The sequence below is a fragment of the Streptomyces sp. NPDC029292 genome, from assembly GCF_055569295.1.
Window position 1 is genome coordinate 120,258 of the sequence record NZ_JBVHXR010000017.1, and the last position, 56,752, is coordinate 177,009.

Annotated in this window: 46 protein-coding genes and 8 pseudogenes (1 of these 54 running past the window's edge); 25 read left to right on the top strand and 29 right to left on the bottom strand. The window is 69.6% G+C overall.

The genetic code is table 11. The features are described 5' to 3' along the window. Window positions 1-350: 350 nt before the first annotated feature. From ACZ4WS_RS32170 to ACZ4WS_RS32205, 8 genes and pseudogenes are all read right to left on the bottom strand, one after another. Entirely contained in the window at window positions 351-2,102 is a 1,752-nt protein-coding gene (locus ACZ4WS_RS32170; RefSeq protein ID WP_467986299.1) for an RICIN domain-containing protein, read from the bottom strand. Window positions 2,103-2,253: 151 nt separating this feature from the next. Then, window positions 2,254-4,434 carry a beta-galactosidase gene (locus ACZ4WS_RS32175; RefSeq protein ID WP_467986062.1) on the bottom strand — a complete coding sequence of 727 codons (2,181 nt, stop codon included), beginning with the start codon at window positions 4,432-4,434 and terminating at the stop codon, window positions 2,254-2,256. Between the two features lie 49 nt (window positions 4,435-4,483). After that, window positions 4,484-5,419 (bottom strand): carbohydrate ABC transporter permease, encoded by a 936-nt coding sequence (locus ACZ4WS_RS32180; protein WP_467986063.1) that lies wholly within the window; start codon window positions 5,417-5,419, stop codon window positions 4,484-4,486. Continuing rightward, a complete protein-coding gene (locus ACZ4WS_RS32185) occupies window positions 5,416-6,363 on the bottom strand; it encodes a carbohydrate ABC transporter permease (protein ID WP_467986065.1) in 948 nt (315 codons plus the stop codon). Before ACZ4WS_RS32185 ends, ACZ4WS_RS32180 begins: the two co-directional genes overlap by 4 nt. Window positions 6,364-6,442: 79 nt before the next feature. Beyond that, window positions 6,443-7,834, bottom strand: coding sequence for an ABC transporter substrate-binding protein (locus tag ACZ4WS_RS32190; protein WP_467986066.1), 1,392 nt, complete (start codon window positions 7,832-7,834; stop codon window positions 6,443-6,445). Between the two features lie 374 nt (window positions 7,835-8,208). Beyond that, window positions 8,209-9,351, bottom strand: a complete 1,143-nt coding sequence (locus ACZ4WS_RS32195; RefSeq protein WP_467986068.1) for a LacI family DNA-binding transcriptional regulator — start codon at window positions 9,349-9,351, stop codon at window positions 8,209-8,211. Window positions 9,352-9,673: 322 nt separating this feature from the next. Then, a pseudogene (locus ACZ4WS_RS32200) lies at window positions 9,674-10,209 on the bottom strand (thiamine pyrophosphate-binding protein); the annotation flags it as partial. Window positions 10,210-10,248: 39 nt separating this feature from the next. Further along, window positions 10,249-11,247, bottom strand: a complete 999-nt coding sequence (locus tag ACZ4WS_RS32205; RefSeq protein WP_467986070.1) for a baeRF2 domain-containing protein — start codon at window positions 11,245-11,247, stop codon at window positions 10,249-10,251. A 542-nt stretch (window positions 11,248-11,789) separates the two neighbouring features. Here ACZ4WS_RS32205 and ACZ4WS_RS32210 point away from each other — a divergent pair. The 3 genes from ACZ4WS_RS32210 (at window position 11,790) to qcrB (ending at window position 15,289) form a co-directional block, all read left to right on the top strand. Next, window positions 11,790-12,164, top strand: a complete 375-nt coding sequence (locus tag ACZ4WS_RS32210) for a DUF488 domain-containing protein (protein WP_467986072.1) — start codon at window positions 11,790-11,792, stop codon at window positions 12,162-12,164. A 290-nt stretch (window positions 12,165-12,454) separates the two neighbouring features. Next, a complete protein-coding gene (locus ACZ4WS_RS32215; protein WP_467986074.1) occupies window positions 12,455-12,874 on the top strand; it encodes a CBS domain-containing protein in 420 nt (139 codons plus the stop codon). 888 nt (window positions 12,875-13,762) lie between these two features. Then, complete coding sequence (gene qcrB / locus ACZ4WS_RS32220; RefSeq protein WP_467986301.1) at window positions 13,763-15,289, top strand: cytochrome bc1 complex cytochrome b subunit; 1,527 nt, start codon at window positions 13,763-13,765, stop codon at window positions 15,287-15,289. Here qcrB and ctaF read toward each other — a convergent pair. Together ctaF and ctaD are read right to left on the bottom strand one after the other, a co-directional pair. Continuing rightward, window positions 15,207-15,608 carry an aa3-type cytochrome oxidase subunit IV gene (gene ctaF, locus ACZ4WS_RS32225; RefSeq protein ID WP_467986076.1) on the bottom strand — a complete coding sequence of 134 codons (402 nt, stop codon included), beginning with the start codon at window positions 15,606-15,608 and terminating at the stop codon, window positions 15,207-15,209. The genes qcrB and ctaF overlap by 83 nt on opposite strands. After that, on the bottom strand, window positions 15,605-17,278 hold the full coding sequence (gene ctaD, locus ACZ4WS_RS32230) for an aa3-type cytochrome oxidase subunit I (protein ID WP_467986078.1): 1,674 nt from the start codon (window positions 17,276-17,278) through the stop codon (window positions 15,605-15,607). The genes ctaF and ctaD overlap by 4 nt, the downstream gene beginning before the upstream one ends. 268 nt (window positions 17,279-17,546) lie before the next feature. Between ctaD and ACZ4WS_RS32235 the strand changes: the two genes are divergently transcribed. The 4 genes from ACZ4WS_RS32235 (at window position 17,547) to ACZ4WS_RS32250 (ending at window position 20,319) form a co-directional block, all read left to right on the top strand. Further along, window positions 17,547-17,924: a DUF6479 family protein gene (locus ACZ4WS_RS32235; protein ID WP_467986079.1), complete on the top strand. Its 378-nt coding sequence runs from the start codon at window positions 17,547-17,549 to the stop codon at window positions 17,922-17,924. A 12-nt stretch (window positions 17,925-17,936) separates the two neighbouring features. Beyond that, complete coding sequence (locus tag ACZ4WS_RS32240) at window positions 17,937-18,653, top strand: UdgX family uracil-DNA binding protein (protein WP_467986081.1); 717 nt, start codon at window positions 17,937-17,939, stop codon at window positions 18,651-18,653. A 340-nt stretch (window positions 18,654-18,993) separates the two neighbouring features. After that, entirely contained in the window at window positions 18,994-20,043 is a 1,050-nt protein-coding gene (locus ACZ4WS_RS32245; RefSeq protein ID WP_467986083.1) for an SDR family oxidoreductase, read from the top strand. A gap of 123 nt (window positions 20,044-20,166) precedes the next feature. Beyond that, entirely contained in the window at window positions 20,167-20,319 is a 153-nt protein-coding gene (locus tag ACZ4WS_RS32250; protein ID WP_467986085.1) for a hypothetical protein, read from the top strand. A 28-nt stretch (window positions 20,320-20,347) separates the two neighbouring features. Here the strand turns inward: ACZ4WS_RS32250 and ACZ4WS_RS32255 are convergent, their stop codons facing one another. Further along, window positions 20,348-20,902, bottom strand: coding sequence for a cysteine hydrolase family protein (locus ACZ4WS_RS32255; protein WP_467986087.1), 555 nt, complete (start codon window positions 20,900-20,902; stop codon window positions 20,348-20,350). A 178-nt stretch (window positions 20,903-21,080) separates the two neighbouring features. Here ACZ4WS_RS32255 and ACZ4WS_RS32260 point away from each other — a divergent pair, with 178 nt between their 5' ends. Beyond that, window positions 21,081-21,563, top strand: a complete 483-nt coding sequence (locus tag ACZ4WS_RS32260) for a DNA polymerase ligase N-terminal domain-containing protein (protein WP_467986089.1) — start codon at window positions 21,081-21,083, stop codon at window positions 21,561-21,563. Window positions 21,564-21,569: 6 nt separating this feature from the next. Further along, a complete protein-coding gene (gene ligD, locus ACZ4WS_RS32265) occupies window positions 21,570-22,592 on the top strand; it encodes a non-homologous end-joining DNA ligase (protein ID WP_467986091.1) in 1,023 nt (340 codons plus the stop codon). 6 nt (window positions 22,593-22,598) lie between these two features. Here the strand turns inward: ligD and ACZ4WS_RS32270 are convergent, their stop codons facing one another. The 4 genes and pseudogenes from ACZ4WS_RS32270 to ACZ4WS_RS32285 form a co-directional block, all read right to left on the bottom strand. Continuing rightward, on the bottom strand, window positions 22,599-24,704 hold the full coding sequence (locus tag ACZ4WS_RS32270; RefSeq protein WP_467986093.1) for a xanthine dehydrogenase family protein molybdopterin-binding subunit: 2,106 nt from the start codon (window positions 24,702-24,704) through the stop codon (window positions 22,599-22,601). Between the two features lie 35 nt (window positions 24,705-24,739). After that, on the bottom strand, window positions 24,740-25,735 hold the full coding sequence (locus tag ACZ4WS_RS32275; RefSeq protein ID WP_467986095.1) for an FAD binding domain-containing protein: 996 nt from the start codon (window positions 25,733-25,735) through the stop codon (window positions 24,740-24,742). Beyond that, complete coding sequence (locus ACZ4WS_RS32280) at window positions 25,732-26,292, bottom strand: (2Fe-2S)-binding protein (RefSeq protein ID WP_467986097.1); 561 nt, start codon at window positions 26,290-26,292, stop codon at window positions 25,732-25,734. Before ACZ4WS_RS32280 ends, ACZ4WS_RS32275 begins: the two co-directional genes overlap by 4 nt. 75 nt (window positions 26,293-26,367) lie before the next feature. Then, window positions 26,368-26,855: pseudogene (locus ACZ4WS_RS32285) on the bottom strand (DUF5709 domain-containing protein). 286 nt (window positions 26,856-27,141) lie between these two features. Between ACZ4WS_RS32285 and ACZ4WS_RS32290 the strand changes: the two are divergent. Continuing rightward, window positions 27,142-27,439, top strand: a pseudogene (locus ACZ4WS_RS32290) (IS110 family transposase); the annotation flags it as partial. Between the two features lie 51 nt (window positions 27,440-27,490). On the opposite strand, the gene ACZ4WS_RS32295 reads toward ACZ4WS_RS32290, so the two are convergent. Next, on the bottom strand, window positions 27,491-29,947 hold the full coding sequence (locus tag ACZ4WS_RS32295) for a tetratricopeptide repeat protein (protein WP_467986099.1): 2,457 nt from the start codon (window positions 29,945-29,947) through the stop codon (window positions 27,491-27,493). Window positions 29,948-30,126: 179 nt separating this feature from the next. On the opposite strand from ACZ4WS_RS32295, the gene ACZ4WS_RS32300 reads away from it, so the two are divergent. The 3 genes from ACZ4WS_RS32300 (at window position 30,127) to ACZ4WS_RS32310 (ending at window position 31,482) form a co-directional block, all read left to right on the top strand. Then, complete coding sequence (locus ACZ4WS_RS32300; protein WP_467986101.1) at window positions 30,127-30,582, top strand: carboxymuconolactone decarboxylase family protein; 456 nt, start codon at window positions 30,127-30,129, stop codon at window positions 30,580-30,582. Window positions 30,583-30,824: 242 nt separating this feature from the next. After that, the gene (locus tag ACZ4WS_RS32305; protein WP_467986103.1) at window positions 30,825-31,304 is read left to right on the top strand and encodes an iron chaperone; all 480 of its coding nucleotides are present in this window, start codon (window positions 30,825-30,827) and stop codon (window positions 31,302-31,304) included. Between the two features lie 10 nt (window positions 31,305-31,314). After that, window positions 31,315-31,482 carry a hypothetical protein gene (locus ACZ4WS_RS32310; RefSeq protein ID WP_467986105.1) on the top strand — a complete coding sequence of 56 codons (168 nt, stop codon included), beginning with the start codon at window positions 31,315-31,317 and terminating at the stop codon, window positions 31,480-31,482. 19 nt (window positions 31,483-31,501) lie between these two features. Here the strand turns inward: ACZ4WS_RS32310 and ACZ4WS_RS32315 are convergent. After that, a pseudogene (locus tag ACZ4WS_RS32315) lies at window positions 31,502-31,867 on the bottom strand (transposase); the annotation flags it as partial. A 14-nt stretch (window positions 31,868-31,881) separates the two neighbouring features. Then, entirely contained in the window at window positions 31,882-32,466 is a 585-nt protein-coding gene (locus tag ACZ4WS_RS32320) for a hypothetical protein (RefSeq protein ID WP_467986107.1), read from the bottom strand. A 53-nt stretch (window positions 32,467-32,519) separates the two neighbouring features. Between ACZ4WS_RS32320 and ACZ4WS_RS32325 the strand changes: the two are divergent. Continuing rightward, a pseudogene (locus tag ACZ4WS_RS32325) lies at window positions 32,520-32,735 on the top strand (transposase); the annotation flags it as partial. A 122-nt stretch (window positions 32,736-32,857) separates the two neighbouring features. After that, the gene (locus tag ACZ4WS_RS32330) at window positions 32,858-33,172 is read left to right on the top strand and encodes a hypothetical protein (protein ID WP_467986109.1); all 315 of its coding nucleotides are present in this window, start codon (window positions 32,858-32,860) and stop codon (window positions 33,170-33,172) included. A gap of 10 nt (window positions 33,173-33,182) precedes the next feature. Here ACZ4WS_RS32330 and ACZ4WS_RS32335 read toward each other — a convergent pair whose 3' ends face one another. From ACZ4WS_RS32335 to ACZ4WS_RS32370, 8 genes are all read right to left on the bottom strand, one after another. Beyond that, a complete protein-coding gene (locus tag ACZ4WS_RS32335; protein ID WP_467986111.1) occupies window positions 33,183-33,902 on the bottom strand; it encodes a dienelactone hydrolase family protein in 720 nt (239 codons plus the stop codon). Window positions 33,903-34,427: 525 nt separating this feature from the next. Further along, a complete protein-coding gene (locus tag ACZ4WS_RS32340; RefSeq protein WP_467986113.1) occupies window positions 34,428-34,616 on the bottom strand; it encodes a DUF6381 family protein in 189 nt (62 codons plus the stop codon). A 351-nt stretch (window positions 34,617-34,967) separates the two neighbouring features. Then, the gene (locus ACZ4WS_RS32345; RefSeq protein ID WP_467986115.1) at window positions 34,968-35,567 is read right to left on the bottom strand and encodes an ATP-binding protein; all 600 of its coding nucleotides are present in this window, start codon (window positions 35,565-35,567) and stop codon (window positions 34,968-34,970) included. Window positions 35,568-36,069: 502 nt separating this feature from the next. After that, window positions 36,070-38,754 (bottom strand): ATP-binding protein, encoded by a 2,685-nt coding sequence (locus tag ACZ4WS_RS32350; protein ID WP_467986117.1) that lies wholly within the window; start codon window positions 38,752-38,754, stop codon window positions 36,070-36,072. Between the two features lie 82 nt (window positions 38,755-38,836). Next, on the bottom strand, window positions 38,837-39,187 hold the full coding sequence (locus ACZ4WS_RS32355) for a YciI family protein (protein ID WP_467986119.1): 351 nt from the start codon (window positions 39,185-39,187) through the stop codon (window positions 38,837-38,839). A gap of 31 nt (window positions 39,188-39,218) precedes the next feature. Beyond that, the gene (locus tag ACZ4WS_RS32360; protein ID WP_467986121.1) at window positions 39,219-40,112 is read right to left on the bottom strand and encodes a Vgb family protein; all 894 of its coding nucleotides are present in this window, start codon (window positions 40,110-40,112) and stop codon (window positions 39,219-39,221) included. Window positions 40,113-40,154: 42 nt separating this feature from the next. Then, window positions 40,155-41,171, bottom strand: coding sequence for a GNAT family N-acetyltransferase (locus ACZ4WS_RS32365; protein ID WP_467986123.1), 1,017 nt, complete (start codon window positions 41,169-41,171; stop codon window positions 40,155-40,157). Window positions 41,172-41,179: 8 nt separating this feature from the next. After that, complete coding sequence (locus tag ACZ4WS_RS32370) at window positions 41,180-41,749, bottom strand: dihydrofolate reductase family protein (protein ID WP_467986125.1); 570 nt, start codon at window positions 41,747-41,749, stop codon at window positions 41,180-41,182. 217 nt (window positions 41,750-41,966) lie between these two features. On the opposite strand from ACZ4WS_RS32370, the pseudogene ACZ4WS_RS32375 reads away from it, so the two are divergent. Next, window positions 41,967-42,356 (top strand): annotated as a pseudogene (locus tag ACZ4WS_RS32375) (transposase); the annotation flags it as partial. A 126-nt stretch (window positions 42,357-42,482) separates the two neighbouring features. Here the strand turns inward: ACZ4WS_RS32375 and ACZ4WS_RS32380 are convergent. Then, the gene (locus ACZ4WS_RS32380) at window positions 42,483-43,202 is read right to left on the bottom strand and encodes a DinB family protein (RefSeq protein WP_467986127.1); all 720 of its coding nucleotides are present in this window, start codon (window positions 43,200-43,202) and stop codon (window positions 42,483-42,485) included. Window positions 43,203-43,421: 219 nt separating this feature from the next. Here ACZ4WS_RS32380 and ACZ4WS_RS32385 point away from each other — a divergent pair, with 219 nt between their 5' ends. Further along, entirely contained in the window at window positions 43,422-43,610 is a 189-nt protein-coding gene (locus ACZ4WS_RS32385) for a hypothetical protein (protein ID WP_467986129.1), read from the top strand. A gap of 122 nt (window positions 43,611-43,732) precedes the next feature. Further along, complete coding sequence (locus tag ACZ4WS_RS32390) at window positions 43,733-44,971, top strand: MFS transporter (protein WP_467986131.1); 1,239 nt, start codon at window positions 43,733-43,735, stop codon at window positions 44,969-44,971. Window positions 44,972-45,401: 430 nt separating this feature from the next. Here ACZ4WS_RS32390 and ACZ4WS_RS32395 read toward each other — a convergent pair whose 3' ends face one another. Further along, complete coding sequence (locus ACZ4WS_RS32395; RefSeq protein ID WP_467986133.1) at window positions 45,402-45,962, bottom strand: TetR/AcrR family transcriptional regulator; 561 nt, start codon at window positions 45,960-45,962, stop codon at window positions 45,402-45,404. A gap of 115 nt (window positions 45,963-46,077) precedes the next feature. On the opposite strand from ACZ4WS_RS32395, the gene ACZ4WS_RS32400 reads away from it, so the two are divergent. The 4 genes and pseudogenes from ACZ4WS_RS32400 to ACZ4WS_RS32415 all read left to right on the top strand — a co-directional run. Beyond that, window positions 46,078-46,764, top strand: a complete 687-nt coding sequence (locus ACZ4WS_RS32400) for an SDR family oxidoreductase (RefSeq protein ID WP_467986135.1) — start codon at window positions 46,078-46,080, stop codon at window positions 46,762-46,764. A 67-nt stretch (window positions 46,765-46,831) separates the two neighbouring features. After that, a complete protein-coding gene (locus tag ACZ4WS_RS32405; RefSeq protein WP_467986137.1) occupies window positions 46,832-47,887 on the top strand; it encodes an aldo/keto reductase in 1,056 nt (351 codons plus the stop codon). Between the two features lie 152 nt (window positions 47,888-48,039). Further along, window positions 48,040-49,044, top strand: coding sequence for an NADP-dependent oxidoreductase (locus ACZ4WS_RS32410; protein WP_467986139.1), 1,005 nt, complete (start codon window positions 48,040-48,042; stop codon window positions 49,042-49,044). A gap of 1 nt (window position 49,045) precedes the next feature. Next, window positions 49,046-49,367 (top strand): annotated as a pseudogene (locus ACZ4WS_RS32415) (transposase family protein); the annotation flags it as partial. Between the two features lie 53 nt (window positions 49,368-49,420). Here the strand turns inward: ACZ4WS_RS32415 and sbnA are convergent. Continuing rightward, window positions 49,421-50,407, bottom strand: a complete 987-nt coding sequence (sbnA, locus tag ACZ4WS_RS32420; RefSeq protein ID WP_467986141.1) for a 2,3-diaminopropionate biosynthesis protein SbnA — start codon at window positions 50,405-50,407, stop codon at window positions 49,421-49,423. 595 nt (window positions 50,408-51,002) lie between these two features. Here sbnA and ACZ4WS_RS32425 point away from each other — a divergent pair. The 3 genes and pseudogenes from ACZ4WS_RS32425 to ACZ4WS_RS32435 all read left to right on the top strand — a co-directional run. Beyond that, window positions 51,003-53,630: a Pls/PosA family non-ribosomal peptide synthetase gene (locus tag ACZ4WS_RS32425; RefSeq protein WP_467986143.1), complete on the top strand. Its 2,628-nt coding sequence runs from the start codon at window positions 51,003-51,005 to the stop codon at window positions 53,628-53,630. Between the two features lie 47 nt (window positions 53,631-53,677). Beyond that, window positions 53,678-56,167: pseudogene (locus tag ACZ4WS_RS32430) on the top strand (non-ribosomal peptide synthetase); the annotation flags it as partial. A gap of 49 nt (window positions 56,168-56,216) precedes the next feature. Continuing rightward, window positions 56,217-56,752: the 5' portion of a TauD/TfdA family dioxygenase gene (locus tag ACZ4WS_RS32435; protein ID WP_467986145.1), read on the top strand. It continues 469 nt past the right edge of the window; the window shows 536 of its 1,005 coding nt (coding positions 1-536); it begins with the start codon at window positions 56,217-56,219; its stop codon lies beyond the right edge, outside the window.

Below are 56,752 nucleotides of genomic sequence, written 5' to 3' on the forward strand. Positions count from 1 at the left end.
TTTTGTTCTGTTTGTGGCGGCCTCCTTCTCTTATTGTGGGGGGTACCTCTCTCCCTCCCTTCGGCTCTCCCCCCCCCCCCCCCCGGGGGGGGGGGGGGGGGGCCCCGCCCCCCCCCCCCCCCCCACCTCAGATCAACGTTCTATTGGCGATAGCACGAGAAAGGGAGCCGAAGCGCGCATCAACGGGGTATTGCCGAAGACCGCCGCGGTTGTTCGCACGCAAGGCAATGCCTGCGGGATCCGGCGCCGCAACGTCCGGCGACACGGTCGCCTTCTCCCCGACCCTGTTCCTTGCGATCGGATGTGCTGACCGCACGTCCGCGTCAGGGGCTTCGCAGGCCGCAGGCAGCCTAACGGATGAGCTTCCACTCCTGCGAGCTGTCCCCGACCGCATTCTGCAGGGTGAGCGGCGCCCCGACGGACACACCGGTCACGTACAGGCTCGTGTTCTTGACCGACTGCAGCTTGTAGAAGCCGTCGTCGGTCTTCATGAGGTTCCAGCTGCCCGCAGGGCTGTCGTCGACCCACTGGCCGATCCGCTGGCCGACTGTCGCGTTGCCTGTCCAGATGGCTGCCGCACGGCCGCCCGACTTGTTCAGCAGCGTTACGCCGCCCTTCGGCTCGGTCACCACATGCCAGTACTGCGTGTCCTTGTTCACCGCCGAGCCGGAGTCCTCCAGGACGACGTCAGGAACGTCGGCGTTACCGATGTTGGCATCGTTGGTCTTGCCGCCGGTGCCGATCACCTGGCCGGTCTCGCGGTTCACGAGCCGGTAGTACGCGCCGTCCGAGTGTCCGAGATCTACCTCGGCGTAAGCGATCTGCGATACGCCCTGGTTGCGGAGGATCGCGACCCGGCCGGTGCCCTCGACGTACTGCAGGTTGCGGCTGTAGCCGGGCCCCAGGGTCGTCTGGTACTCCTTCCACGCGCCGTCGCTGCGTCCGCTCTCGTTGACCCAGACGTTGCCGCTGCCGGCGGCGTTGTACACCAGGCGCCCATCGGGAAGCCGGATGACGACGGGACTGCCGCCCGCCGCGAGCGGACGCGAACCGGCGTCGACCGGCAGTGAGGTGACGGCTTCGCCTGTCGGGGAGCCGCGGTAGAACTTCAACGGGTCATCGGCTATCACATACCTGGTGTTGGCGCCGCCGCCCCAGTATTCGAAGGTGAGCAGCCACTTGCCGTCTGTCGTCGGGACGACGTTCGTCATACCCGGCCGGCCGCCGCCGATCTGCGTCTTGCCGCTGCCGAGGTCCTGGGGCAGTCCCGCGAGATCGACGACGGGGGCGCTCCACTGCGCACCGAGGCCGTCCCAGGTCCTGTGGACGAGAATCTGGCCGTGCGAATCCGTTGCGGTGTCGTTCGCAGGGTCCAGTCTCGGGACGCCTGTGGCGGGATCGAAGCCGGTGTAGTCGTTCTCGTCCGAGTAAAAGCAGACGAGTTGGCCCTTGTGGACCATCAGGTACGGCTCCCAGAGGGGATCCACCTGCTTGTTCGTGTTCGCGCCGGCGATGTTCTGGCCGATGGCTCCCGCACTGCCACCCTGCCAGCCGCCGGTCGCGATGACGTTGAGGACCTTCCACGTCTTGCCTTCGTCGGTGCTGGAGTAGAGGGCGATCGCCAGGTCCTTGCGGTCTCCATCGTTGGACGGCGTCCAGTTCGGGTCGGCTGCCTTGTGCTCCTTGTAGTAGTAGTCGTCGCCCGACACGACACTCGCGAGGAGCAGCGTGCCCTTGGTCATCGTCCCGACGTCCTGCGGAAGCACATAGAGATACGGGTTCGTCCAGTTACTCGTGTACTTCGCGTACCGGGGGTCGTGGGAGAGGTACGCCGGAGCCTTGACCTCCGACAGCGGCTGCCACGTCGTTCCGCGGTCGTCGCTCTTGTAGACCGGGAGAGTCTGTCCGTCGGCGCTTCCCGTCTCCGGCACGACAGTGGACCGCTCGAACGACGCGACCAGACGCCCGCTCGGCAGCTGCGCCGACTTCGGGTAGACCGCGCAGTTGCCCCGCCCCTTCAGACACGGCTCGTTCCCGAGCTGGTACAGGATCCCGCCCGTCGGGTTGTACGCCTGCGCACTGCCTGTGGGTATGGCCAGCATCGCGGATGCTGCGATGACGCTTCCCAGTGCTTTGCCCAACCTTCTTCTTTGCACAGCCTCTCCTTTGGGGATGCCCATGGTGATGCTCCGGTTCGTTGGCACCTCGCGGTGACGCGTCCAGCTCTTGGCTTATGTCGCGCAAGGGCCTGGATCAGGAGCGGTTGTCTGCTGCGGGGGCCGGGGCGCCGTCGGTGTCGGCGGAGACGAGCACGCGTACGTCCCAGGCGCCAAGGTCCAGCGGCGTGTCCGCCGGGACGGAGGTGCCGTTGAGGGCGTCGGAGAGGTCCACCGGGGCTTGGACGCGGGCGGGTTCCCAGCTCCAGTTGTGGACGATGTGGACGCGGCGGCCGTCGGGGGACGTGCCGGTCGTCGCGGTGACGGATGCCGGGAGGTCCCGCCACGCGCTGCGGGAGGCCGGTGCGATCCAGGCGGCCAGTGCCTGGGCGAGGTCGCGGCCGGGCACGGTGCCGACGTAGGTGACGCGGCCCTCGCCGTGGCGCCGGGTGGTGACCGCGGGCCAGCGGCCGAAGTGCGGGTGGTCGTAGGCGGCGAGCACGTCGGCGTCGGTGACGGTGAGGCCGTCGGCCCAGCGTGTCGCCGTCGCGTTCTGCGGCAACTTCAGGGGGCTGTCGGGCGCGGTGCGCAGGGGGATGTCTTGGAGGAGGTTGCTGAACTCGTCGTAGGTGACGCCGGCGGCGGCGGTGAGGCGTCCGGGGGCCGGTTCTGTGCGGGCGCGGGCCTCGTGGTCGGCGTAGCCGGTGCGCGGGCCGAGGACCAGGTGGCCGCCGGCCCGGGCGTAGGCCGCGAGCCAGTCGAGGGCCGTGTCGGCGGCGATGTACAAGGCCGGGACGATGAGGACGGGGTGGCGGCGGACGGCCTCCTCGGGTGTCGGGCCCTTCCGGTCGCCGGTCGGGTCGTGCAGTTGGCGGGCGTGGACGATGCGCACCTGGCGGCCGGCGTCGAACGCGCCGCGGTAGAAGGGATCGAAGATGCGATGGTAGGCGGCCGGGTCCGGCTCGCCGTCCGGCTTGGCCAGCGGCGGGTACTTCTGCATGAGCCACTTGCTGGGCGTCGAGTAGACCATCGTGATGTCGGCGTCCGGTTCGAGCCCGGCGACGAGTGGGCCCGCCGCCTCGAACTCGGCGCCCAGTCGGGCGAGTTCGGCGTAGGTGCGGCCGGGCTGTCCGGTGTGGGGCAGGATGCCGCCCCAGTAGGTCTCGGCGCCGAAGTGGAGGGCGTGCCAGTGCCAGTACTCGATCATGCGGGCCCCGCGCGCGACGAGCGCCCACGCGGCCTGCCGCCACTGGCCGTCGTAGGCGGGGCGGTTGTGCCACGGTTCGCCGATGGAGCCGGCGTTGGTCTCCGTGACGAGGAACGGTTGCTGGCGGGAGGAGAACATCCAGTCGGCGGTCTGGTAGAGCGACCAGACGCCGGTGGTCTTCCACTTCTGCTCGTGGTCGTCGGGCGTGGCGTCGGGCAGCAGCAGACCGTCCTGCATGTCGTAGTACGGGTTGCCGGAGGCGATGTCGAGGCGGTCGGTCAGCTCGTCGTCCTCCACCGCGGGGCGGGTGTAGGAGATGCAGGTGGTGACGAACTGCTGGGGGCGGGCGTACTCGCGGACGATGTCGGCCTGCCGGCCGATGAATTCGGTGACCTGGAGGGCCTGGAACTCCCGCCAGGCGACGTCGTATTGAGGCTGTACGTTGCCGTCCGGCGTCCACAGGTCCGCCCACGTCGACAGCCGGTGCGACCAATAGACCAGACCCCATTGGCGGTTGAGGGTCTCGACGTCGCCGTACTTGGTGCGCAGGTGGTCGACGAAGCGCTGGAAGACGCCGTGGTTGTACAGGAGTTCGTTGCCCGGCTCGTTGTCGACCTGGAAACCGATGACCGCGGGGTGGTCGGCGTACCGGGCGACGACCTTGCGGATGATCCGCTCGGCGTGGAAGCGGAAGGCGGGGTGGGTGAAGTCGACCTCCTGGCGTGCGCCCCAGCCGATGCGCTCGCCGGTACGCCGCTCTCCGGTGATCTCCGGGTACTGGCGGGCCAGCCACGGCGGGACGGCGTACGTCGGTGTCCCGAGGACGACGGAGATGCCGCGCTCGTGGGCACCGTCCAGCACCGGCTGAAGCCAGTCGAGGTCGAAGCGGCCGTTCTCCGGCTCCCAGGTCGACCACACCGACTCGCCGACCCGGATGACGGTGACATGCGCGTCGGCCATCAGGTCGAGGTCGGTCTTGAGGCGTTCGTCGGGCCGCTCGGTGTCGTAGGGGGGCCGATACTCGTGGTAGTACGCGGCGCCGAAGAGGACGCGGGCAGGCAGAGCCGCCATGAAAGGAAACCTCCGAGGAAATTTAGGGGGAGTGAGAGGACCGCGTGCCCTACTGCTTGACGCCGCCGGCGGCCAGGCCGCTCTGCCAGTACCGCTGGAGCATCAGGAAGGCCACGACGAGCGGCACGATCGAGATCAGGGAGCCGGTCACGACCAGCGCGAGCATGTCGCTGCTGGCGCCGGCCCCGCCGTTCTGCGCCTGTGCGGCCCAGGAGGAGAGGCCGACGGTGATCGGGTACAGGTCCGGGTCGTTGAGCATGATCAGGGGCAGGAAGTAGTTGTTCCAGGTCGCCACGAGGGTGAACAGCAGGACGGTCACCAGGCCGGGGCCCAGCAGCCGTAGCGCGATCCGGAGGAAGATCCGGGCCTCGCCGGCGCCGTCGATGCGGGCGGCCTCCAGGATGCTGTCGGGGACGGCGTCCTGGGCGTAGATGCGCATGAGGTAGAGGCCGAACGGGTTGACGAGGGAGGGCAGGATGATCGCCCAGGGGGTGTTGACCAGGCCCGCTTGCGCGAAGAGCAGGTAGGTCGGGATCGCCAGGGCGGTGGTCGGGACCATGATGGCGCCGAGGACGAGGTTGAAGGCGGCCCGGTCGCCGCGGAAGCGGAACTTGGCGAACCCGTACCCGCCCGCCGCGGCGAGCAGCGCGGCTCCGAGCGCGCTGACGACGGCGTACATCACCGTGTTGAGCAGCCAGTGCACGAAGACCCCGTCGTCCTGGGTGAAGGTCTCCTTGATGTTCGTCAGCAGCTGCGGTGCGTGCGAGAACCACAGGCCGAAGCTGTTGAACAGGTCCTGGGTGCTCTTGGTCGAGGCGATGAGCAGCCAGAACAGCGGGAGGAGGAAGTAGGCCAGGGCGGCCAGCATGGCGATCGTCAGGGGGGTGCTGCGGCGGGCGCCGCGCCGGCGTGTTGCCTTCGTGACAGGGGTGCGCGCCGGCTCCCCCGCCGGCGCGGCGGTGGCCGTCGGAGTCGCGGTCGTCATGGGTTCCTCCTGCGGTTCGCGGTGAGCAGGACGGCGTAGGAGGCGATCACGATGACGAGGCCGAGGAGGAAGGACACCGTGGCCGCGTAGTTGACCTGCTGGCCGGTGAAGGCGAGGGAGTAGGCGTACAGGTTGGCGGTGTAGGAGCTGGTGATCACGTCTGGGGCGATCTTCATCAGCAGGTTCGGTTCGTTGAAGAGCTGGAAGCTGCCGATCACCGAGAACAGCAGGGTGAGCAGGAGCGCCGGCCGCAGTGCCGGCAGCTTGATCGACCAGGCGATCCGCCAGGCGCCGGCCCCGTCCATGGCGGCGGCCTCGTACAGCTCCTGGGGAATGGTGCGCAGGGCGGCGTACAGGATGATCATGTTGTAGCCGACGAACTCCCAGGTCACGATGTTCGCCAGGCTGCCGAGCATCCAGCCGTCGCTGAGGAAGTGCGGGGCCGCGGGCAGGTCCAGCTTCCGGGTCAGCTGGGCGAAGGGACCGAAGTCCGGTCCGTAGAGATAGCCCCACATGAGCGCGGCGACCACGCTCGGGACGGCGTACGGCACGAAGATGCCCAGTCGGATCAGGCGCGCGAGCCGTAGCAGGCCGCTGTCGAGGGCGAGGGCGAACAGCAGCGCCAGCAGCAGCATCACGGGGACCTGGATCACGAAGAACAGCACGACGCGTCCGACGCCGTGCAGGAGTTGCGGGTCGCCCAGGGCCTGGACGTAGTTGTCGAGGCCGACGAACGCCGTGCCGCCGACCAGGCGCTCCTGGAACAGGCTCAGGTAGGCGGCGTAGCCGAGCGGGGCGAGGAAGAGCAGCAGGAACAGCACCATGAACGGTGCGACGAACATCGGCCCTGCCGACTGGCGACGGTGCGTGCCGCCGCGCCGGGGGCGCGCTGGACCCTCTCGGCGCCGGCCCTTGGGGGAGGCCGCGGTTGTGGCAATCATCATCGGGCCTTTCTGGGGGAGGGGGACTGTGCCAGTGCGACAGGACCGGGTCCCGCGCCGGCGCACGGGACCCGACGGGCCGTCACGACGTGCTGACGGTGAAGCCCTGGCTCTTGGCGTACGTGGTGAGTCGCGACTGCCATGTGCTGAGCGCGCGGACGGTGTCGGTCCTGTCGGCGAGGGACTTGCCGACCGTCTCGGTCCAGTCGGTCGCCGCCTGGTCGAGGAACGGGGGCCACTGGAAGGAGGAGTTGACCGTGGAGCTGATGTCGGCGAAGACTCGGTTGACCTTCTGGCCGCCGTAGAAGGAGGGGGCGTCCCCGACGAACTCCGAGTCGGTGAGCAGGGCTTTGGTCGCCGGGAAGAAGAACTGCTCGGTGGCGAACATCTTCGCGCTGGTCGGGTCGCTGTTGAGGAACTGCGCGAACTGTGCTGCCGCGATGGGGTTCTTGGTCGAGCGGATGACCGCGGTGGTCGACCCGCCCCAGTTGCCCGAGCTGGGCTTGGCGGCGTCCCATTGCGGCAGCGGGGCAGCCCGCCACTTGCCCGCGGTGGCCTTGGCGGAGCCGGAGAGGAAGGCCGGTCCCCAGGCCGCGGTGATCCAGGTGGCGTACTTGCCCTTGTTGAACCCGGCGTACCAGGCGTCGGCGAAGTCCGGATCGGCGCTGATGACCCCTTCCTTCGCCAGGCCGCCCCAGTACGCGCCGAGCTTCTTGGAGACGGCGTCGTCGACGCTGATGGAGAGGGTGCTCTTGCCGGACGTCGTGTAGGGCCTGGCGCCCGCCTGCCAGAGCAGGCCGTGCCAGGCGGCGGGCTCGTTCGCCGCGAGGTTGGTGAGGTAGACGTCGGGGTCGGCCCGGTGGAGTTTGCGTGCCGCGGCGGCGAACTCGTCCCAGGTCTCGGGCACTTCGATCCTGTGCTGGTCGAAGATGTCCTGCCGGTACAGCATGCCCATCGGGCCGGTGTCCTGGGGGATCGCCCAGACTTCGCCGCCCGCGCCGCTGACCTGGCCCCAAGTCCAGTCGACGAACCGGTCCTTGAGCGTGGAGGCGCCGTACGGCCGCAGGTCCAGCAGGCTGTTGGTGATCGTGAACGTCGGAATGGCCTGGTACTCGATCTGCACCATGTCCGGAGCTCCGCTGCCGGCCTTCAGCGCCGTGCGCAGCTTGGTGTAGTGCCTGACGCCCTGTCCTGCGTTGACGACCTTGACCTTGATGGCCGGGTACTGCTTCTCGAAGAGCGCGACCTCCTTGTCGATGTTCGGGACCCAGGTCCAGAACGTCAGCTCGGTCGGTGTCTTCATCGCCTTGTCGATGTCGGCCTGGCTGACGGGCTTGGTGGAGGCGGAGGAGCCGCCGGAGTCACCGCCGCCGCACGCCGTGAGGGCGGCGCTGAGCGACAGGGCGCCCGTCGCGGTGAGGAACAGCCGACGGCTCATCGGGGAAGGGCTGGATATGGATGTGGATTTGGGCATGGTGGGCTCCCGCCGGTGGCATAGGTGACGGCACGCCTGGCGAGGGCGTGCGGAGGCGTGTCGGAGGAAAGGCGCGAACGCGACGACCGGGGCTCGAACGCCGACGTGGTCGGATGCACGTCCTCGTGGACTGGGACCGGCGAGCGTTCCACGCGCTGCGGAGGTGGAGGCCGGGGCCAGAGAGGAGGGCTGAGGGAAAGGAGCAGAGACAGATGCGGAAACCTGGCTCAGGGGTCTGCTGGGTCGGGGGCGGCGGCCCTGGCCCAGCCCGCACGGTGAGGGGGCCGGAGGGGCTGAGACGCGACTGTTACGGCGGCCCGTCCCGGGATCACATGCCGGCCATGAGTTTTGCCGTCTGGGCTGACCGGTGTTGTTCAGTGGTGGGTGGGCGGGCCTCCCTTCGGGAGCGGCGGACTGTGCGCGCCCCCTCGGGAACGGGAGGCGGTACGCCGCCCGCGAGCCGGGGTCGTCCGGCTCGGCGGTGGCGCGGTCGAGGTGCGGATGATGAGGTCGACCGGCGGGCCGCTGGACGGCAAGGGGTCTGCGTCCGGGTTCTCGATGGCGTGCACGAGACGCTTGAGTCCCTCCTGCGCCACGGCGTCGAACGGTTGCCGCACCGTGGTGAGGGGAGGAGTCACGTAGGCGGCGACCGGAATGTCGTCGAAGCCGACGACGCTGACGTCTTCCGGCACCCGTCGTCCTGCTTCCGTCAGCGCGCGGATCAGTCCGATCGCCATGTCGTCGTTGGCGGCGAAGACAGCGGTGACATCACCGTCTTCGGCCAGTTCGCGCCCCGCCCTGTACCCGGACGCGGCCGACCAGTCGCCCTGGATGACCGGAGGTACATCCTTCCCCTGCGCGGTCAGCGTCGCTCGCCATCCCTCCAGGCGGTCCCGGGCGGCGTACCAGCGCTGCGGGCCGGCGAGGTGATGGACCGTCATATGGCCGAGGCCCAGCAGGTGTTCGGTGGCAGTGCGGGCCATCAGGTCGGCTCCGTCCCCTGCGGTCAGCACCGTGGGCGCGGTGACAGGTGAGGGCGCGCCGAGGACGAGGACCGGTACGTCGACGCGGAGGGAAACGTCTCCTTCGCCTCCCTCCTCGTCGATCGGTTCGGAGATGACGATGCCGTCCACGCCCTGGTCGAGGAGCGAGTCCACGGCACCCGCGATGCCCGCAGGGTCGCCTTCCATCGTGTTGACGACACGCAGTGCGTAGCCCGTGTCCCGGACGACTCGCTCGACACCCATGAGCAGCGAGGCGGGTCCGTACAGGGCGGTGCCCAGCGTCACCACGCCGATGGAACGGGTCCGCCCGGAGGCCAGCGCCCGGGCGGCGTTGTTGCGCCGGTAGCCGAGCTGCTCCGCGGCTTCGAGGACGCGCCGGCGCACGTCGGCGGAGACGTACGGCTCGTCGTTGAAGACCCTCGACACCGTCTTCTGGGAGACCCCGGCCACGCGGGCCACGTCCACGCTCCGCGCCGCCGCGGAGCTCCCGCCCCGCCCTGTCCCTCGCGTCATGGTGTCTCCCGGTGGCCGCACGATCGAGCCCGATGATGTCAGAGATGACTGCCTGACTGCGCAGTCATGTCTGCGCTGTCATGTCTACGCAGTCGTCAGGCCGTCGTCAAGAGATCGGCACGCATCCGTAACGCCGTGGACTGCTCCCAGCGCGTGCGGCACTGGCGGGCCGCGACGGGTGTTGTTCTTGAAAGCCCTCGGCTGGTCCCTGCCTTGTTGATCGGGATGAGCGAGGTATTCGTAGGGTCGTGCCGGGCAGGGCGATGCAGTTCACCCCGCGCTCAGTGCGGCCTGACCTCGTACGCATAACGTCGGCCCCGTCGGCCGCCCCCTGGCCCATGAGTATCGCGACCTTCTCGCCGACGTTGAGGACCTCGGCGGCGTGGTGCAGCGTGGCGTCGTCCGGCTGCGGAGCGAACTCCTCGCAGCCGAGGCCGGAGGGGACCACCTTGAAGGCGTGAGCGGTCGGCAAGTGGTCGAGCTCCTGGACGTCGGCCGGGACGATCACGGCCGTCGGGCACCGTCGGGTGAGGGCTGTGCGGAACGCCCGGTCCAGCACGTTCGGCAGCTGTTGGGACGTTGACGGTCCCGACGAACTCGACACCACGCACTTGAACGGTGTGTGGAGATCGACCTCCTGTGGATGGCGCCCGGCCTCGACGTCGCCCCGCACACCCCGTGCGCCCACTGAATTTCGCGTAGCCGACGGCCCTCGTACGCTGCCGTCTCCTCGTGCCGGGACCGGATGAAGCGCGGCTCGTTCTCGGCGCGGCCTCAGGCGGCCAGAAGTCCGTTGATGCCGTCGCCGGGATATCCGCGGACGCCGTCGACGCCCCATTCACGCAAACGGGCCAGGATGTGGTCGGAAACCTTCGCCCCGTCTCGGAGGGATTCCGGTCATGTGCGCGGTTCTGGATCGGCGTACCGGAGTAGGACGCCCACGCCCTCGTGCAGTCGCAGGTGCTGCTGGGGCACGACGACGAGTTCGGCCTTGGTGCCGACCAGGGCGCGGGTGAGGGCCGCGTCGGCCCGCTCCCTACGGACGTCCTGGATTCCGTAGGAGCGGAGTTCCTGCTCGGTGAGAGCGAGTTGGCTCGGTTCAGGACCGATCCACAGGCGCAGCGGCGACTCGGGGTGGTTGTTGAGGAAGAGGGCTTTGACCCGACCGCGTTGCAGGGCTGACACGGCTGCGGCAAGGCCCTCGGCCGACGCCCCGTCGCGGGCGCGCTGGACGAGGAAGTCGGCCAGCAGGGACTGGTCGTGCTCGGCCATGCGTCCGCTGAAGAGGCTTTCGAGCCGGTGCTCCAGTAGCGCCCGTCGCGGTTCGGACTTGCCGGCGCCTTCGACGGTGGTGACCCGCCCGCGCAGGGGAGCGGGGAGTCGGCGGACGAGAATGCCGCGGGCCCAGACGTCCCCCGCGACAAACACCGCTTCGGCGTTGATACGCCGCGCGTGGCCCTCCAGCTCCCGGCCTGTCACCTCGGCGGCGTTCAGCCAGTCGCTCACCGGGATCTCCTCGTTGAGGCGGTGCCTTGGCGTGACCTTGGTCAGGGGCCATACGCCGACCTCGGCCTCGATCCGCACGGTGCCGGTGGCGTCCGTGGAGTGACGGCCGCCGTAGTGGACCTGCGCCGCCACGTAAGGGATCTCGGGGGAGTGCTGGACGATCAGCGGCATGGTGTCCGGCAGCGTTCCGAAGTGCGCACTGTCCCGCGCGGGTGGCGTGGGCAGCTCGTCCAGTAGGGCCAGTCTGCCGTGTGCGGTGAACACCGCCTGCCCGTGCACGCCGGGTACGTCCGTGTCGCTGCCCACGGCGTCCGCTGCCGCGGTGATGGAGTCCTGATCGGCTCCTTCGGACACCAGGGCGTCCCGCAGGCGCCGCCAGCGCAGTTCCACGGCGGCGTCGGCATCGTCGAAGGCGCTGTCGCGGGAGGTGTCAAGGTAGACCTATGCGTAGGGGCCCGTCTGCTTGTAAAGGGGTTCCAGGAAGGAAAGTCGCATGCTCCACTCCTGAGGTCGCTCTGGACAGCGCCGCTGGAGGGCTGTTCACGCCCGAAGTCCGGCGACTCGTGTCGCTTCGGGCCGCAGCCGTGCAGTAATGGACCTGGTGCCCTCGAAGGCCACGATCTCGCCGTCCACCATCAAGTCGTCGCAGTCGCGTGGCCGACATCGGCCTGGGGCTTTCGGGCCGGGAGGCTCGCCGCAACACCGTCCGCTCCTCGGCCGGCACACCGTCGAAAAGGTCCGTCACGGACGCGGAGACGGGCATGCGCATCCACTCCCTCCATGGGTCGGACAGCCAGTCGCCTCCTCTGCGAGTGCCCCTTGGATGTGATCGCATGCAGACAGCGGCTAGGAGGGGCGGCACCGCGGCCGGGCGAACGCCCGCGCACCGATAAAGGATCAACGCCGATAAAATGGACGGGAGAGGTGTGATCATGACGAAGCAGATCAAGTACCGCAGAGTCTATGAGGAGACCTCGCCGCGAGACGGCAGGCGGGTGCTCGTCGATCGTCTCTGGCCGCGGGGGATGCGCAGCGAGGAGGCGCAGGTCGACGAGTGGCTGCGCGACGTCGCGCCGTCGACCGAACTGCGCAAGTGGTACGGCCACGAGCCGAGCCGCTTCACGGAGTTCCGCCGCCGCTACCTCGACGAACTGGGCGACTCCGGGCACCGCGAGGCGGCCGGGCATCTGCGTGACCTCGCCGACCACGACAAACTCACGCTACTGACCGCCACCAAGGACGTGGACCACAGCCAGGCCGCCGTCCTCGCCGAGTGGCTGACCGGCGGTACGCGGCGAGCCACCTGAGGCACTACGCGGCCATGACGACGAAGAGCACCGCCACACCGACGACGCGGCGCTTGCCCCACCACGGGACTACGGGGCCCAAGACGGCGGCCGCCGCGAGGCCGACGGGCACGCGGTCGAGGCGAGCACCGAGAAAGGCCCTCGGCGCTCCAGCCGACGTCCGGCACGGGGGAGGACTGCGCGCTCTGTCGGTCCCGGCGAAGCGAGGCGTGCAGAGTTGTCCTCGCCGGGTACCCGGCGGCCGGGCGGCGGCGATCGGCACCGTCGAACACAGGAGAAAGGGGCAGGCCATGGCCCAGCATGTACGCGAGATCATGACGGACACTCCCGTGACCGTGGAGGCGCGGACCTCGGTGACGGCGGTGGCCCGATTGATGCGTGACCAGAACATCGGCGCTGTCCTGGTGACCGAGGGCGACCGGCTGCGCGGCCTGGTCAGTGACCGGGACCTGGTGGTCCGCGTGCTCGCGGAAGGCGGCGACCCCGAGCAGACTACTGCCGTCCGGGTGTGCAGCGAGGACCTGATCACCGTGCGCCCCGACGAGGATCTCGACCGCGCGGTGCAGCTGATGCGCGATCACGCGGTACGCCGTATCCCGGTCGTCGACGAAGGGCACCCCGTGGGCATCGTCTCCCTCGGTGACATGGCGATGGAGCGAGACCCGGAGTCGGCCCTCGGCGACATCAGCGTGGCGAAGTCCAACAGGTAGCTGCTCCCTTCGCGCGCCCGGCCTTGCTCTCCCCGTGGGCTCGTGCCGCATGTCCTGAGTGCCGGTGGGAACTCGGATTCCTCCAGCACCTCCAGAAGCACGACGTATCAGCAGAGGTGGTCGAACATGAACCCGGCCACACTCGGTGAAGGTGTCCGTCGTGCGGTCTCTCGCAGCCCACGCTGTACGGAGGAGTCCGATGACGACCGTCACCGGTCCGCTGTCCGCATGGCCGCGGCTGAGAACGCTGCCGGGTGTACGAGCCTCAGCACGACACACGCCTCTTGGCCGAGGCCGTGCGGCGCGAGGACATCGCACGAGGCACGGAGGTACTTGATCTGGGAACGGGGTGAGCGGCGAGGAGGCTCTTCGGCGGCGGGCACTCGGCCGCAGCATCCCGGGCGCGGTCGTCCACAATCGCCGCGGCACGCCGGATCGCGTCCGCCTCGGACCGCGCTCGTACAGCTTGGCGCCTCGGGCCCCCGCATACGCCGCAACCTCCCAGCAGACCGACGAGCGGCGCCGGCCGGACGGGTCGACAACCTGTGGGACCGGCCGACGGCCCGAAGGGCCACGACCACGGAGCCCACGGCATCTTCGACGACCGTGCCTGGCAGCACTCCCTCCAGGCCACCCCGGCCGCACCCCGGCCGCACCCCGGCCGCACCCCGGCCGCACCCCGGCCGCACCCCGGCCGCACCCCGGCCGCACCGCGGCCGCACGGGGCGGGCGCCTGTGCGGCCGAACGAGTGCCGCGCCCAGGCCGGGCGAGTGTTTCGCGCGATCGGGATACTCGCCCCGGGGCCCAGCGGCAAGGCATGGGCAGAGCCGGTCGGCGCATTCGGCAGAAGGAGGCGGTCTGTGAGCCGGGAGTCTGACAGGGGAGCCATCGACCACGGTCCGCGGCGCCCGCCCGGGGAGCGCCTCGCGGACGCCGCAGACGGACGGCTGCCGGTGAACGACGGTGCCGGAAGACTCCTCCGGAAGGCCTTTCCCGACCACTGGTCGTTCCTCCTGGGGGAGCTGGCGCTCTACAGCCTGATCGTCCTGGTGCTGAGCGGTGTGTGGCTGACGTTCTTCTTCACGCCCGAGATGCGGGAGGTGACGTACGACGGAAGCTATGTTCCGCTGCGCGGCATCCGCGTGTCGGGAGCCTTCGACTCCACGCTCCGGATCAGCTTCGACGTACGCGGGGGCCTGCTCATCCGGCAGCTGCATCACTGGGCGGCGCTCGTCTTCGTCGGCGCGATCGGTCTGCACCTGCTGCGCATCTTCTTCACCGGGGCCTTCCGCAGGCCGCGTGAAATCAACTGGGTCATCGGCGTCACGCTGTTCGTGCTCGCGCTCACCGAGGGCTTCGCGGGCTATTCGCTGCCCGACGACCTGCTCTCGGGCACGGGGCTGCGCATCGCTCAGGGCATCATGCTGTCCATCCCTGTCGTGGGCACCTACGTGAGCATGTTCGCGTTCGGGGGCCAGTTCCCCGGCCAGGACATCATCTCCATGCTCTACGGCATGCACATCCTGCTCCTGCCCGGAGTGTTGATCGGTCTGGTCACTGTCCATTTGATTTTGGTGTTCTATCTGAAGCACACGCAGTGGCGCGGACCGAGCAGGTCGAACGACAACGTCGTGGGCAAACCACTCTTCCCACAGTTCATGGCCTCGTCGGGCGGCCTGTCGCTCATCGTCTTCGGGGCGCTGGCCCTGCTCGCCGGTGTTGCCCAGATCAACCCGGTGTGGACGTACGGCCCCTACCGCCCCGATCAGGTGTCGACGGGCTCGCAGCCCGACTGGTATGTGGGTTTCCTGGAGGGGGCCCTGCGGCTTGTGCCGCCGTGGGAGACGAACATCGCCGGGCATACGGTCATGTGGAATGTTCTGCTTCCGGCTGTCGTGCTGCCCGGCCTGTTGTTCCTGGTTCTGTACGCGTACCCGTTCGTCGAGCAGCGGCTGACGGGGGAGTGGCACCAGGAACGCCACCTGTGCGACCGGCCGCGCGAACGACCCGTCCGTACCGGACTGGGTGTCGCCGGGGTCACTTTCTACGGTGTGCTGCTGATGGCCGGTGGTAATGACGTGGTGGCACAGTCGTTCCGGATCTCGGTGAACACGCTGACCTGGGTGCTCCGCGTCGCCCTCGTGGTAGCGCCGGTTCTCGCGTTCGTGCTCACGCGGCGCCTGTGTTGTGCCCTGCTGGAGGCCGAGCAGGAGCGTTTGGCGGAGGGCGAGGAGTCCGGCGAGGTCCGGCAGTCCGTGGAAGGCGCCTACGAGAGCAGCCACCGACCGGTTGAAGAGTTCCGGCCCGGCGCGCCCAGAACCCGGGCCCGGATCAACCCGCCTGATCCGAACCCCGGTTCGCGTACTGGAACACCATCCCCAGGACACCGCGCGCCAGCACACCGAGACCGATGAGGAACAGCCACAGCCCGTAGACCACGCCCGTGCACACGACCGCGAATCCCACGGCCGTGATCAGCGGCCACGGGCTCTCGGGCGGGAAGAACTCCACGGGCCCCACGCCGTCGGCCACCTCGGCGTCGGCACGGTCCTGGGGGCGCCGTCCCTTGCGCCAGTACTGCACCGCGCAGAAGAACGAGACGACCGCGGCCATCAGAAAGGCGACCACCAGAGCAGCCGTACCGGCGGGATCGGCGGACCACCAGCCGTAGACGGCGGCGGTACCGGCGAAGAACACTGCCACGCCACCGAAGAGCAGGGCCTCGACCTTCACCGCAGTCCCTCCGCCTTGGCCTGGTTGACGATCCCGGGATGGTGCAGGTCGAAAGCCGGTGCCTCGGACCGGACGCGGGGAAGGGCCACGAAATTGTGGCGGGGCGGCGGACAGGACGTCGCCCATTCCAGTGCGCGCCCGAAACCCCAGGGATCGTCCATTTCCACGCGGCGCCCGTACTTTGCCGTGTGCCAGACGTTGTAAAGGAACGGCAGGGTGGAGACCCCGAGCAGGAATGCTCCCGCCGACGAGAGGGTGTTGAGGGTCGTGAAGCCGTCGGAGGGCAGGTAATCCGCGTACCGGCGCGGCATTCCTCCCTCGCCCAGCCAGTGCTGCACGAGGAAAGTCAGCTGGAACGCGGGGAACAGCAGCCAGAAGTGCACCTTGCCCAGCCGCTCGTCCAGCATCTTGCCGGTGAACTTGGGCCACCAGAAGTAGAAGCCGGCGAACATCGCGAAGACCACCGTGCCGAACAGCACATAGTGCAGATGTGCCACGATGAAGTATGAGTCGGTGAGATGGAAGTCGAGCGGCGGGGACGCGATCAGAACACCGCTGAGACCACCGAGCAGGAACGAGATCAGAAACCCGGTCGCCCACAGTATCGGAGTCTCGAACGACAGCGACCCGTTGTACATCGTGCCGATCCACGCGAAGAACTTGATTCCGGTGGGGACCGCGATCAGGAACGACATCAAGGAGAAGAACGGGAGCAGCACCGCTCCCGTGGCGAACATGTGGTGCGCCCAGACGACGGCGGACAGCATGGTGATGGCGATGGTCGCGCCGATCAGTGGAAGGTAACCGAAGATCGGTTTGCGCGAGAAGACCGGAAGGATCTCCGAAATGATGCCGAAGAACGGCAACGCGACGATATAGACCTCCGGGTGCCCGAAGAACCAGAACAGGTGCTGCCACAAAATGGCGCCGCCGTTCGCCGCGTCGAAGACATGCGCCCCGAATTTGCGGTCCGCCTCGAGAGCGAGCAGAGCCGCCGTGAGTACCGGGAAGGCGGGCAGCACCAGAATTGAGGTGAACAGCACGTTCCAGGTGAAGATCGGCATCCGGAACATCGTTATTCCGGGGGCGCGCAGACAAAGGATCGTGGTGATGAAGTTGACCGCGCCGAGCGTGGTCGAGACGCCCGTCACCACCAGCCCCATCACCCACAGATCGCCTCCCGCGCCGGGGGAGCGGTAGGCACTGTTCAGCGGTGCGTAGGCGAACCAGCCGAATGCGGCGGCGCCACCGGGAACCAGGAACCCCGCCACGACCATCAAGCCGCCGAACAAGTACATCCAGTACGACAGGGCATTGAGGCGCGGGAAGGCCACGTCGGGGGCGCCGATCTGCAGCGGCATCACCGCGTTCGCGAAGCCCGCGAACATGGGGGTGGCGAACAGCAGCATCATGATCGTGCCGTGAATGGTGAAGAGCTGGTTGTAGGTGTGTTCGTTCATGAACTGGAGCCCGGGGCGGGCGAGTTCGGCCCGCATACCCAGGGCCAGCAGTCCCGCGAACAGGAAGAAGCAGAAGGCCGTGACCATGTAGAGCTTGCCGATCACCTTGTGATCGGTCGTCGAGGCCAGGCGGAGCAGCGCGCGACCCACAGACGGTTCCGGCGCTGACTCCTGCCGCGCGACGCCGCTTCGTTCCGACAGTTCAGTCATGGTCCTCCTCCGTCGACAACGCGTGGGGCGAATGCCCCGGCGGCCCGCCGGGAAACGGAAGGCGCCATCGATGACGGGCCGGAGCCGCGCTCGGGGTGGCGACGCTACCGCCGTGACCCACGAGATCCGCCCGTGCCACGAGTTCGTGCGGAATGGCAGCGACGTTCGGAGCAAAGGAGCGGACGGAAGATCGATTTCTCGGAAAGTCATCATTCACGCAGATCATTCGGACCGGTTGGCTTTTTGGAGAGCCGGGTACTCGGCGCTCATGACGACGACACATAGCGCGGTGCATTACGTGGCTGTGCCGGACGCGGCCATAGGGACGATCGGCGCCTTCGTCGGCGGTCTCGTCATCGCCGGCGCGCTGGTGTGGGCGGTCCGCCTGGGTGTGAAGGTACGGCGGCGGGAGCTGAGGCGGCCCCGGCCGGACGAACAGCCCAAGGTGCCGGAGTCCGGCCCGGTCCGGGAAGTCCGCGAAGTGCGGGAGCCGGACGAGGTGCCACAGGCCGCCGAGGAGAGCGAGCGGCTGAGGCCGCACAACCTCCACGCTTCAGGAAGCAAACGCAGCGAGAACCAGGACGTTCCCCGATGGGACCCCCGCTCCAGCGGCTGCTTCGGAAGCGGCGGCCCCGGCCGGACGTGACCAGGTGAGAAAATGAGCCGATCCAACGACGCCCACGCCGACCAGGACCCCAGGCCCGACGCGTACGACGCCACCCCTTACCTGCCGAAGCGGGGCGGCCTCCCCACGCACCGGCTGGCGGCGGCGGAGTGCCGGGGCTGCCCCCTCCACGAAAAAGCCACCCAGACCGTCTTCGGCAAAGGCGCAGCCACGGCGCGGATCATCCTCGTCGGGGAGCAGCCCGGAGACCAGGAGGACAAGCAGGGCGAGCCCTTCGTCGGCCCGGCCGGCCGGCTGCTGGACAAAGCCCTGGCGGAGGCCGGGATCGACCGGGACACCACGTATGTCACCAATGCGGTGAAGCACTTCAAGTTCACCCTCACCGAAGGCGGCAAACGCCGTATCCACAAGGCGCCGGACCTGCGGGAGCTGACCGCCTGCCGGCCCTGGCTCCTCGCCGAGCTGCACCTGGTCCGGCCGGACGTGGTGGTGGCCCTCGGCGCGACGGCCGGAAAAGCGCTGCTCGGACGGTCGTTTCGCGTGACCAAGGACCGCGGAACACTCCTTCCGCTGCCGGATGAGGACGAGGGACGGCATGTGGACGAGGGACGGAATGAGGACGTGGTGCGCTATGTGGTGGCGACGCTTCACCCCTCGGCCGTGCTGCGCTCCGACAACAGGGAAGCCGCGTACGAGGGCCTGGTCGCGGACCTGGAAGTCGCCGCGCGGGCGTTGCGGAAACGCCATTGAGAGCAGCGCCCGATGCCGTGTCCGTGTTTCTCGCCGCTGCTGAGGGGGACCCGGTGCGTAGCCGACATACGGCAGCACGTGAAGGACGGGCCCCGAAAGGGCCGGACGCAGAAAGAGGATGAAGCGCCGTGACCGCGGTTGCCAGCACGAAGATCACTACACGTCGGCCGGAGACGGGCTGGGCGAAAGCGTGCTGGCGGCGCGGGCAGGGCGTACGTACCTGCGTTCCCGCGAGGGCCGACCGAGCCGCCCGGCAGGACCGGATGGGACCCGAGTGGAACATCGTCAGGGGCGAGGACTGACCGGCGCCTTCCAGGGCAGGGCCGAGAGGACTTTCGACATGACCGAGCCATCCAAGTCTTCCGCGTCATCCGCCGGGACGATCGTCGTCACCGGAGCGACCGGCAACGTGGGGACCAGTCTGGTACGCCTGCTGAGCGAGGATCCCGCGGTCAAGGTCGTGCTGGGACTGGCACGGAGGATTCCGGACTGGTCACCGCCGCGGACCACGTGGGAGGCGGTCGACCTGGCCGAGGACTCCGACACCGAGCTGGTCGAACTGTTCCGTGGCGCGGACGCCGTGGTGCACCTCGCCTGGAAGTTCCAGCCCACCCACGCCCCGGCGGTCACATGGCGTACCAACGTACTCGGCAGTGTGCGGGTCTTCGACGCCGTGGCGAAAGCCGGAGTGCCGACACTGGTCCACGCCTCCTCCGTAGGGGCCTACTCCCCGGGCCCGGACGAGCGCGCCGTCGACGAGTCCTGGCCCACGCACGGCTGGCCCGAGGCCGCGTACACCCGGGAGAAGGCGTACCTGGAACGCGTCCTCGACACCTTTGAGCGGGATCACCCCGAGGTACGGCTTGTTCGCATGCGGCCGGCGTTCACGTTCAAGTGGGAGTCCGCCAGCGAACAGCGACGCATCTTCGCAGGGCGCCTGCTGCCCGGCCCGCTGTTGCGGCCCGAGTTCCTGCCGGTCGTGCCGGATATCCCGGGGCTGCGCTTCCAGGCGCTCCACACGGACGACGCGGCGCGGGCATACCGCCTGGCGGTACTGGGCGATGCGCGCGGCCCGTTCAACCTCGCCGCCGATCCGCCGCTGGACGCCGAGGTCCTCGGCGAACTCTTCCACTCCCGCACGGTGCGCGTTCCGAGCCCGGTGGCGCGGTCGGGGCTCGCCGCCGCCTGGGGGCTGCGCCTCGCACCGGCGTCGCCGCAGTTGTTCGACGCCGTCCTGCGGCTCCCGGTGATGGACTGCGCCCGCGCACACTCCGAGCTGGGCTGGACGCCGCGGCACACAGCCGTCGAGGCCCTGGAGGAGATGCTGGCCGGGCTGCGCCGCGGCGCGGGGAAGGACACCGCACCCCTCGAGGGACGAGCCGTGGGCTGAGCGTCCGAGTGCCATGGGCCGCGTCCGAGCGTCACGGGCCGTCGGCTGCCAGGAGCCCGCCACCGCCGCCACGATTCGACGGCGCGCTCCTGGGGTCGCACGCTGGAAACATGGCCCGTCGCCGTGCGGAACGAGGTCGCCGGTCTCGCCCACTGCGACCATGAAGTCGTCGAGTTTCTCCGGCGGACCGGTCTGCCCTTGAGCGAGGACATCCTCGACGGCCCGGTGTGGGTGGAATGGAGAGGCGGCCGGGCCCACGACTACGAGGCCGCCTGACATTCCACCGGGCGGGACCGTCCGGCCGCTATCGGCCGGTGGTGTCAGAGAAGCGGAGGTCGTCCGCTGTCGTGATGTGCGCGGCCATGTTGCGTTCCATCATCCGGAAAGCGGCCTCGGCCAGGTCCTGGTGGATATGAGCGACCGCGTCGCGGGGCACCGTCACCTTCAGGTGCCGGATGTGTGCGTCGAGCGCCGAGTAGAGCACGCACTGCTCGGCGACCTGCCCGCACAGCACCACGTGTTCGACGCCCTCCTGGCGGAGCAGATAGCTCAGCGGGGTCTCGTAGAAGGCCGAGTGCCGCGCCTTGACGACGAACAGCGACGCCTCGTCGGGGGCGATGGCCCGCACCAGGTCCGCGTGCGGTCCGCGCAGCGCGGTCTCCAGGATTTCGCCGTGGTGCGACCGCCACTGCCCGAAGTTGTCGTTGACGTAGATGACCGGGACGTCGCACCGGCGCGCGTGGGCCAGCAGCCTGGTCACCGCCGGCAGACACGCCCTTACAGAGGGAAGCAGCAGATCGGCGTCATCGTGGTCGTATGTGTTGATCATGTCGATGACGATCAGAGCGGTCCTTGCCATGCCTTCCACCCTGCACCGTCGACGGCTTCCTCGCGTCCGGTCGGTCGACCCCCGCGGCCGGACCGCCGCGGGGGTCGGGCCGCGGGGGGATGGGTACTCGGTCTGCGACATTGTGCGCCCCGGCGAGCGCGTCGTGCCGGGGCCGCGTCCCCTGGACGGCGTGGAAAGGTGGCTCGACGTGGCCGACAAGGACCCGCTGCGAACGTATCGCGGCAAACGCTACTTCGACCGGACGAAGGAACCCCGCGGCCGGCCAGGAGACGGTGACGAGGAGCCGCGCTTCGTGGTCCAGATCCATGAGGAATTCGAGGGCGTGATCCCCGAGGGCGAGTACGGCGGCGGCACCGTCATCGTCTGGGACCACGGCACCTACCGGCAGCTGAGCCATGACCGGCGCGGCCGGCCCGTCCCCTTCGACGAAGCGCTCGAGCGCGGACACGCCACCTTCCGGCTCAACGGCTCGAAACTGCGCGGCGAGTACGCGCTCACCCGCTTCCGGGAGGGCAAGGACGACGGAAAGGGCGAGGCCTGGCTGCTGGTGAAGGCCAAGGACGAACGGGCCCGCACCGACGGCCGGGCCACCCCCGATCCGCGCCGGGCCCGGTCGGTGCGCAGCGGCCGTACGCTCCACCAGGTCGCCGCGGAAAGCCGAAAGGGCTGAGGGGCGATGACCGACCTGCTGGGCACGCTGCCCGCGGAGGAGGCCGGACTGCTGCGCGCGGCACCTCCGGGCGGGGAACTGGCCGCGGATCCCATGCTCGCCACGCTCAGCGACCAGCGGGACTTCCCCGACGAGTGGATCTTCGAGCGGAAACTGGACGGCATCCGCGTCCTCGCCGTCCGCGACGGGAACGGCGTCACGCTGTTCTCACGCACGGGCAGACGCCTCAACGCCACGTATCCCGAGATCGTCGACGCGCTCGCCGCACAGCAGTGCACGGACTTCACCATCGACGGCGAGGTAGTGGCGTTCTCGCACGGCCGCACGGATTTCGCCCGCCTTCAGCAGCGCATGGGGCTGACCAGACGCCGGGACGTCGAGGCGAGCGGTGTCGCCGTGACGTACTACGTCTTCGATCTGCTGCGCCTGGAGGGCGCGGACACGAGGCGGCTGCCGCTGCGCACCCGCAAGTCCCTGCTGCGCCGCGCCCTGACCTACCGCGCCCCGCTGCGGATGATGACCCACCGGAACCAGGGCGGCGCCGAACTGCTGGCCGACGTCTGCGCCCGCGGCTGGGAAGGCCTGATCGCCAAACGCGCGAACCGCCGTTACCAGCCGGGCCGTTCCACGGACTGGCTCAAGCTCAAGTGCTCACTCGGCCAGGAATTCGTCATCGGCGGCTTCACCGAACCGGCCGGAAGCCGGGTCGGACTCGGTGCTCTGCTGCTGGGCTACTACGAGGGCGATCGGCTCCGCTACGCGGGCAAGGTCGGCACCGGCTTCGACCGCCGCACCCTCCTCGACCTGCGCGCCCGGCTCGACGAACTGAGCACCCCCGAGGCGCCGTTCGCCGACCGCGTCCGCGAAGCGCGCCCCCACTGGGTCGAGCCCCGTCTCGTCGCGCAGATCGCCTTCACCGAGTGGACCCGCGCGGGAATGCTGCGCCACCCGCGCTTCCTCGGACTGCGCGACGACAAGGCCGCGCGGGACGTCGTCCGCGAACGTCCCTCGCCGCTCACTGAGGGGTGAACGGACTCACGGCAGGCGCGCCAGCACCCGGTCCGGCGTCAGGGGCAGTTCGCGGTAGCGGACACCGGTGGCGTGGTGGACGGCATTGCCAATGGCGGCCGCCGTACCGACGATCCCGATCTCGCCGATGCCCTTGCTGCCCATCGGGTTGAGGTGGGAATCGTCCTCGTCGATCCAGTGGGCCTCGACGGCGGGTACGTCGGCGTGGGCGGGGACGTGGTAGGCGGCCAGGTCCGCTTCGGTGAAGTCGCCGAACGCGGCGTCCATGGTGCTGCCCTCGGTCAGGGCCATGCCCAGGCCCATGGTCATACCGCCGATGAACTGGGAGCGGGCGGTACGGGCGTTGAGGATGCGCCCCGCGGCGAACACGCCCAGCAGGCGGCGGACCCGGACCTCCCCGGTGACCGTGTCGACGGTGACCTCGGCGAAGTGGGCGCCGAAGGCGTGCCGCGCGTAGCCGCTGTCGGCGTCCGCGCTTCCTTCCGTGTCGGCGCTCGCGGTGAGCCCCGGCTCGAGCAGCGGTCCCGTGTGTTCCGCCAGGTCGGCGCGCAACCGCGTGCACGCCTCGTGGACCGCCCAGCCCCACGACGCGGTGCCGGAGGAACCGCCGGCCAGTGACGCCGACGGCAGGTCACTGTTCCCGATCTCGGTACGGACCTCTTCCAGCGGGACGCCGAGGGCGTCGGCGGCTACCTGCGCGAGGACGGTGCGGGCGCCGGTGCCGATGTCGGTCGCGTTGATCCGTACCGTGAAGCTCCCGTCCGGCCGCGCCTGGGCGGTGGCGGTGGAGGGCTGGATCAGCACGGGATACATCGCGGCCGCCACCCCCGACCCCACGAGCAGGGGGCCCGCGGAGCCGGAGCCCGGGCGGGGGTCGCGGTGCGCCCAGTCGAAGCGCCGGGCGCCCTCGCGCAGACACTCCACGAGATGCCGGCTGCTGAAGGGCTTGCCACTGTCCGGTTCGGCGTCCGGCTCATTGGCGATGCGCAGCTCGACGGGGTCCATGCCGAGCGCGACCGCGAGTTCGTCCATGGCCGACTCCAGGGCGTACATCCCCGGTGCCTCGCCGGGCGCGCGCATCCAGGACGGGCTGGGAACGTCCAGCGGTACGACGCGGTGGCTGGTGAGGCTGTGCGGTGAGGCGTACATGATGCGGGCGGGCACAGCGGCCTGCTCGACGAACTCCTTGATGCGGGACGTGTGGGTGGTGACCTCGTGCAGGAGCGAGGTGAGCGAGCCCTGCTCGGTGGCGCCGAGGCGGACCCGGTGCAGGGTGGGCGCGCGATGGCCGACGAGGGCGGGCATGAGGCGGCGGGGCAGGGCCACGGTGACGGGGCGTCCGGTCTGCCGTGCCGCCATCGCCGCGAGCACCACGTTGGGGCGTGGCGTCCCCTTGGACCCGAAGCCGCCGCCGACGTGTTCGGACCCGACGGTGACCCGGTCCTCGGGGAGCTGGAACAGCGCGGCCAGCGTGGCGCGTACGACCGTGGCGCCCTGGCTGGAGTCGTGCACGACGAGCCGGCCGTCGTCCCAGCGGGCGGTGGCCGCGTGCGGCTCCATGGGGTGGTTGTGCAGGGGCGGCACCCGGTAGCCGGCGTCGACGCGGACCGCCGCGGACGCGAACGCGCCCTCGGGGTCGCCGCGTTCCCGCTCGGCCGGATAGCCGCCGTTGGCCTCCTCGGGGACGTACGCCCCGGGATGGTCCTCCGTGAGCGTCACGTCATGGTCCTGCGCGGCGTACTCGACTCGCACCGCCGCGGCGCCGGCCCGGGCCGCCTCCAGCGTCTCGGCGACGACCAGGGCGATCGGCCATCCGCGGTGCGGCACGCGGGAGTTCTGCAGGACGGCAAGCGTGGGATCGTCGGCGTCCGCGAGCCGGGGAGCGTTCTCGTGGGTGAGCACGGTGAGGACCCCGGGGAGCCGCAGTGTGTCGGTGGTGTCGATCGCGCGGACCGAACCGCGGGCGATCGCGGCGGCCACGGGCCAGGCGTGCACCCGGCCGGAGACGGTGTGCTCGGCGGCGTAACGGGCCAGGCCGGTGACCTTCTCCCGGCCCTCCCGGCGCTCGGCGGGCGCGCCCAGCGCGGTATCCGTGTCAGCCGTGTCGGGCATGGGGTCCTCCTCGTGGTGCCGGGGTCGACGTCCTGTCAGGCGATGCTGGTCGGCGGCGCCAGCCGGGTCAGGACGTCGAGGGCGAGATTGCGGGCCAGGCGCACTTTGTAGGCGTTGTCGCGCAGCGGCTGAGCGGCGGCGAGTTCGAGGTCCACGGCACGCTCGAACGCGGCCGTCGTGGGCGCGGCGCCCAGCAGCGCCTCCTCCGCGCGCCGGGCGCGCCAGGGCCGGTGGGCCAGCGCGCCGAAAGCGATCCCGGCGTGCTGGACGACGCCGTCGCCCACCCGCAGCACCGCCGCGACGGAGGCGAGGGCGAAGGCGTACGAGGCGCGGTCGCGGGCCTTTCGGTACAGGGACGGCAGCCCGGCCGTGGCGGCCGGAAGGACGACCGCGGTGATGAGTTCACCGGGGCGGATCTCGGTGTCCCGCTCCGGGTGGTCACCGGGCAGCCGGTGGAACTCGGCGGCGGGGAGAGCGCGTTCGCCCTCGGGCCCGTACAACTCGACCCGTGCGTCGAGGGCTGCCAACGCGACGGCCATGTCGGAGGGGTGCGTGGCGATGCACAGCGGGGAGTAGCCGAGCACCGCGTGGTCGCGGTGGACGCCGTCCCGGGCGCCGCAGCCGCTGCCCGGCTCGCGCTTGTTGCACGGCTTGCCGGTGTCCTGGAAATAGGGGCAGCGGGTGCGCTGGAGCAGGTTGCCGCCGGTGGTGGCGATGTTGCGCAGCTGCCCGGAGGCGCCCGCGAGGAGCGCTTGCGAGAGCGCCGGATAGCGGTCGCGGACCAGGGGGTGGGCCGCGAGGTCACTGTTGCGGACGGTGGCCCCGATCCGCAGCACCCCGTCGGGCAGCTCCTCCACCGAGTCCAGGGGCAGTCGGCTGACGTCGACAAGGGTGGCCGGCTGTTCCACGCCGAGCTTCATCAGGTCCACGAGATTGGTGCCGCCGCCGAGATACCGCGCGCCGGGATGCGAGGCGTACGCGTCGGCCGCCTCCTCGACGCTGCCCGCGCGTTCGTATCCGAAGGGCTTCACGGGATCACGTCCTCGACGGCTTCGACGATGTTCGGGTAGGCACCGCAGCGGCAGAGGTTGCCGCTGAGCCGCTCGCGGATCTCGTCCCGGCCCAGCGGCACGGGCTGCCCGGAGGGGACGGCGGGGTCGGTGACGTGGGAGGGGTGGCCGGCCGCGGCCTCGGCGAGTGCGCCGACGGCGCTGCAGATCTGCCCCGGGGTGCAGTAGCCGCACTGAAAGGCGTCGCGGTCCAGGAAGGCGCGCTGGAGCGGGTGGAGTTCCTCGCCGTCCCCTCCGAGTCCCTCGACGGTCGTGATGTCGCCGCCGTCGAGGGCGACGGCGGGCAGCAGACAGCTGTTGGCACGACGGCCGTCGACCAGGACCGTGCAGGCGCCGCACTGGCCGTGGTCACAGCCCTTCTTGGCACCGATGAGGTCGAGATCCTCGCGCAGCACGTCCAGAAGCACCGAACGGTGATCGACGGTGAGCGTGCGCGGTTTGCCGTTCACCCGCAGAGTGACCTCCGAGTGGTGGCGGTCGGGTGGGGCGGAGGCGTCGCGCGCGGCGTCGGAATCCATGGAAGACCTCCCGTACGTAAAGGCCGTTGGGACGGGACGATGGGACGGGGCGTTCGGAAAGGCGGGTCACGAGGGCTACGGGGATGCGTCGTCCTCGTTCGGGACCCGATGGACGGCCGCCTCTTCCGCGGAGGCCGCGCCGCCGTCGATGCCGACGTCGTCGGCGAGCATGTCCTTCTCGGCGTCCTCGTGCGCGCCTTCGTCCGGAGCCACGAGGCGGCCCGCCCGGTCCGCCCCCACCTCGTTGTCCAGCGGCTCGCCCTCCCCGCCCGCGAGGTCCCCCGTGCCGTCGTCCGCGCCGGGCTCCGCCAGCGTCGGATCCGTACGCTCCTCGGCCAGTCTCTGGTCAAGGCTCTCGCCCTCGCGCTGCTCACGCGCGGTCGTGCCCTGGTGCTCCACCGCGAGCGGACGCTCGGGCGGCGACCAGCCTCCTCGTAGGGGTCGCTGCCCCGGTTGCTGAGCGTGTCCTCCCGATCGAGGATGCCCTCGTCCTCACGGTCGTCGGGGCCTTCGGGCTGGTAGACCTCGTCACCCATGACGTCGTCCTGGTTCCGGCTCCCCATGGTGTGTGTACCTTTCGGGTGGATTTAGATGCCTTGAGTCCACGTATCCAGACTGGCCTGGTCTACACCTGCAGGCATGCCGGAGTGTGTGCGGGGGCAAGGCGGGTACCCGGGCCGCGCGAGGGACTGCACCTTCGGTCAGGCATGCGATGGCTCAGGACCACCGTGCCGGTGACCCCTCGACCGGCGCCATGACCGGCGCGATCAGCAGGGCGGTCGGCGCATCGCGCATCCCGTACAGGTGCGGTGGGGCGCCAAGAGCCCCGTGCGGGAATGGTTCGAGCAGATGGAGACCTGGCTGCTCAACGCCCAGCACATGCGCGACGTCCCGGCCGTAAGACGGACGTGCGTGACTGCCAGTGGATCTGCCAACTCATCGAACACGGCCTGGTACGCCTGTCATTCGTACCGTCCAAGCCGATCCGGCAACTGCGTGATTTCACCGGCACCGCACCGAAGTCACCACGGGAACGCACCCGGAGATCCAGCGCCTGGAGAAGCTGCTGGAGGATCCAGGAATCAAACTGTCGAGCGGCGTCTCCGACCTCGGCGGCAAGCCGACCCGCACGATGGTTGAGGCACTGAACGTGGTCGGCGCCTGCGACCGGGCCAGCCGGGTGCCGCTCGGAGAATGCTCAGTGAGCCCCGGGGTTGGGCCCCTGCAGGACGGCCTGTCCCGCCGCACGGTGCTCGGCGGCTGAAGTTGGATCCGTCTCGTCGAGCACGTTCGCGATCCCCTCGTGGGCCAGGGCTTCCTCGTACCGGTATCCCAGTCTCGGGGCCAGCTCCAGCGCCTGCCGGTAGAGCCGTAGCGCCTCCTCGGGCAGGCCTGCGTGCCGGCAGGTCTCGCCATAGCCGTTGAGGAAACGGATCTTCCAATGTTCCTCGAACAGCTCGTCCAGCAGCGCGAACGCCTTCCGATGACTGGCCAGTGCCTCCTCGTATCGGCCCATCTGCCGAAGCGCGACGCCCAGGCAGTTGAGGCACCACGCCTCGTTGTGCATGTGCCCGTCCTGGCGGGCCAGCGCCAGCGCCTGATGCAGGTGCTCCCCTGCTTCGTCGGGTTCCTCGTGGGCGATGGCCATGCCGAGGGTGATCCGAGCCGTCAGCGTGGGCGGCCATGTGGGGTCGGCGTGTGGGAAGCCCAGCACCTCCCGGGCCCGCTGTGCCGCCTCCTCGCGGTGTCCCAGCTGCAGCATCGCCCAGGCCTCCGACGCGGCCGCATGGGCCGCGCCCGTCGGGCAAGCGGCTTGCTCATACAACTTCCCTGCCAGTCTGAAGAGTTCGAGCGGCTCCTCGACATACCCCTCATCCCACTTCAGATAGCCGCGACGCATGACCAGTTCGGCTTCCGACCCGAGGTCACCCGCCTGGGACAAGCGCGGCTGCGCCGCCTCGTACGCGGCGTCGGCCTCCGCCATCCGGCCCGCGTTGTAGCGCGCGAAGCCCAGGTCGCTGTACGCCTCGGCCAGTTGCCGCGGATCGCCCAGGCGCTCGGCGGCGACCAGTGACCGCTCGAAGAGGGCGTTGAGATGCGTCGTGCCGCAGCGCCGCGCGAAGTACGCCCGCAGGAAGCGCGGCAGCTCGCACACATGCACATCGGCCCCGACGGCGACCGCCGTCTCGAAGGCGGCCACCAGGTTCTCGTACTCCGTGACGAGCCAGGCAAAGGCCGCGTTCTTGTCCGCCAACCTCGGCAGCTCGGCCGGGGGCCGACCTGCGGAGGCCGGCCGGCCGGGCGACAGGAACGGCATCGCGGCGTCGGCGGCGGCCGCCGCGTGCACGTAGTAGTCGAGAAAGCGGCCCAGCGCCCGTTCCCGCTCGGCCGGTGAGTCCTGCACCGCGCCGGCCCGGCGCGCGTGCTGGTGCACCAGGTCGTGCAGCCGGTAACGGCCGGCCGTCGGCTGCTGGACGAGGTGCGCGTCGAGCAGGTCCTCCAGCATCGCCCGCGCGCTGCGCAGCGGCACGTCCGCAAGCGCCGCCGCCAGGTACTCGTCGAAGGTTCCCCCGGGCAGCAGGCCCAGCATGCGGAACAGGCGGGCCTGGGCCCGGTCCAACTGTCGTACGGACATGGCGAACGCGGTGTCGAACTCGCTCGCTCCCTCGGCCATCCGCTCGACGAGAATGCCCACGGTCCAGCCCGGCCGGTGCCGCAGCCGTGCCGCGGCAAGCCGCAGGGCCAGCGGCAGGTGGCCGCACAGGCGCAGCACCTCGGCGGCGGACTCCGGGTCGCGGGCCAGCCGGCCGTCGGGGCCGCCGGTCTCACCGCTGGCGCGGGCCAGCAGCTCCGCGCTCTCCTGCACGCTCAGCACGTCCAGCGACACCGGGGGCACCTCATCAAGGCCGAGGAGCCGGATGCGGCTGGTGATCAGGGCGACGGACGGACCGGCGCCGGGCAGCAGCGGGCGGACTTGGTCGGCGTCGGCGGCGTTGTCGAGGACCACGACGACCCGTCGGCGGGCCAGCTCCGACCGCCAGCAGGCGGCCAGCTGTTCGACGCCCTCCCGCGGAACCTTCTCGGACGGGACGTCGAGCGCAGCGAGCAGCATCCGCAGCGCGGAGTCGGGGTCGAGCGGATCCCGGCCCTCGGTGAACCCGTGCAGGTCCACATAGAGCTGGGCGTCCGGGTAATCGGCGGCGAGCCGGTGCGCGGCGTGCACCGCCAGACAGGTCTTGCCGACACCGGCCATACCGTCCACGGCGACCACCCGATGGCTGTCCACCGCGGCGAGCACAGCGGCGAGCTGGGCCTCGCGCCCGGTGAAGTCGGCCACGTCGCGCGGCAGATCGTTGCGCGGCCTCGGCCGGCCCTGGCGGCTGGACTTCGGAGGCGCGGGGAGAGGGCTGGAGGACCGCTCCCACAGGGGGCGCAGTGGACGGGGGTCGCGCTTGACGAGGCGGCAAAGGGCGATCACCGCGGGCCAGGGCGGCACGGTCTGGCCGCTGAGGTAGCGCGACAGCGACGAGGAGCTGAGGCCGGTGTCCCGCGCGAGGGCCCGTACGCCGAGCCCGGACAGTTCCTGGAGCGCGCGCAGCCGGGCGGCCAGCTCGCTCTGCGGGTCGGCCTTCGCCGTCCTCTGCCGCTCATCCATCAGGTGGCCCCCTGTGTCCCGTTCCGGCAGAAACCTACCGGGCCAAGTCGCCGCTGCTCAAGGCTGTTTCAGCTGTCCCACGGTGTCCCATCGCCGTGGTCGTGGCGAGCGGATCCCGCTGATATGGACCCACACCCCGAGGGAACGGGGCACCGACCCGGAACGAGGAGCGAACCGAGATGCAGTCCCGTATGCAGAACCCCGCCGTCGTCCTGCCCGACGCGATGCCGTCCATCCAGACGCTCTTCAAGGCCGTGCACTCCGGCGGGGTGGACGGGCAGACGCTGGAGCTGGTGCATCTGCGGGTCAGCCAGATCAACGGCTGCAGCGCCTGCGTCGACGGCGGCGCGAAGTCGGCCCGCAAGGCCGGCGTGAACGACGAGCGGCTGGTCGCGGTCGCCGCCTGGCGCGAGGCTCCGTACTTCACCGAGCCAGAGCGGGCGGCGCTCGCGCTGGCCGAGGCCGCGACGCGGCTGGCCGATCGTCCCGACGCGGTGAGCGACGAGGTGTGGGACGCGGCCGCCACCCACTTCGACGAGAAGCAGCTGGCCGCGCTCGTCCTGATGATCGGCGTCACCAACCTGTTCAACCGGCTCAACGCCACGACCCGCCAGATCGCCGGCGCGTGGGGATGACGGCAGCCGGCCCCTCAGCTTCGTCGGCACCCTGCCAACAGCTCATCCGGACACCCCGACAGGCATCGAAGGAGCCCCGAGTCCACCACCGGCCAGCGTCTACAGGGGCAGCGCGACGAGCAGTATGGAGCTTTCAGGGGCAAAACGCCCCGTGAACGTCAGTTTCGGAGGAGCCGCCGTGGCGGCGGCTCCCAAGCATGACGATGCTTCCCATCAAGTCACGTACCGGAAGGAAACCCGCAATGAAGGACACGCAGAAGCCCGCCAGGAGCACCACCATGACCGACAAGACGTTCCAGGGATTCACGGCCGAGGAGCGGGCCGCGATGAAGGACCACGCCCAGGAGCTGAAGACGGCAGCCCGCCGCAGCTCGCGCGCGGACAAGGCGGCGGAGGCGGAGCGGGACGTGCTCGCGAAGATCGCCGAGATGCAGGACTCGGACCGGATCATGGCCGAGCGTGTCCATGCCGTCATCACCGCCAGCGCCCCGGTCCTCGCGCCGAAGCTCTGGTATGGAATGCCCGCCTACGCGCTGGACGGCAAGGTCGTCTGCTTCTTCCAGAGCGCGGAGAAGTTCAAGGCGCGCTACGCGACGCTCGGGTTCAGCGACCAGGCGAAGCTGGACGAGGGCACGATGTGGGCGGCCGGTTTCGCCCTGACCGAGGTGACGGCCGAGGTGGAGGCGCGGATCGGTGCGCTCGTGAAGCAGGCGGTGAGCTGAGCCGCGCCCGGTGAACGGGCTGGGCCTGCGGCATCTTTACGTGCTCAGCGGCCTGGCGCTCGTTCTGGCCGGGAACACCGGGGGAGCGGCGACGCCGGGCTGGTGGCTGTACGGGCAGGCCGTGTTGGGGGTCGGCTTCATCGTGTCGGGGACGTGGCCGCGTCACACCCAGCTTTGACACACCCTAAGACGGTGTCCTATGTGGTGAGGCGGACGAGTCGCTTGTAGCAGCACAGGGCGGCGGCGAGGTCGAGAAAGGCCAGGTAGTTGCGGGAGTGGCGTTCGTAGCGGGGGCTGAGCCGGCGGTAGCCGGACAGCCACGAGATCGTCCGCTCGATCGCCCATCTGCGGCGGCCGAGTCGTTCGCTGGACTCGATGTCTTTGCGGGCGATGCGCACGCCGATGCGCTTGCCTCGTAGCCATTTTCGCAGGTGGGGAATGTCGTAGGCCTTGTCGGCGTGCAGGCGCTGAGGCTTGAAGTGGCGGTCGCGGTGGGTGTCGTGTCTCGTTTGGTGACCCTCGACCATGGGCTTCAGGGCTTCGCTGTCGTGGGTGTCGGCAGCCGGCGCAGCAAGACTCAGGTGTTGGCGGCGCCATAGTGCAGGACGTCGCCTTGTGGAAGCAGGTATCCGATGTCCCGCGTCTGCGGCAACTTTCCTGCCAGCGTCGATGCGTTGGTGCAACCAGAGACCTCGAAGCCGATGACCCCGAGGCTGAAGGAGGCGCTCTTGAAAGTCTCGGTCCCGATGGCAGCCAGCCAGTCATCCATCACATTGGACCTGAAGAATGGCCGACCGTCCCAGTACGCAACGCCCGCGTGATCCAGCGCTCCCAGGGGGACGTAAAAGTCCAGCCAGTCGCCGCTTTCGTCACCGCCGCGGATCGCCACGCAACCGCAGACGACCAGTTGGCCCGTCGGCAGACGGACCTGACCGTGAAGGTGGCCGAACTTGGTCAGAGAGCCAACCGTGCACGGCACGGGATCCTGCTCCTCAGGTTCACGGTCTCTCTGCCCAAAACACCCGTGAACGTCTGCGGCGGACCACAGAGCACTCAGGACGGCCTGAAGCCGGGCATCATCACTCGATCCAACCTCTATAGCCAGCTCGTAGTAGCCATCTGACCAGTTGGTCTGGTCCCGGAAGGCAGCAGGGCTCGTCATGACGTGATCATGCGGCAGAGACCAGTCCAGTGCCACCCGCATTCAAGTGCGCAGGCAAACGCATCGGCGTCCGTATCGCCCGCAAGGGAAGAGAGTCCTCCGAGCGACTCGGGCGACGCAGGTGGGTGATCGAGCGGACCATGTCCTGGTTCACCGGCTACCGCCGACTCAACCACCGCTACGAGCGCCACCCCCGCAACTATCTGGCCTTTCTGGGTCTCGCCGCCGCCCTCTGCTGCTACAAACGGCTTCTCCGCCTCACCACATAGGGCACGGCCTAAAGACCAAGGACGACTTCTTCGTCACCGCGTACCGGGCCGCCACCGAGGTCCTGTTCACCGAGGCCAGCCGGACCACCGAGGCCACCGAGCCCAGCGACGACCCCCGCGGGATGCTGAAGCCCGCGATGCGTACCTACTGCCGGCTGCTGGCCACCCACCCCGGCCCGGCCCGGGCGCTGGAGGTCGAGTCGGTCGCCTGCCCGGCGATCCGCAAGGTACGGGCCGAGTGCCTCACGGAGTGGGCCCAGGTGATGGCGGCGCTGGTGGCCGAGCGCCGCCCCGACCGGCCGGAACCGCCGATGGCCGGTACCGCCGAGATCGGGGCGGTTATGCATCTGCTGGCCACCGCCATCGAGGAGGGCCGGGGCCCGTCCTCGATGAGCGGCATCCTGGCCGACACGGCCTACCGTCTGCTGCCGGCCTGACGGCCCGGCTTCACTTCAGGTGCCGGGTGAAGAACCGGCCCCCGTCCTCCACCTCGAACCACGGGGTGCCGGTGTGCCCGCCCAGATTGGCGTGCAGCGTCTTCTCCTTGGTGCCGAAGGCGTCGAACAGGTCCAGGGCCCGCTGCCGGGGGTTCCCTTCGTCGTCCCACTGCAGCAGGAACAGCAGCGGAACGGTGACCTGCCGGGCCTCCTCGCGTTGGGCGCGGGGCACGTAACCCCCTGCGAAGAAGCCGGCGGCCGCGATGCGCGGCTCGACCACCGCCAGCCGAATGCCGACGGCGGTCCACCCCGAGTACCCGACCGGGCCGCCGATCTCGGGCAGCGAAAGGAGGGCGTCCAGGGTGGTCCGCCATTCCGGGACCGCCTTTTCGACCAGCGGGCCGATGAAGGACTCGAAGATCTCATCGACCGGCTCGCCGGCCTGCATCGCCCGGCGGAGGTCGGCGCGGGCCTGCTCGTCGGCGGCGGAACGGGGCCGGTCACCGCACCCGGGGGCGTCGATGGTGGCCACCGCGTAGCCGTACGCCGCGGATTGCCGGGCCCGGGCCACCAGCCGGGATTCCCCCCTGGGCAGGCCGTTGTTGTGGGCCATCAGGATCAGCGGGGCCGGTTCGGATCCAGGCGTCCACAGGGTGCCGGGGATCTCGCCGAGGGTGAATTCGCGCTCGAGGACGCCGCCATCGAGGCGCTGTTCAGAAGTGAAGTGCATGGTCGTGCCTTTCGGGAGTGCGCTTGAACGGCGCTCCCGGACGACCTAGCGCCCGACCGTGACCCCGGAGGGGAGCACCCATGTCGATACTGCGTTCACGGGTACCACCTCCTCGTTCTCTCGCACGGCCTCCGGAAAAGTAGCAGTGGTCGCCGTGGTTCGCCAACGGTTTTTTGCGGAGGCTCCGTGGCCGGATGCCGCCTCACCACATAGGACACGGTCTAAGCACCGTGAAGAAGATCACCGCGTTAGCGGCGACTGCCCTGACCACCGCGACCCTGCTGTCCGGCACCAAGGCGCTGGGCGCGTGACGATGGGCATGGCCCGCGGCAGAGGCACCGCGGCCAGGGCCCGCCGCAGCTCGCACGTGCCCCTTGCCCGGCTCGCCGCTCAGCGGGCGCGCCCGGACAGGCCTCGTGCGGTTGGAGGATGCTGCCCTCGGCACGGCGGCTACGCGGACCGGCCGGCAGCCCGTCGACGGAGGTGGGGTACGCGACAGACTGCCGGCCGGCGTTGTGCGGGGTGTCAGCTCATGGGGTCGAGACCCTCAGGCATGCCGCCCTGCTGCTCGCTCTGCTCACGCAGCTTGCGGGCCTTGTCCTGCAGCCGCTGGCGCTCCTGGGGGTCGGAGGCGCGCTCGGCGGCCTGTTCCATCTCCTGGGCCTTCTGCCGCATTTGCTGGGAAGAGCCGCGGGAAGGGTTTGCTGCGCTCATGATCACTCCTTCGTGAACGGGGAGAGCGGGCCTCACCAGCGAAGCAGCCCTCTCAGGCCCGCGCATCCTGGAAGATCACTGACCGTGATCCTTGCTGCTACTCGCTTTGGGGTGAGTGTGGTGAGCCCGGTCTTCTCCGTCGCTTCGGTCGCTGCCGCAGTCCGTACCGCGGCAGTCCGCGACCGGCCGGCATCCCGGGACGGTGAACACGGATGGATTCGCTTGGATGGCGGCCGGCCGGGGCCAGGTCCTCCTGAGGGCCCCTTGACGCGGGCAGTCATGCCGAAGCTTGCCGTCTGTCTTGCGAGCGGGGGCAGCAGCGCGGTCGGCGCAACCTCCGGCAGCCGGCGGCTAGGAGGCTTGGACGGGCGAAGCCGTCCAGAGGTCCGGCCAGGCGGTGGTGATCGAGGCCGCCGACTCCTCGACCGTGCGGGCGTCCGTGGCGATGCACAGGTCGCCGAGCGCGGCCCGGTCCAAGGCCGCGGCTGCCGCCCCTTCGGCGATACGGAGCAGGTCTGCAGTAGGCCGGCCCTTCAGCGGGTCGCCCGGTGCGGACCAACTGCCGCCCTGGCCACGGGATTTGATCCGCTCGGTCAGCGCGGTGCGGCTCGCGTGCAGGCGACACAGCCTGACGGCGGCATGCGGCAGTGCGGTGCTGTACGTCTTGGCCATCGCCTCGTCCTCGAACTGGCCGGTGATGATGAGGGCGCTGGCGCCGGCGTTGCGGTATGCGTGCCACAGGGCGGCCAGGTTGCCTGCCTTGAGCCGGTGGTGGGCGGGGTCGTCGGGTGGGGCGGGGTGGAGGAAGGCTAGTTGGTCGAGTTCGACGTATGCGGTGCGGACGGAGTTGCGGACGCGCTGGTAGACCTGCCAGCCGATGGTCGACTTGCCGACGCCGGTGGGGCCGCACAGCCACAGCACCGGGGCGCTGGCCGCAGGGGTCTTTGACACCTGCGGCTGTGAGGCGCCGCTGGTCGGGCTTGGCCGGCTGGGGAGCGGCTGAGTCGACCCGCCCCCTGCTCTCGGCTCCGCTCGAGCGGGGAGGCCCCTGGCGCAACGCCCGCCCGCAGCCTGTGCGGATCCGCCGCCTGAGGCCCGCCGCCCTGAGCCCGGCCAGTCGCTGATGCGCTGTGCTACCTGCCGGAGAACCTCTGCCACGGCCAGCCCGGTCGCGTCGATGCATACGTCGCCAAAGCCGCTGGCGTCCATGATGGCGAAACTCCCTGCGATGCGGGGCAGGTGGCTCGGCGCCGCCCCGTAAGCCTTCGAGACCGGTGGCGGGCACTGCTTGGAACGGCGCCGTCCGCTGGGTCGGCGGGTCTTGGCACAGGCCCTCGGAACGAGACGGGCTCCCCCCGGCGGATCTCTCTCGGTCGCAGCTGGCGTCCCGGCTCAGCCCAGCTTGTGCCTGTGGTCGGGAAGGGCGCCTGACCTGCCCGTTCTTCTGCGCCCGTCAGGGCGTGAGCAGGTCGGCGAGTTCTGTTCGGGAACTGATGCCGAGCTTGGGGAACGCGCGGTATAGGTGGTGGCCGACGGTGCGTGGGCTCAGGAACAGGTGCGTGGCGATTTCGCGGTTGGTGGCGCCGGTGGCCGCGAGGCGGACGACTTCGCGCTCCTGGGCGCTCAGGCGGGTCAGGGGGGAGTCGGTGGCGTCGGACGGGTCGTGGGTTTCGCCGGCTGCCTGGAGTTCCGTGCGAGCGCGGTGGGCCCAGGGTCGGGCGTTCAGCTGATCGAAGATTTTCAGTGCGGTGCGCAGTTGGTCGCGGGCGTCGATTTTGCGGCGCGAGCGGCGCAGCCATTCGCCGTAGAGGAGTTGGGTGCGCGCCCGATCGAAGTCGTTGCCTTCGGTGTGCAGGTCCAAGGCGGCCAGATAGTGCTGCTCGGCCTGTGTGTCCGGGCTGGTCAGGGCCGCGCAGCGGTGCGCTTGGGCCGTGAAGTGGAGCTGTCCGAGGTCGGCCGCCCATGTCATGAGCTGGTCCGCGGGTGCCCGCGCCCCTTCCGGATGTCCGGCGCGCACGGCCGCCTCGATCAGATCCGGCAACAGGTGCCGGGCCAGGAAGGGGTGGCCCGCCGCCTGCCGGGCCGCCTCCAGATGGCACAGCGCGTCCTGCGCCCGCCCGAGGCCGAGGTCGAGCAGCCCCAGCGCCCACAGCGCCTCCGCCGCGCCCCGTCCGACCTCGCGCGGGCGGGTGTACTCCAGTGCCTGTTCGGCCATTTCCCGGGTCTGCGCCTCCTCCCCTTGGACGGCGGTCAGCACTGCCAACAGGGCGCGCAGATGGGCTGCTCGGTGGTCCAGGTCGTAGCCGTCGGCCAGCCGGAGTGCTTCGGTGGCGTGTGCGTGCGCGTCCTCGAGCCGGCCGAGCGCCAGCTCCACCTGGGCGCGCAGATGCAGCGTGGTGGGCAGCCATCCACCGATGCCCTGCTCGCGGCAGTGGGCGACCGCCGCGGCGGCCAGTTCGTGCGCGGTCGCGTGATCGGCCATCAGGTGGCAGTAGATCGCGGTCACCAACTGGTCCATGAGCCCGACGTCGGCGAGGCGTCCGGCCCGTACGAGATTGTCCAGGGCCCGGCGCGCGCCGAGCAGGTCGCCCGCCAGGAGGTGGGCGGGCACGGCCAGGATCGGCAGATGGGGTGTGCGGACGCCGATCTCCACCATGAGGGGTGCGTCGCCCGCGCAGAAGGCCGCGTGGATGGCGTCGGTCAGCAGCGGCGCGAGCTTGTCGGGGCGGTCGGCCGAGATCGTGTCCGCGCAGTCGGCCAGGATGCGGGCGGCCCGGCGGGGGCTGCCGTAGCCGAGCTCGACCACGGAGCGTACGCGGGCGAAGTCCGCCGCCATCCCTGGGTCCCGCAACGGCAGTGGCACCTGGTCGGTGAGAGCGCGGCACCGTTCGTCCTGGCCGGCCTCGCTCGCCTTCTGCGCGGCGGTGATCAGGCGGCGGGCGTGCCGGTGCGGATCGGCGGTCAGGCGGGCGGCCCGCTCGTACGCCGCGGACGCGGACGCCATCGCCTGCCTGCTTCCGGCCCACTCGGCGACCCGTTCCAACTCCGCGGCGACCTCTTCGTCCGGGCCGGTCGTCGCGGCGGCCAGGTGCCAGGCGCGCCGGTGCGCGTGCTGGGCGCCGTCCAGGTCCGCCGCCAACGCCCGGTGCGCCGCGATCCGCCAGGCCAACGGGGCCTGTTGGTAGGCGGCGAACCGGATGAGGGGGTGCCGGAAACGCAGTTTCTGCGCGGAGACGAAGACCAGTCCGGCACGCTCGGCGGGCTCTAGATCCCTGACCTCCCCGTCGAGCCGGCCCGCGGCTGCCAGCACGGTGGGAAGGTCCCCGGTGTCGTCGGCCGCGGCCACCGCGAGAGTGCGCTGGGTCGCGTCGGGAAGGCGGCGGATCTGCTGTGCGAACGCGTCCTGGAGCTGATGGGGCAGCTCGGGCCGCGCCTCGGCCGGCGCCAGCGGCCCCAGCTGTCCGGCGCGCTGCGCCGGGGTCAGCGCGGCGGCCAACTCCCGCAGCGCCAGCGGGTTTCCCTGCGCCTGGTCGAGGATGTGCTCGGCGACTGGGGGAGCGAGGCCGGGCAGCAGCGCCACGGCCGACCGCCGGTCGATGCCGGTGACGTGTACGCGCGGCAGCGCCCTCGATCCGCTCTCCGGCGAGGTGCCGCGGGTGGCGAAGAGCATGACGATGCCTTCGTCCCGCAGCCGCCGGGCGGCAAAGGTCAGCGCGTCCCCGGACGGCCGGTCGAGCCATTGCAGGTCGTCGACCAGGCACAGCAGGGGGTCGTCCGTGGCCGCCTCGGACAGCAGCGACAGTGTGGCGAGCCCCAGGGTGAGACGGTCCCGTACGGGCTCGTCGCTCAGGCCGAAGACGGCGCGCAGAGCCCCGGCCTGCGGTCCCGGCAGCCGGTCGAGTAGATCGAGCACCGGCAGGAAGAGCTGATGGAGCCCTCCGAAAGCGAGCTCCATCTCCGACTCGATGCCCTCGACCCGCAGCACGCGCATGCCGTCCGCGTGGGCGGCCGCATGCTCAAGGAGAGTGGTCTTGCCGATGCCGGCCTCGCCGTGCAGCAGCAGTGAACTGCTCGCTCCGCGCCGAGAGTTGGCGAGCATCCGCTCAATGTGGCGTCGTTCTTCTGCGCGCCCCTGCACCGTCCGCTCCCCCCCGTCAGCAACCGAGCATCATGATCGACACTGTACGTCGGGGGAGGGGCGATGCCGCAACGGGCCGTCCTCAGGCGCCTTCGAGCACCGGCCAGATCTCGATGGTCTCCAAGGTGCCGAGCCCCTTGGCGAGTTCCACGGCTTCCTCACGGTCGGCCACGTCGATGACGAACCAGCCGCCCAGGGTCTCCTCGCCGGGGTGTGCGGGCCCGTCGGTCACCGTGGCGGGCGCTGCTTCGGTGGTCTTGCGCACGGTCGTCGCGGAGGCCGACTCGGTGTCCAGGGCATCGCCACTGATCAGTTTGCCTGCCGCCGCGATCTTGCCGATCCAGGTCTCGTACGCCGCTCGGTGAGCGACCCGGTCGGTCCGGATCCGGTGGCGCGACTCATCGGTCTCGAAGATCACGAGTGCGTACTTCATGAGCGTTCCCTTTCGTTGCTTCGTTGCTTCGTTACGTGCGGACACGGACGCCGACGCGGGCGAGTGCGCCGATTTCCAGCGCTGTCCACAGAGCTCCGTCCGGGCCCAGGGCGATCCCGTGCGGCTCCGAGCCGGGGGTCGGCAGGTCGTGCACGGTGACAGTGCCGTCGGGGGTGAGGGAGCCCACCCGGTTGCCGGCCCACTCGGTGAACCACAACGTGCCGTCGCTGCCGGGGGTGATGGCATGCGGCCGGGACGTGCGGTCGGGCAGCGGGAACTCGGTGATCCCGCCGTCGGGAGTGATCCGCCCGATCTGCCCCGCACCGATCTCGACGAACCAAACCGCCCCGTCGTGCCCGGCCGCGATGCCCACCGGGGCGGCGGACCTGGTCGGCAAAGGATGCAGAGTGACGGCTCCGTCCATGCCGATCCGCCCGATCGCGTCGGCCTGGTTCAGGGTGAACCACATCCCGTCGTCGGCGCCTGCGGTGATCGCGGAGGGGTAGGTCCCCGTGGCCGGCAGCGGGAACTCGGTCACCCGGCCGTCGGTGGTGATCCTGCCGATCCGGTCGGCGGCGGTCTCGGTGAACCACAGCGCTCCGTCCGGCCCGGCGGCGATTCCGAACGGACCGCACTCCGCAGTCGGCACGGTGAATTCCTCGACCTTGCCGTCGAGGGCGATCCGGCCGATGCGGTGCGCCCGGTGCTCGGTGAACCACAAGGCGTCGTCCGGCCCGACAGCGATGATCGTCGGCCCGCAGTCCGGATCGAGTTGATGGTGCGTGAGTACCCCTCCGGGCACGAGACGCCCGATGCCCCCGCTGTGAACAAGCGTGAACCACAACGCCCCGTCCGGGCCCGTGGTGAGCGCGTAGGGACCGCTGTCGCTCCCGGCCAAGGTGAACTCTTCGATGAAAACCGGCATCAGACCGGCTCTCCTCTCTTCATACGGCTCATACGGCTCTCTTCATACGGCGCGCCCGCTGCCGCCCTTCGTCAACCGTCCGTCTCCCTCGGGCGAAGGGGCCTCCGTCTTTCCGCCCCACGCCACCGGCGCCGAATACAGCATGCGGATCTCCGAAGTCCGGTAGCCGGCGCGGGCGAAGGCCGCGGCCATGGGGGCGTTGCCGGTGTCCGTGGTGGCTGTGATCACTTCGGCACCTGATTCCGCGTGGATGAGGGTGATCTCGGTGAGGAGGTCGTCCACGTACCCATGGCCGCGGAACTCGGGGACGACGCCCAGGTAGCCCACGTTGCGGGCATACGGTGTCGCGGAGGGGAGGGCGAGGCCCGCGACCTGCCCGTCCGGGGTGTGGGCCACGCGCCACCACTCGCGCCGACCGGGACAGCCGAGATAGAAGTCCATCTCGTCCCTGGCCGTGGCTTCGGCGCCCTTGACGGCGATGTTCCTGCGGGTCTCGTCGTCCAGGCTGCCGACGGCTATCCGACGGAACAGCCGGAGGAACTCCTCGTCCGAAGCGGGGGCGAACGTCAGCCGGCCCCTGGACGCGGGAAGTCCGACGTCGGCCGTCCATTGCAGGCGCAGCCGTTCCACCTCGTGCGTGAGGCCTGCTGCCACGGCGGCCCGGCGCCGCCACTCCACGGCGGCCACCGCGGCCGGGGTGTCACGCCAGCCGACGGGCAGCGTCAGGTTGTACAGCGGAGTTTTGGGCGCACCGGCGTCGGCGAACGCCCGCAGCGCGGCGGTCAGCAGCCCGGCCGCCACCTCCGCGCGGTCGGGGAGCGTCGGGTCGACATGCAGACAGTCCAGGGCGACGGGGTGAGCGCTGTCCTGCTGCCCCCACCACAAGGAACGGCCCACGATCCGCCCGTCGTCCTCGGCGATCCAGGTCCACTCCGGCCGGTACATCCCCTGCTTCAACTCGTCCAGGTAGCGGTCGGCGTCGATCCAGCCCACCGGTTCATCCACGACGACTGCTGCGACACGCTCGTGGTCGGCCTCGGTCGTGGGGCGAAACAACACGTGTGCTCCTACTGCTTGGTGTACGTAGTGACAGTCGCGCCGGTGGCGAAGACCCGGAAGTCGGTCAGCGTGAAGGCGGCAGGGTCGAATGCCGCGTGGAACAGCGGAACGCCGGCCCCGAACACCACCGGGTGGCGGTGGACCACGAGCTTGTCGACCTCGCGCAGCAAGCGCCCGGCCAGCACCGGGCCGCCGCACAGCCAGACGCCCATGCCCGGCCGCCGCTTCAGCCCGCGGACGAACTCCGCCGGGTCCCCGGCGACGACATCGACGCCTGACGCGGGCCGTTTCAGGGACGAGGAGACCACGTACTGGCGCAGCCAGGGATACGGGCTGTCGGCACCGGCCGCCCGAGCGGATTCGTAGACGCCGCGCCCCATGACGACCGTGTCGAACAATCTGTTCGCCGTGCTGACGACGCCCAGCGGCCTGCGGGCATGGTCCGGGACGGTCTCGGGGTACTCGGCCAGAACGGCGGCCTTGAGATCGCCGTCGAAGCCGAAGGGGTCGCACTGTCCGTCAGGACCGGCGGTGAAGCCGTCGACACTGCAGCCGACGAGGTACGTGAGCAGACGCATGCGGGTCCGATTCCGATCCGTTGCCACCAGGGACGAGATGACACTAGGCACCCCGATTCAGGAGGGCATCGGTCATCGCGACGTAATGTGACCCGCCTCGCCGGGGACGGCATCGGTAGCGGTGTCGGGGTCGGTACCGGCGGGCCGGGGTGTCAGGGCCGCCCCCGGGCCACTGGATCTTCCGGACCCCACGACAGCCCATCCGACCCACCAACAACGTAGGACCAACCACCAGGTCGTCATCGACGCCGACACCCGACTCGTCGTCGCGGTCGGCCGACCCCTGCCCGGCAACCGCAACGACTGCAAGGCATGGGAACTATCCGGCGCGAAGGTCGCCGTCGGCCGCACCACCGTCGTTCCGGACGGCGGCTACCGCGGCGCCGGGCTGATCATCCCCCACCGCAGGCAACCCGGCCAGACAGACCTCCCCGCCTGGAAAGAGGAACACAACAACTCCCACCGCAAAGTCCGCGCCCGCGTCGAGCACACCTTCGCCCGCATGAAGACCTGGAAGATCCTTCGCGACTGCCGCCTCAAAGGCGACGGCGTCCACCATGCCATGCTCGGCATCGCCCGACTCCACAACCTCAGCCTCGCCAGCTGACGGAAACCAAGCTGGTCAACCGACATGGCGTAGATCATTTACGGGACAGCCCTCAGTCACCGACAGGAGAAGCCCCCGGATATATCCAGGGGGGAGTCACTGAACACCCTCGCGGCGCGCCCGGGCCTACCCGGGAGTGGTGAAGCGGGCCCGCCACAGGTCGCGGAGCAACGCGATCTCGGCCATGTGGTGGATGAATTCGAGGTTGGTTGCCGACAGCACGCCAATGTATGGGTAGTCGGGGTCGTTGCTGTACGGGTACTGCGAGAAGCCGACCATGTCGAGCTGCTCGTCGGTGATCGCGGCGACGCTGTCGCGCCAGCGGTCGATCAGCGCCCAGAACCGCTCGAGTGCCAAGGATGCGGAGGGGGTGAAGTCGACCAGCAGCTTCGGCTCCTGCCGCCGTTCACCGAAGGTCCACTCCCATCCGCCCGCGAAGTGGAAGTGCAGGTGCCCCAGCCGCCACCCGATGGTCGTGACCGGCGCCGCGTCGGGCTCCGGCGTACCGGTGTGGGCGAGGATCTGCTCGACCCGCTCGACACTCACGCTCCAGTCATCGGCGATCTTGGCGACGGTCATGCCGTCGGCGGCCTGCCGGGCGACCTCGGCGTACTCGTTTGCCGGGATGTCCGGGGCGCCCAAGTCGAGCACCCACTCGCCCGGTCCGAACGCCCTGGGCGTCGCCGCCTCGCCCCTGCGCCGGATCGACCAGCAACCGGGCACCGGCTCCCACAGGTACTCCTCGTCGCTGAGCCCCGTCAGCCGCACCTGGGCCATCTCCCTGGCGTGGTCGAACTGCTCGAGCAGTAAGTCCAAGCGGTCGGTCCGCGCGCCCTCTATCTCCATGCCTGGCTCCCTTCGCGGTCGCGTCTCGTACCTCACTGCGCTCAGGCGGAAGTTAACGGCTCACCTCACGGGGCGCCACCGATTTCCTCACCCACGAAGCGGTGCAGCACCACCCGCATCACCGCACTCGAAGTCCACGCCGAGTATCAGAAGTTGCGAAATCGCCGCGTGAAATCTACAGCCAGACGCTGTCCGAGAAACGCGAGGCGCCTCAACCAGATGGTCCTCGGCGAATCCGTTCAGGCCCTGGTCACCGAGAACACCACCCTCAAGCGCCGAGTCCACCAACTCACCCAGGAACACCGAAAATTCCAGGAACGACTCGAAGGAGCCCGGTCCAATCTCCGCTTCGCCGACAAGCGCATAGCCGATCTTGAGGCCCAACTTCTCGAACAGGGCCCGTCATGACCATCCCGCCCGACTGCCTTGAAATCGCTTGATGAATCCTGCACGTGCTGGAAGCATCGCCGCTCGTGCCTGCAGCAGATACGCCTGGACATCGGAATCACGAATCATCCCAAGCCGATGTAATGGTGACATCTAGCACCCATCTCGCGTCTGGGCAGCCGCTCCGCTCGCCCGCCTTCCGGTGGTTCTTCACCGGCTGGTCGATCACCATGGCCGGCAGTGCCATGTCGCCCGTCGCGCTGGCATTCGGCGTCCTGGAGGTCACCGGCAGCGCCACCTGGCTGTCCGCGGTCCTCACCGCGTCCATGGTCCCGATGATCGCGACGATGATCCTCGGGGGTGGTGTCGCCGACCGCTACCGCCGCGACACCGTGCTGCACCTCACCAGCTTGGGCTCAGGCATCAGCCAGACCGGCGTGGCGATCCTCCTGCTCACCCACCAGCACCCCGCGCTCCTGCTGCCGCTGTCCGCCTTCAACGGCATCTTCCAGGCACTGACCACCCCGACATTGCGCGGCATCGTCCCGCAGCTGGCCAGCGGACGCGGTATCCAGCAGGCCAACTCCCTGCTGGCCTCCGCCAGGAACACCACCCGGCTGCTCGGCCCGAGTGCGGCCGGCCTGCTGACCGTCTCCGTCGGAGGCGGCTGGGCGATCGCCGCAGACGCCGCATCCTTCCTCCTGGCGGCCGTCTGCTTCGCCCGGATGTCACTGCCCGACCTGCCATCCCGCGCCATGGGCGGCCCGACGATGCTCAGCGAACTGCGGCAAGGCTGGCGCTACTTCAGCTCCAGGCCGTGGATCTGGTCGGTGACGCTGGCCTTCGCCGTCTTCAACGCCGTCAACATGGGCGTCTGGAACATCCTCGGCCCGGTGATCGCCGCCGACACGATCGGCGCCGACGGCTGGGGCCTGGTGCTGAGCGCCCGCGGCGCTGGAGCACTACTCGCCACCATGGCGATGGTGAAGCTGACGGTCCGGCGGCCAATGGCGCCGGCCCTGTCCTTGATGACCTTGGTCGGCGTCCCGCTGATCCTCCTCGGTATTCGTGCCAACATCCTCTGGCTGGCTTCGGCGGCATTCGCCGCCGGGGTGGCCGCCGAGTTCTTCACCGTCGTGTGGTCGACGGTCTGGCACCTCCACATCCCGGAACGGCTGAGCTCCCGTGTCAGCGCCTACGACGAGTTCGGGTCGTTCGCGGCTATCCCCATCGGCCAGTTGTCCGCCCCAATCCTCGCCGCTGCGTTCGGCACCGCGTCAGTGGCCATCACCGGCGGCGCCCTCACGGTGACAGCCATGCTGCTACCTCTGCTCCTGCCATCCCTACGACGAATCGAAATCAGCACTTCCAAAGCAGACTGACGAGCCCGCCACGTCACCGACACCCACGCGACGCATCTGCCCATTTCACAGCCCACATGGCCAGTTCGACGGTCGGTCCGCTGCTTGTGGCGGCGAAGGACCGGCACCCCGCCTCACCCGCGCGGCGGCCGCCTCAAGCGGGATTGTGGCGCTGATGATCGGCGCCACCCTCACGCATGCCCGGCGCACCTGGCCCGGACGCGCCTGCAAGCGCGGCGGCTCGCCCCGTGGCCAGCAGCAGATCGCCCGCCGGCCCCCCGGGGGGTCGCCGCCGGCCCCTCGCCGGCCGCCCGGACCAGCACCTGCGCGTCGCAGCCGCTTCCGGTGCCCGATGTCCATCGTCGGGTTTGTCACACGTCGGCCGCGCGCGCAGCTGCTTCTGACGGGCCGGTGGGTTCCTGTGGCGTGCTGCCCGGCACCGTGTCCGCGATCAGCTGGTTGCCGTCAATGCTGTGCGCGCTGTGGTGAGGATCTCCTCGGAGAGTGGGGAGCCCTTGGTGGCCCGGGCGAGGACGAGTGCGCCGAGCATGGTGCACAGGCGGGTGATGCCGTCCTGGTCCTCGGTGGCGAGCCATTCGGCGAAGTCGCCGACTCCCTCGGTGTACACGCGGCGGGCTTCGCGGTCTCCGCCTTCGCGTGCCATGTCGGTGGCGAGTGCGGCGGCGGGGCACCCGTCTGCCGGGCTGTCGCGGTGCTCGATGGAGAGGTAGGTGTCGATCAGTGCCTGCTGGGCGGCGTCGCGCTGCCCGGCGTGCTGCTCGAGTCCATCCATGTGGAGCCGGGTGAGTTCGTCGAACGCGTGGGCGGTGGCTTCGTCGATGAGTGCCTCTTTGGAGGCGAACTGCTTGTAGAAGCCGCCGTGGGTCAGGCCGGACGCCTTCATGAGGTCGGCGACGCTGATGTGGGTGCCCTGTTCCCGGAACAGTCGGGAGGCGGTTTCCACGACCCGTCGGCGGTTCTCCTGTGCTTGCGCCTGCGATACGCGGCCCATCGGCCACCTCCCGATTGGATGTCGATTGGCATCTATCCTAGTCTGTGCTTTAGATTGTAATCGTAATCTAATTTGCACGGGTCGCTACGCGGCGCCCGCAACGCTGGGAGTAGGCATGGAACTGAAGGACGCGGTCGCGGTGGTCACCGGCGCCAACCGGGGGCTCGGGCGGCATCTGGCCGCCCAGCTCGTGGAGCGCGGAGCGAAGGTGTACGCGGCGGCCCGCCGCCCCGAGACGGTGGACCTGCCGGGCGTCACCCCGCTGCGGTTGGACGTGACGGACGAGGAGTCGATCCGGGCCGCGGCCCGCACCGCGTCCGACGCGACGCTGCTGGTGAACAACGCGGGCATCTCCACCGCCACGCCGCTGATCGCGGGCGGCCTGGACGCGGTGCGCCTGGAGATGGAGACGAACTTCTTCGGTCCGCTCGCCGTGACGCGGGCTTTCGCCCCCGTCATCGAGGGCAACGGCGGCGGCGCCGTACTCAACGTCCTGTCCGTCCTGTCCTGGCTGCACCCCGCCGGCCTCGGGTCCTACGCCGCGGCCAAGGCCGCGGCATGGGCGCTGACCGACGCGGCCCGGGAGGAACTGGCGCCCCGCGGCATCACCGTCTCGGCGCTGCACGTCGGATACATGGACACCGACATGGCCGCGGGCGTTCCCGCCGATCAGAAGACCGACCCCGCCGATGTCGCCGCACAGGCCCTGCACGGCATCGAGACGGGCCTGCCGGAGATCCTCGCCGACGAGACCACCCGGTACGTCAGGCAGAGCCTGGCCGCTTCGCCGAATGCGGCGTGAGGCACGCCCCGCCGCACCGCCGCCTCCCCGTATCGACCCCCTGTCGACCTCTGAGTAAGGACACCTGATGCGTTACACGACCTTCGGACACCGGACCGGACTGCGCGTGTCCGAGTACGCGCTCGGCACAGCGAACTTCGGCACCGGCTGGGGCGCCGGCGCCGAGCCGGACGAGGCGCGCCGCATCTTCGACCGATTCGCCGAAGCAGGCGGCACCTTCCTCGACACCGCGGACACCTACCAGTTCGGCGAGTCGGAAAAGCTGACGGGGGAGTTCATCTCCGCCGACCGGGACCACTTCGTCCTGGCCACCAAGTTCGCCCTCGGGGCCGCGTCGCAGCCGAGCATCTCCAAGACGGGCAACAGCCGCAAGAACATGGTCGCCTCGGTGGAGGCCAGCCTGCAGCGTCTGGGCACCGACTACATCGACCTGCTCTGGGTGCACTTCCCCGACGAGCTCACCCCCATGGAAGAGATCCTGCGCGGGCTCGACGACCTGGTGAGGTCCGGCAAGATCCACCACGCCGCCCTGTCCAACTTCCCCGCCTGGCGTGTCTCCCGAGCGGTGACCCTCGCCGACCTGAAGAACTGGGCGCCCATCGTGGGCATCCAGAACGAGTACAGCCTCGTCGAGCGGACCGCCGACCGCGAGCTGCTGCCGATGGCCGAGAGTCTCGGACTCGGCGCGGCCCTGTGGTCCCCGCTCGGCGGCGGACTGCTCACCGGAAAGTACCGGCGCAGCACCGAGGGGCGGCTGAGTGACCTGGGGGCGGTCATCCACACGGAGAGCACCGACCAGAAGACCGCCGTCGTCGACGCCGTCCTGGCCATCGCCGAGGAGATCGGCGTGACGCCCGCCCAGGTGTCGGTGGCCTGGGTGCGGGAGCGCGCCGCTCGCTCCGCGACCTCGCTCGTCCCGATCATCGGGCCGCGCAACCTCACCCAGCTCGACAGCTACCTGGGCGCTCTCGACGTGCGCCTGACGCCGCAGCAGTTCGCCCGCCTGTCCGAAGTCAGCGCAGCGCCCCTCGGAGTTCCCCACGAGGCGATCGCCGCCTCCCTGGACGGCATCCAGGGAGGCGACTCCAGCCGCGTCATCGCCCCGGCCGCACCGGTGGCCTGAGGCCCGCAACAGATACCGCGCCGGTGATGGCGGACCGCCGCATCGGCGAGGGGCTCCAAACACCGAAGCAAACACCACAAAGTGTCTCGTACTGGGAGAAGCCCAGGATGAACAGAGATCCCGCCCCTCGCGGACGGGCAACGGAGACGACGATGAAGGCCTTCATGATCGAGCGGTACGGCGACAAGGCCGGGGTGCGCGCCGGCGAGATGCCCGACCCGCAGGTGGGCGTCGACGACGTCCTGGTCCGGATCCACGCGGCGAGCATCAACCCGCTCGACCTCAGACTCCGCGACGGGGACTTCAAGGCGTTCCTGCCGTACCGTCTCCCGCTCATCCTGGGCAACGACCTCGCCGGGGTGGTGGTCCAGGTGGGATCGGCCGTCACACGGTTCGCGGTGGGCGACGAGGTCTACGCACGGCCCGACAAGGACCGCATCGGCACGTTCGCCGAACTCATCACCGTCCACCAGGACGACGTGGCGATCAAACCGGCCACGCTCACCATGGAGGAGGCCGCATCCCTTCCCCTGGTCGCCCTGACCTCGTGGCAAGCGCTGGTCGAGCGGGCACAGGTGCAGCCAGGTCAGAAGGTCCTGATCCACGCCGGCTCCGGCGGCGTCGGCACCATCGCCATCCAGCTGGCCAAGCAGCTGGGCGCGCACGTGGCCACCACCGCGAGCACGGCCAAGGTCGACCTGGTGAAGGAGCTCGGCGCGGATGTCGTCGTCGACTACAAGCAGCAGGCTTTCGAGACGGTCCTTCACGGCTACGACGTCGTCCTGGACACCCTCGGCGGCGAGACGCTCGCGAAGTCCCTGCAGGTACTCAAGCCCGGCGGGACGGTCATCAGCATCGCAGGTCCTCCCGACCCGGCCTTCGCCCGCGAGCTGGGCGCGAACACGATCCTCCGACTGGCGATGAGCGCGCTGAGCTTCAAGACCCGGCGCCGCGCCAAGCGCCGCAACGTGACGTACTCCTTCCTGTTCATGAAGGCCAGCGGCGACCAGCTGCGTGAACTCACGCCGCTCATCGACGCCGGGAAGATCCGTCCCGTCGTCGACCGTGTCTTCCCGTTCGAGCAGACCCGACAGGCCCTGGAGTACGTCGAGAAGGGTCGTGCGAAGGCCGGCAAGGTCGTCGTCACGATGACGTGAGGACAGGCCCTCGCCGCGACAGTTGCTGCCCCTGCTCGACAACGTTCCCGCCGTGGCCGGCACCGTCGGCAGCCCCCGTCGACGGCCGGACGCGTTGCTTGCGGACCGCGGCTACGACCACGACGAGTACCGGCGTCTGCTGTGGGCCCGCGGGATCCGTCCGGTCATCGCCGAACGCGGCCAGGAGCACGGCAGTGGCCTGGGCGTCTTCCGCTGGGTGGTCGAGCGCAAGCGGTCTGCGGATCCGCTGGGAACGGCGCGACGACATCCACGAGACCTTCCTCGGCCTCGCCACCTGCCTGATCACCCACCGCCACGTCCAACGCGATTGTCAGGACCTCTTAGCGATGTGCGGGGGCTTCACAGGGTGCGGGGGTCAGTCTGCCTGGGACGCGGTGGTCAGTGTCTGGGAGCCGAGGACGTCCTCGCCGTACAGGTCCTGCACCCAGTTGGTCTGGTAGATGGTCTCCAGATACCGTTCACCGAGATCCGGGGCGATGGCCACGGCGGTCAGCTCCCGTCCCTCCTGCCGGGCCAGCCACTCCATCGCGCCGCTGACCACTGTGCCGGTGGAACCCCCGAACAGAAACCCACGCCTGGCCAGCCGGTGACAGGCCCGGATGGTGTCGGCCTCCGCCACGTGAACCACATCGTCGACATAGGACTCGTCCAGCAGCGGCGGGCGCCTGCTGGTGCCCAGGCCGGGAATCATCCGCCGGCCCCGGGTGCCCCCGAAGGTCACCGAGCCCTCGCTGTCGACGGCCACGATGCGTACCGGCCGGTGCCACTCGCGGAAGTAGCGCGCGCAGCCCATCAGGGTGCCGGTGGTGCCGGCCCCGACGAACAGCACATCCAGGTCCGGGAACTGCCGGGCGATGGCCGGGGCGGTCCTGCGGTAGTGGGCCATGCCGTTGCTGGGGTTGGTGTACTGGTTGAGCCACACGTAGCGGTCTTCGGAGGCGCACAGCGCGCGGACGTGGTCGATGCGCGCGCCGAGAAAGCCGCCGGCGGGGTCGGGCTCGGTGATGACGTGGACCTGGCTGCCCAGGGCCTCCATCATCAGCCTGGTCGCCAGGTTGCAGCGGGAGTCGGTCACGCACAGGAACTCGTAGCCTTTGCTGGCCGCGATCATGCTCAGGGCCACGCCCAGGTTGCCCGAGGACGACTCGACCAGAACCGAGCCCGGCTTCAGCAGGCCGTCGCGTTCGGCGGCCTCGATCATTTCGGTGGCGGCCTTGAGTTTGATCGAGCCGGCGAAATTGAAGCCCTCGCACTTGAGGAACAGCGGGTGCCCGAAGATTCCCTCAAGGTCGACGTAGAGGTCGTCCTCGTTGAAGTCCTGGGGAACGGATATGACGGGCATGGTCGTCTCCTCGACTGCGGCGGAGTGTCTCCCGGTCGCTGATCCCGCTCGGCGTGGTCTGGGGAAGAATCCGGCGGTGAGTTGCGTCTCGCCGGAACACCTCCAGTACGCCCGAATCGGAGCAGCCTTGTCATGCCACCGAAATTCGGGACTTGACGCGCACCCTGTTTGCGCATAAGCGGCCGTGGTCGTGCCCAGGGGGGCTGAACCGACCACCGGCACCACGGTCACCCGCCGCTTCCGGGCCTGGCGACTACCGTGCCCCGCCCCTCCCATGACCTGCCCCACCCGGCGTACCTGGTCCCCACCCGGAAAACGCCGGGCCAGACGGAGCGGTCAACGCAATTCCTGGGCGATTTCCCCGCGGATTGAACGGGTGCCTGTGATACGCGGCGGTAAGTCGGCGACGTGCACAGAAAGCAAGGGAAAACAGGGCGATGACCGGCAAAGCGGTCGGTCTAACAAGAGCGGTGTGTTGCGTCAAGCCCCGAAAATCAGGGGCAGGACAGGAACTCCCCGGCCGGGCCTACTGGAGAGGCAGGCATCACGATTCCGTCCGCACCGACGCTGACCAAAACGTCCTCAAGGAGTTCACGTGCTAGGGAAATCGATCGAGGTCCTGACAGCCGATCCGGCTGACATCTCGACCCTCCAGGACGGCGGGGACCCCGGCCCGGCGACCGGCACCGAGAGGCTTCTGGCCGAGGTGCTGGCCGGCGTCGTGCGCGTCGAGCAGGTGCCGGTCGACAGTCACTTCTTCAACGACCTGGGCGCCGATTCCCTGGTGATGGCCCAGTTCTGCGCGCGGGTCAGGAAGCGGGCAGAACTGCCGACGGTGTCGATGAAGGACATCTACCGGCACCCCACCATCCGGAGCCTGGCCACCGCGCTCGCCGACGCCGCGCCCACCCCCGTCCCGTCCCCCGCCCCGGCTGCGGAGGTGTCGGCACCGGCGCAGACACCGACCGACGTGGGGGCACCGTCCGTGGTGGCGGCGCGGGCCGAGGTGCCGGCAGCGGTCGCTACACGGCGCTACTTCGTCTGCGGAATGCTGCAGTTCCTGTTCTTCCTGGGCTATTCCTACCTCGCCGCCCTCGGTGCCGCGGAAGGCTTCGAGTGGATCTCGGCGGGCTCGGGCCTGTTCGACCTCTATCTGCGGTCGGTCCTGTTCGCCGGCGCGGGCTTCCTGGGCCTGTGCGCCTTCCCGATCGTGGCGAAGTGGACGCTCATCGGCCGCTGGCGATCCGGCGAGTTCCCCCTGTGGGGCATGGCCTATGTGCGTTTCTGGGTCGTCAAGGCCCTGATCCGCACCAGCCCCGCGCGCCTGTTCGCCGGTTCACCGCTCTACGTGCTCTACCTCAGGGCGCTCGGCGCGCGGATCGGCAAAGGCGCCACGATCCTCTCCCACGCGATCCCGGTCTGCACCGACCTGCTCACCGTCGGGGAGGGCACGGTCATCCGCAAGGACGTGCTGCTGTCCTGCTACCGCGCCCACGCCGGCCTGATCCAGACCGGTCCGGTCACCCTCGGCAGCAACGTGCTCGTCAGCGAGCACACAGTCCTCGACATCGAGACCTCGATGGGCGACGGCGCTCAGCTGGGCCACGCCTCCTCCCTGCACACCGGCCAGGTGGTGCCCGACGGCGAACGCTGGCACGGCTCGCCGGCGCAGCCGACCGAGGTGGACTACCGGACGGTCGGCCCCGCCGACTGCCCCACCGTCAAAAGGACCGTCTACGGCGTTCTGCAGCTGCTGAGTCTGTTGGTGGTGTACTTGCCGCTGGCGATGGGCGGCGTGAGCATCCTGCTCGCCGGCGTCCCGCAGCTTCAGGTGCTCCTGAACCCGCAGCCGGTGGCCAGCCCGGCGTTCTACGTCGATGCCCTGACCACCTCCCTGGTCGTCTTCTTCGGCTCCATGCTGGCCGGCCTGCTGGTCATAGGCACCGTGCCGCGTGTCCTCAACCGGGCCATCACGCCCGGCAAGGTCTATCCGCTGTACGGCTTCCACTACGGCATCCAGCGGGCGATCGCACTGATGACCAACAGGAAGTCGTTCACCACGCTCTTCGGCGACAGCTCCGGCATCGTCCACTACCTGCGCTACCTCGGATACGACCTGGCTCGCGTCGAGCAGACCGGGTCGAACTTCGGCACCGAAATGCAGCACGAGAACCCGTACCTGAGCTCTGTCGGCACCGGCACCATGATCGCCGACGGACTGTCCCTCATGAACGCCGACTTCTCGAGCACGTCCTTCCGTGTGTCCCGCACGTCGATCGGCCCGCGTAACTTCCTCGGAAACCGCATCGCCTACCCCTCACAGGGCAAGACCGGCGACAACTGCCTGCTCGCGACGAAGGTCATGGTCCCCATCGACGGACCGGTGCGCGAAGGCGTGGGCCTGCTGGGCTCACCCAGCTTCGAGATCCCACGCACCGTGCTGCGCGACAACAAGTTCAACCACCTTCAGACCGGCGACGAGCTGCGCCGCCGCCTGGCCGCCAAGAACAAGCACAATGCCGCAACCGCCGGCCTGTACCTGCTGGCGCGGTTGGTCCACCTCTTCGTGATCACCCTCATCACGATGACCGCGGTCGACCTCTACCCCTCGCTCGGCGCACTGGCGATCGCACTGGCCAGCGTGCTCACTCTGGCCTTCACCGTCGTCTACTTCGCGCTGATCGAACGGGCCTCCACCGGATTCAAGCCCCAGAAGCCGCTGTACTGCTCGATCTACGCGCCCTCCTTCTGGCGCCATGAGCGCTTCTGGAAGATGGCCTCGATCCACTACATCCAGGCCTTCGACGGCACCCCTTTCAAGAACGTGATCTGGCGGTTGCTGGGGGCCCGGATCGGCAAGCGGGTCTTCGACGACGGCTGCTTCTTCCCGGAGCGCACCCTCGTCACCGTCGGCGACGACAGCACGCTGAACGCGGGGACCGTGATCCAGTGCCACTCGCAGGAGGACGGCGCCTTCAAGTCCGACCGCAGCGCCCTGGGCAGCCACTGCACCCTCGGGGTCGGCGCTTTCGTCCACTACGGCGTGACGATCGACGACGGCGCTGTGCTCGCCCCCGACTCCTTCCTCATGAAGGGCGAGGAAATCCCCTCGCACGCCCAGTGGGGAGGCAACCCGGCCCGGGAAATGCCGGACCACAAAACCGATTTCGAGGCCCGCCAAGAACACGAAGCCGCCCACGCCGCCCCGGCACGCGGCAACTGACGGCAACCGACACCGCGACACCAGCGACAAGCAGAGGAAGGGAACCGATGGCAACGCATGTGAGTCCCCACCAGACCGGCCGGGAGTACTGGCGCGGCGTATTGACAGCCGGCGGCTTCACCCCCGCCCCACGCTGGACCCTCCACCCGGTGACCGGCGTGGGGGAGTACGAGACACCGGCCCCCGACGACACCGTGACCGGGCTGCGCCGACTGGCGGGCGAGCTGGCGGTGCCGCTCAGTTCGCTCCTGCTGGCCGCGCACGCCAAGGTGCTCGCGACACTGTCCGGCGAGCAGGAGATCACCACCGGCTACGTCACCGAGGGCGGCAGCCTGCTGCCGTGCCGGCTCACCACCGCACCCGTCTCGTGGCGGGAACTGCTGCACAACACCCACCGGGTCGCCACTGAACTGCTGGCACATCAGGACGTCCCGGCCGAGGACATCGACGCTCTGAGGCGCGAACTGGGCCTGGCCGGGCCGTCGTTCGAGACCGTCCTCGATCCCAGCGCGATCGACGGAGACCTCACCGAGGACACCGCTCTGCGGGTGGGCATCCGTCACCACGACGGCCGGCTCGTACTGCGGCTGCGCTACCGCACCGACGCGCTCGACGCCGACAGCGCCGCCCGCATCGCCGGCTATCACCTGACCGCGCTCGCGCTGATCACCGCCGACCCCGATGCCGAACACGCACGCCAGAGCCTGCTGTCCGCCGAAGAGCTGCGGTTCCAGCTCGAGGGACTGGCCGGACCGGTCCGGGAGTTGCCCGACACGCGGGCGCATGAGCTGTTCGAGGACCGAGTGCGGATGCATCCGGATGCTGTCGCCGCCGTGCACGCCGACCGGCAGTGGACCTACGGGGAGCTCAACGCCCGGGCAAACCGGCTGGCCCGCGCCCTTGTAGCCCGCGGGCTTGCCCGCGAAGACGTCGTCGCGGTGGTGACCGAACGCAACCTGGACTGGCTGGCCGCCGTCATCGCGGTGTTCAAAGCCGGAGGTGTCTACCTCCCCATCGAGCCGCACTTCCCGGCCGAACGCATCGCTGCCACCCTCTCCCGCGCCGCATGCACCCTGGTGCTGACCGAACCCGGCAACGCCACCACCCTCGACCAGGCACTCGACTCCCTGCCCGGAGTCGATCGGCTCTTCGTCGACACCGCCTACGAAGAAGACCACACCGATGACGATCTCGGCATCCACGTCACGCCCGACCAGCTCGCCTACATCTACTTCACCTCCGGCTCCACCGGCGAGCCGAAGGGCGCAATGTGTGAACACGCCGGCATGCTCAATCACCTCTACGCCAAGATCGACGACCTCCAGGTCGGCGAGGGACAAGTGGTGGCCCAGACCGCGCCGCAGTGCTTCGACATCTCCCTGTGGCAACTGGTCTCCGCACTCCTGGTCGGTGGACGGACCTTGCTGGTCGAACAGGACGTCATCCTCGACGTCCCCCGCTTCCTCGACACCATCACCGACGGCGAGGTCACCGTCCTGCAGGTCGTGCCCTCCTACCTCGAAGCCGTCCTGACCGAGCTCGAACAGCGCCCTCGCACGCTGCCGGACCTGCGATACGTGTCGGTCACCGGCGAGGCGCTGAAAAGGGAGCTCGCCGAGCGCTGGTTCACCGCCCAGCCCCAGATCGGGCTGGTCAACGCCTACGGGCTCACCGAGACCTCGGACGACACCAACCACGACGTCATGGACCGGGCGCCGGACCGCATCCTGCTCGGCCGCACGGTCAACAACGTGCACATCTACGTCGTCGACGAACACCTCACACCCGTGCCACTGGGTGCCCCGGGCGTGATCGCGTTCTCCGGGGTCTGCGTCGGCCGCGGCTACATCAACGACCCCCAACGCACCCAAGCCGCCTACCTGGCCGATCCGTACCGCGAAGGCATGCGGCTCTACCTCGGCGGCGACTACGGCCGCTGGCACCCTTCGGGGAAGTTGGAGTTCCTCGGCCGCCGCGACGCCCAGGTCAAGATCCGCGGGTTCCGGATCGAGATCGGCGAGATCGAGAACACCCTGCTCCGCCTCCCCGGTGTCCGCGACGGCGCGGTGGTGGTGGCCGAACGCGCCGACCAGAGCAAGCACCTGGTCGCCTTCTACTCCGGCCCGAAGTCCCTCGACAACGCGACCCTTGCCGACCGGCTGGGTGCCTCGCTGCCCACCTACATGGTCCCGGCGGCCTTCCACTGGCGCGAAAGCCTGCCGCTGACCGCCAACAGCAAGATCGACAAGAAGGCACTGATGGCGCTCGCCACGGAACTCGCCACCACCGAGGACGAGCACGAGCCGCCGGCCACACCGACCGAGCAGCGGCTGGCGGCTGCCTGGGCGAAGGTCCTCGGCGTCCCGCAAGACCGGATCGGACGCCGCGACCACTTCTTCGACCGCGGCGGCACCTCCCTCTCGGCCGTGAAGCTTGCCATCGCCCTGGACCGCGCCGTGTCCCTCAAAGACGTCACCGCACACCCGGTCCTCACCGACCTCGCCGCCCTGGTCGACAACGGACCCCAGCGCCAGGCAACCGAACTACTGGCCTCCTCCTGAACCACATCGAAAAGAAGAAGGCACCATGCCGTACCCGATCCCGGAGTCCCCCCTCGAGATGGACCTGCACCCCGGCAAACCCCCGATCCTGCACACCAACACCCCCGAAGACGCGCCGGCCTGGGCGGCCGAACATCACCACGCACTGCGCACTCTCGTCACCGAACACGGCGCGGTCCTCATCCGCGGCCTGCACCTGCGCGACGCGGACCAGGCGAGCGCCCTCCTCCACCGCCTGGCCCCGGCCCTGATGACCGACAAGGAAGCCTTCGCCCCCCGCCAGACGTACACCCCGGGCGTGTACTCCTCCTCGACATGGCCGCCGAACCAGCCGATGTGCATGCACCACGAAGTCAGCTACACCCTCCAGCCCCCCGGCCTCATGCTCTTCGCCTGCCTGACCGCACCCACCACCGGCGGAGCCACCGCCATCTGCGACGCCCCCACCGTCCTCGAGGCACTGCCCACCGAGCTGGTCCACCGCTTCGAACAGGAAGGCTGGCTGCTCACCCGCACCTACAACGACGAGATCGGCGCCCCCTACGCCGAGGCCTTCGGCAC

Coding starts and splice junctions, on each gene's coding strand:
- ACZ4WS_RS32170 (WP_467986299.1), bottom strand. CDS start 2,102: ATGCTGGCCATACCCACAGGCAGTGCGCAGGCGTACAACCCGACGGGC.
- ACZ4WS_RS32175 (WP_467986062.1), bottom strand. CDS start 4,434: ATGGCGGCTCTGCCTGCCCGCGTCCTCTTCGGCGCCGCGTACTACCAC.
- ACZ4WS_RS32180 (WP_467986063.1), bottom strand. CDS start 5,419: ATGACGACCGCGACTCCGACGGCCACCGCCGCGCCGGCGGGGGAGCCG.
- ACZ4WS_RS32185 (WP_467986065.1), bottom strand. CDS start 6,363: ATGATGATTGCCACAACCGCGGCCTCCCCCAAGGGCCGGCGCCGAGAG.
- ACZ4WS_RS32190 (WP_467986066.1), bottom strand. CDS start 7,834: ATGCCCAAATCCACATCCATATCCAGCCCTTCCCCGATGAGCCGTCGG.
- ACZ4WS_RS32195 (WP_467986068.1), bottom strand. CDS start 9,351: ATGACGCGAGGGACAGGGCGGGGCGGGAGCTCCGCGGCGGCGCGGAGC.
- ACZ4WS_RS32210 (WP_467986072.1), top strand. CDS start 11,790: ATGACGAAGCAGATCAAGTACCGCAGAGTCTATGAGGAGACCTCGCCG.
- ACZ4WS_RS32215 (WP_467986074.1), top strand. CDS start 12,455: ATGGCCCAGCATGTACGCGAGATCATGACGGACACTCCCGTGACCGTG.
- ctaD (WP_467986078.1), bottom strand. CDS start 17,278: ATGACTGAACTGTCGGAACGAAGCGGCGTCGCGCGGCAGGAGTCAGCG.
- ACZ4WS_RS32235 (WP_467986079.1), top strand. CDS start 17,547: ATGACGACGACACATAGCGCGGTGCATTACGTGGCTGTGCCGGACGCG.
- ACZ4WS_RS32240 (WP_467986081.1), top strand. CDS start 17,937: ATGAGCCGATCCAACGACGCCCACGCCGACCAGGACCCCAGGCCCGAC.
- ACZ4WS_RS32245 (WP_467986083.1), top strand. CDS start 18,994: ATGACCGAGCCATCCAAGTCTTCCGCGTCATCCGCCGGGACGATCGTC.
- ACZ4WS_RS32255 (WP_467986087.1), bottom strand. CDS start 20,902: ATGGCAAGGACCGCTCTGATCGTCATCGACATGATCAACACATACGAC.
- ligD (WP_467986091.1), top strand. CDS start 21,570: ATGACCGACCTGCTGGGCACGCTGCCCGCGGAGGAGGCCGGACTGCTG.
- ACZ4WS_RS32270 (WP_467986093.1), bottom strand. CDS start 24,704: ATGCCCGACACGGCTGACACGGATACCGCGCTGGGCGCGCCCGCCGAG.
- ACZ4WS_RS32280 (WP_467986097.1), bottom strand. CDS start 26,292: ATGGATTCCGACGCCGCGCGCGACGCCTCCGCCCCACCCGACCGCCAC.
- ACZ4WS_RS32295 (WP_467986099.1), bottom strand. CDS start 29,947: ATGGATGAGCGGCAGAGGACGGCGAAGGCCGACCCGCAGAGCGAGCTG.
- ACZ4WS_RS32300 (WP_467986101.1), top strand. CDS start 30,127: ATGCAGTCCCGTATGCAGAACCCCGCCGTCGTCCTGCCCGACGCGATG.
- ACZ4WS_RS32305 (WP_467986103.1), top strand. CDS start 30,825: ATGAAGGACACGCAGAAGCCCGCCAGGAGCACCACCATGACCGACAAG.
- ACZ4WS_RS32320 (WP_467986107.1), bottom strand. CDS start 32,466: ATGACGAGCCCTGCTGCCTTCCGGGACCAGACCAACTGGTCAGATGGC.
- ACZ4WS_RS32330 (WP_467986109.1), top strand. CDS start 32,858: ATGCTGAAGCCCGCGATGCGTACCTACTGCCGGCTGCTGGCCACCCAC.
- ACZ4WS_RS32335 (WP_467986111.1), bottom strand. CDS start 33,902: ATGCACTTCACTTCTGAACAGCGCCTCGATGGCGGCGTCCTCGAGCGC.
- ACZ4WS_RS32340 (WP_467986113.1), bottom strand. CDS start 34,616: ATGAGCGCAGCAAACCCTTCCCGCGGCTCTTCCCAGCAAATGCGGCAG.
- ACZ4WS_RS32355 (WP_467986119.1), bottom strand. CDS start 39,187: ATGAAGTACGCACTCGTGATCTTCGAGACCGATGAGTCGCGCCACCGG.
- ACZ4WS_RS32360 (WP_467986121.1), bottom strand. CDS start 40,112: ATGCCGGTTTTCATCGAAGAGTTCACCTTGGCCGGGAGCGACAGCGGT.
- ACZ4WS_RS32370 (WP_467986125.1), bottom strand. CDS start 41,749: ATGCGTCTGCTCACGTACCTCGTCGGCTGCAGTGTCGACGGCTTCACC.
- ACZ4WS_RS32380 (WP_467986127.1), bottom strand. CDS start 43,202: ATGGAGATAGAGGGCGCGCGGACCGACCGCTTGGACTTACTGCTCGAG.
- ACZ4WS_RS32385 (WP_467986129.1), top strand. CDS start 43,422: ATGGTCCTCGGCGAATCCGTTCAGGCCCTGGTCACCGAGAACACCACC.
- ACZ4WS_RS32390 (WP_467986131.1), top strand. CDS start 43,733: ATGGTGACATCTAGCACCCATCTCGCGTCTGGGCAGCCGCTCCGCTCG.
- ACZ4WS_RS32395 (WP_467986133.1), bottom strand. CDS start 45,962: ATGGGCCGCGTATCGCAGGCGCAAGCACAGGAGAACCGCCGACGGGTC.
- ACZ4WS_RS32400 (WP_467986135.1), top strand. CDS start 46,078: ATGGAACTGAAGGACGCGGTCGCGGTGGTCACCGGCGCCAACCGGGGG.
- ACZ4WS_RS32405 (WP_467986137.1), top strand. CDS start 46,832: ATGCGTTACACGACCTTCGGACACCGGACCGGACTGCGCGTGTCCGAG.
- ACZ4WS_RS32410 (WP_467986139.1), top strand. CDS start 48,040: ATGAAGGCCTTCATGATCGAGCGGTACGGCGACAAGGCCGGGGTGCGC.
- sbnA (WP_467986141.1), bottom strand. CDS start 50,407: ATGCCCGTCATATCCGTTCCCCAGGACTTCAACGAGGACGACCTCTAC.